37 protein-coding genes are annotated in these 50,602 nt (G+C 69.7%); 19 read left to right on the forward strand and 18 right to left on the reverse strand.

Features of this window, described 5'->3' with window-relative positions; translation table 11 throughout:
• Nucleotides 1–503: 503 nt before the first annotated feature.
• Complete coding sequence (locus ACGFSB_RS37105; RefSeq protein WP_393408912.1) at nt 504–932, reverse strand: ATP-binding protein; 429 nt, start codon at nt 930–932, stop codon at nt 504–506.
• A gap of 157 nt (nt 933–1,089) precedes the next feature.
• On the opposite strand from ACGFSB_RS37105, the gene ACGFSB_RS37110 reads away from it, so the two are divergent.
• Together ACGFSB_RS37110 and ACGFSB_RS37115 are read left to right on the forward strand one after the other, a co-directional pair.
• Nucleotides 1,090–1,953 (forward strand): helix-turn-helix transcriptional regulator, encoded by an 864-nt coding sequence (locus ACGFSB_RS37110; RefSeq protein WP_393408914.1) that lies wholly within the window; start codon nt 1,090–1,092, stop codon nt 1,951–1,953.
• Nucleotides 1,950–2,222: a DUF397 domain-containing protein gene (locus ACGFSB_RS37115; protein WP_393408916.1), complete on the forward strand. Its 273-nt coding sequence runs from the start codon at nt 1,950–1,952 to the stop codon at nt 2,220–2,222. The genes ACGFSB_RS37110 and ACGFSB_RS37115 overlap by 4 nt, the downstream gene beginning before the upstream one ends.
• A gap of 8 nt (nt 2,223–2,230) precedes the next feature.
• Here ACGFSB_RS37115 and ACGFSB_RS37120 read toward each other — a convergent pair whose 3' ends face one another.
• Nucleotides 2,231–4,339: a CDP-glycerol glycerophosphotransferase family protein gene (locus ACGFSB_RS37120; RefSeq protein ID WP_393408919.1), complete on the reverse strand. Its 2,109-nt coding sequence runs from the start codon at nt 4,337–4,339 to the stop codon at nt 2,231–2,233.
• A gap of 173 nt (nt 4,340–4,512) precedes the next feature.
• On the opposite strand from ACGFSB_RS37120, the gene ACGFSB_RS37125 reads away from it, so the two are divergent.
• The 4 genes from ACGFSB_RS37125 (at nt 4,513) to galE (ending at nt 12,377) form a co-directional block, all read left to right on the forward strand.
• Complete coding sequence (locus ACGFSB_RS37125; protein WP_393408923.1) at nt 4,513–7,992, forward strand: CDP-glycerol glycerophosphotransferase family protein; 3,480 nt, start codon at nt 4,513–4,515, stop codon at nt 7,990–7,992.
• Complete coding sequence (locus tag ACGFSB_RS37130; protein WP_393408925.1) at nt 7,989–9,554, forward strand: hypothetical protein; 1,566 nt, start codon at nt 7,989–7,991, stop codon at nt 9,552–9,554. The genes ACGFSB_RS37125 and ACGFSB_RS37130 overlap by 4 nt, the downstream gene beginning before the upstream one ends.
• Nucleotides 9,555–9,630: 76 nt before the next feature.
• The gene (locus ACGFSB_RS37135; protein ID WP_393408927.1) at nt 9,631–11,295 is read left to right on the forward strand and encodes a glycosyltransferase family 2 protein; all 1,665 of its coding nucleotides are present in this window, start codon (nt 9,631–9,633) and stop codon (nt 11,293–11,295) included.
• 98 nt (nt 11,296–11,393) lie between these two features.
• The gene (gene galE / locus ACGFSB_RS37140) at nt 11,394–12,377 is read left to right on the forward strand and encodes a UDP-glucose 4-epimerase GalE (RefSeq protein ID WP_393408929.1); all 984 of its coding nucleotides are present in this window, start codon (nt 11,394–11,396) and stop codon (nt 12,375–12,377) included.
• A gap of 36 nt (nt 12,378–12,413) precedes the next feature.
• Here galE and ACGFSB_RS37145 read toward each other — a convergent pair whose 3' ends face one another.
• Nucleotides 12,414–13,148, reverse strand: coding sequence for a TetR/AcrR family transcriptional regulator (locus ACGFSB_RS37145; protein ID WP_393408931.1), 735 nt, complete (start codon nt 13,146–13,148; stop codon nt 12,414–12,416).
• 108 nt (nt 13,149–13,256) lie between these two features.
• Here ACGFSB_RS37145 and ACGFSB_RS37150 point away from each other — a divergent pair, with 108 nt between their 5' ends.
• The gene (locus ACGFSB_RS37150; RefSeq protein WP_393408933.1) at nt 13,257–13,964 is read left to right on the forward strand and encodes an NAD(P)-dependent oxidoreductase; all 708 of its coding nucleotides are present in this window, start codon (nt 13,257–13,259) and stop codon (nt 13,962–13,964) included.
• Nucleotides 13,965–14,168: 204 nt separating this feature from the next.
• Nucleotides 14,169–14,345, forward strand: a complete 177-nt coding sequence (locus ACGFSB_RS37155; RefSeq protein WP_393408935.1) for a hypothetical protein — start codon at nt 14,169–14,171, stop codon at nt 14,343–14,345.
• Nucleotides 14,346–14,353: 8 nt separating this feature from the next.
• On the opposite strand, the gene ACGFSB_RS37160 is transcribed toward ACGFSB_RS37155, so the two are convergent.
• Complete coding sequence (locus tag ACGFSB_RS37160; protein WP_393408938.1) at nt 14,354–14,905, reverse strand: LuxR C-terminal-related transcriptional regulator; 552 nt, start codon at nt 14,903–14,905, stop codon at nt 14,354–14,356.
• Nucleotides 14,906–14,926: 21 nt separating this feature from the next.
• Nucleotides 14,927–15,565: a TetR/AcrR family transcriptional regulator gene (locus ACGFSB_RS37165; RefSeq protein WP_393408941.1), complete on the reverse strand. Its 639-nt coding sequence runs from the start codon at nt 15,563–15,565 to the stop codon at nt 14,927–14,929.
• Nucleotides 15,566–15,721: 156 nt separating this feature from the next.
• Here ACGFSB_RS37165 and ACGFSB_RS37170 point away from each other — a divergent pair, with 156 nt between their 5' ends.
• Nucleotides 15,722–16,648, forward strand: a complete 927-nt coding sequence (locus ACGFSB_RS37170; RefSeq protein ID WP_393408944.1) for an ABC transporter permease — start codon at nt 15,722–15,724, stop codon at nt 16,646–16,648.
• Entirely contained in the window at nt 16,641–17,495 is an 855-nt protein-coding gene (locus ACGFSB_RS37175; RefSeq protein ID WP_393408946.1) for an ABC transporter ATP-binding protein, read from the forward strand. The genes ACGFSB_RS37170 and ACGFSB_RS37175 overlap by 8 nt, the downstream gene beginning before the upstream one ends.
• A gap of 40 nt (nt 17,496–17,535) precedes the next feature.
• On the opposite strand, the gene ACGFSB_RS37180 is transcribed toward ACGFSB_RS37175, so the two are convergent.
• The 3 genes from ACGFSB_RS37180 to ACGFSB_RS37190 form a co-directional block, all read right to left on the reverse strand.
• Nucleotides 17,536–18,705 carry a glycosyltransferase gene (locus ACGFSB_RS37180; RefSeq protein WP_393408948.1) on the reverse strand — a complete coding sequence of 390 codons (1,170 nt, stop codon included), beginning with the start codon at nt 18,703–18,705 and terminating at the stop codon, nt 17,536–17,538.
• Nucleotides 18,702–21,587: a CDP-glycerol glycerophosphotransferase family protein gene (locus ACGFSB_RS37185; RefSeq protein WP_393408951.1), complete on the reverse strand. Its 2,886-nt coding sequence runs from the start codon at nt 21,585–21,587 to the stop codon at nt 18,702–18,704. The genes ACGFSB_RS37180 and ACGFSB_RS37185 overlap by 4 nt, the downstream gene beginning before the upstream one ends.
• A 217-nt stretch (nt 21,588–21,804) precedes the next feature.
• Nucleotides 21,805–26,748 (reverse strand): NAD-glutamate dehydrogenase, encoded by a 4,944-nt coding sequence (locus tag ACGFSB_RS37190; RefSeq protein WP_393408953.1) that lies wholly within the window; start codon nt 26,746–26,748, stop codon nt 21,805–21,807.
• A 469-nt stretch (nt 26,749–27,217) separates the two neighbouring features.
• Here ACGFSB_RS37190 and ACGFSB_RS37195 point away from each other — a divergent pair, with 469 nt between their 5' ends.
• Nucleotides 27,218–27,784: a DJ-1/PfpI family protein gene (locus ACGFSB_RS37195; RefSeq protein ID WP_393408955.1), complete on the forward strand. Its 567-nt coding sequence runs from the start codon at nt 27,218–27,220 to the stop codon at nt 27,782–27,784.
• A 228-nt stretch (nt 27,785–28,012) separates the two neighbouring features.
• Here ACGFSB_RS37195 and ACGFSB_RS37200 read toward each other — a convergent pair whose 3' ends face one another.
• Both ACGFSB_RS37200 and ACGFSB_RS37205 read right to left on the reverse strand, forming a co-directional pair.
• Nucleotides 28,013–28,678: an HAD family hydrolase gene (locus ACGFSB_RS37200; protein ID WP_393408957.1), complete on the reverse strand. Its 666-nt coding sequence runs from the start codon at nt 28,676–28,678 to the stop codon at nt 28,013–28,015.
• Between the two features lie 535 nt (nt 28,679–29,213).
• Nucleotides 29,214–29,711 (reverse strand): DUF6912 family protein, encoded by a 498-nt coding sequence (locus tag ACGFSB_RS37205; RefSeq protein WP_393408960.1) that lies wholly within the window; start codon nt 29,709–29,711, stop codon nt 29,214–29,216.
• 352 nt (nt 29,712–30,063) lie between these two features.
• Between ACGFSB_RS37205 and ACGFSB_RS37210 the strand changes: the two genes are divergently transcribed.
• Entirely contained in the window at nt 30,064–30,606 is a 543-nt protein-coding gene (locus ACGFSB_RS37210; protein WP_393408962.1) for an Rv3235 family protein, read from the forward strand.
• Nucleotides 30,607–30,673: 67 nt separating this feature from the next.
• Here the strand turns inward: ACGFSB_RS37210 and secA are convergent, their stop codons facing one another.
• Nucleotides 30,674–33,529, reverse strand: coding sequence for a preprotein translocase subunit SecA (secA, locus tag ACGFSB_RS37215; protein WP_393408964.1), 2,856 nt, complete (start codon nt 33,527–33,529; stop codon nt 30,674–30,676).
• Between the two features lie 339 nt (nt 33,530–33,868).
• Here secA and ACGFSB_RS37220 point away from each other — a divergent pair, with 339 nt between their 5' ends.
• Both ACGFSB_RS37220 and ACGFSB_RS37225 read left to right on the forward strand, forming a co-directional pair.
• Nucleotides 33,869–34,441, forward strand: coding sequence for a GNAT family N-acetyltransferase (locus ACGFSB_RS37220; protein WP_393408967.1), 573 nt, complete (start codon nt 33,869–33,871; stop codon nt 34,439–34,441).
• Between the two features lie 72 nt (nt 34,442–34,513).
• The gene (locus tag ACGFSB_RS37225; RefSeq protein ID WP_393408969.1) at nt 34,514–35,704 is read left to right on the forward strand and encodes a winged helix-turn-helix domain-containing protein; all 1,191 of its coding nucleotides are present in this window, start codon (nt 34,514–34,516) and stop codon (nt 35,702–35,704) included.
• A 16-nt stretch (nt 35,705–35,720) separates the two neighbouring features.
• Here ACGFSB_RS37225 and ACGFSB_RS37230 read toward each other — a convergent pair whose 3' ends face one another.
• The 7 genes from ACGFSB_RS37230 to mtnA form a co-directional block, all read right to left on the reverse strand.
• Nucleotides 35,721–36,464: a response regulator gene (locus ACGFSB_RS37230; protein WP_393408971.1), complete on the reverse strand. Its 744-nt coding sequence runs from the start codon at nt 36,462–36,464 to the stop codon at nt 35,721–35,723.
• Between the two features lie 200 nt (nt 36,465–36,664).
• Nucleotides 36,665–37,357 (reverse strand): ribosome hibernation-promoting factor, HPF/YfiA family, encoded by a 693-nt coding sequence (hpf, locus tag ACGFSB_RS37235; protein WP_393408974.1) that lies wholly within the window; start codon nt 37,355–37,357, stop codon nt 36,665–36,667.
• A 315-nt stretch (nt 37,358–37,672) separates the two neighbouring features.
• A complete protein-coding gene (locus ACGFSB_RS37240; RefSeq protein WP_393408976.1) occupies nt 37,673–38,473 on the reverse strand; it encodes a ComF family protein in 801 nt (266 codons plus the stop codon).
• A 172-nt stretch (nt 38,474–38,645) separates the two neighbouring features.
• Nucleotides 38,646–40,532 carry an LpqB family beta-propeller domain-containing protein gene (locus ACGFSB_RS37245; protein WP_393408978.1) on the reverse strand — a complete coding sequence of 629 codons (1,887 nt, stop codon included), beginning with the start codon at nt 40,530–40,532 and terminating at the stop codon, nt 38,646–38,648.
• Entirely contained in the window at nt 40,522–42,642 is a 2,121-nt protein-coding gene (mtrB, locus tag ACGFSB_RS37250; RefSeq protein ID WP_393408981.1) for an MtrAB system histidine kinase MtrB, read from the reverse strand. The genes ACGFSB_RS37245 and mtrB overlap by 11 nt, the downstream gene beginning before the upstream one ends.
• Before the next feature lies 1 nt (nt 42,643).
• On the reverse strand, nt 42,644–43,333 hold the full coding sequence (gene mtrA, locus ACGFSB_RS37255) for a two-component system response regulator MtrA (protein ID WP_393408983.1): 690 nt from the start codon (nt 43,331–43,333) through the stop codon (nt 42,644–42,646).
• Between the two features lie 4 nt (nt 43,334–43,337).
• Nucleotides 43,338–44,525: an S-methyl-5-thioribose-1-phosphate isomerase gene (gene mtnA, locus ACGFSB_RS37260; protein WP_393408985.1), complete on the reverse strand. Its 1,188-nt coding sequence runs from the start codon at nt 44,523–44,525 to the stop codon at nt 43,338–43,340.
• A 140-nt stretch (nt 44,526–44,665) separates the two neighbouring features.
• On the opposite strand from mtnA, the gene ACGFSB_RS37265 reads away from it, so the two are divergent.
• From ACGFSB_RS37265 to ACGFSB_RS37285, 5 genes are all read left to right on the forward strand, one after another.
• Nucleotides 44,666–45,964, forward strand: a complete 1,299-nt coding sequence (locus tag ACGFSB_RS37265; protein ID WP_393408987.1) for a glycerophosphoryl diester phosphodiesterase membrane domain-containing protein — start codon at nt 44,666–44,668, stop codon at nt 45,962–45,964.
• 7 nt (nt 45,965–45,971) lie between these two features.
• Nucleotides 45,972–46,673 carry a DUF4129 domain-containing protein gene (locus ACGFSB_RS37270; RefSeq protein WP_393408989.1) on the forward strand — a complete coding sequence of 234 codons (702 nt, stop codon included), beginning with the start codon at nt 45,972–45,974 and terminating at the stop codon, nt 46,671–46,673.
• An 80-nt stretch (nt 46,674–46,753) separates the two neighbouring features.
• Nucleotides 46,754–48,166 (forward strand): DUF4350 domain-containing protein, encoded by a 1,413-nt coding sequence (locus ACGFSB_RS37275; protein WP_393408992.1) that lies wholly within the window; start codon nt 46,754–46,756, stop codon nt 48,164–48,166.
• Nucleotides 48,166–49,155 carry an AAA family ATPase gene (locus tag ACGFSB_RS37280; protein WP_393408994.1) on the forward strand — a complete coding sequence of 330 codons (990 nt, stop codon included), beginning with the start codon at nt 48,166–48,168 and terminating at the stop codon, nt 49,153–49,155. The genes ACGFSB_RS37275 and ACGFSB_RS37280 overlap by 1 nt, the downstream gene beginning before the upstream one ends.
• A complete protein-coding gene (locus tag ACGFSB_RS37285; RefSeq protein WP_393408997.1) occupies nt 49,155–50,465 on the forward strand; it encodes a DUF58 domain-containing protein in 1,311 nt (436 codons plus the stop codon). Before ACGFSB_RS37280 ends, ACGFSB_RS37285 begins: the two co-directional genes overlap by 1 nt.
• The last annotated feature ends 137 nt before the right edge of the window (nt 50,466–50,602 follow it).

Below are 50,602 nucleotides of genomic sequence, written 5' to 3' on the forward strand. Positions count from 1 at the left end.
GCGCAGCGCAATCGGCGCAGCCGACGCGTAGCGCAGCGGAGCGCCCTTTACTGGGCCGCCGGAACCGCCACACTCCCGAGCGCCGGGCGGCCCCGGCCACCACCCCACGCCACCGGCCCCGCGAAGCCCCCGCCCCCTACCCAGCCGCACCCCGTAACCGAGCCCCGGAAGAACTGGTCCGCACCCGGCCGGAGACCCGTCACCGCCACCGGGGCGTCCCCGTCTGTCAGGCGGCACCCCCTCACCGCGTGACGCTCGCACCAGAAGAACTGGTCCGCAGATGGCAGGAGACCGACGAGCCCATCCACCGTCCCCATACGCCCCCCTCCTGGCCGCCCGGCCAACAAAAGCTCCTGCGGTGGAGGCGGGGCAGTCAAGGGTGGAGCGCAGCGCAATCGGCGCAGCCGACGCGACCGAAGGGAGCGCCCTTTACTGGGCCGCCGGAACCGCCACACTCCCGAGCGCCGGGCGGCCCCGGCCACCACCCCACGCCACCGCGTTCTCTAACACCGGTCGAGTTCCGCCCAGACCGTCTTGTGGGGGGATGGACCCAGCTCCGTTCCCCAGCGGGCCGACAGGGCCTCCACCAGGAGCAGTCCTCGGCCCGACTCGGCTTCTGGCGATGGGAATTGGGCCACCGGTGGCATGGCCGCCGCCCCTCGCGTGTCCGTCACCTCGATCCGCAGCGTACCCACGTCCGTCAGCGTCAGCTCCAGACGGAAACTCCTGCCGGGTACGCGGCCATGCGTCGCCGCGTTGTTCGCCAGCTCGGCGATGACGTGTTCCGCTGCGGGGAGCTGCGTGCGCCACCCCCAGTCCGTCAGTTGCTGCACGGCCAGTCTTCGGCCGAGCCGCGCGCCCCTCGGCGTGGCCGACAGCAGGATCGTGAAGTGCCCTACCGGGAGCGGGGTTTGAGTGATTTCTGGGTTCACGTCACTCAGCGTGGCCGGGCCTGCCTACTCTGAACAGCGATGACTCCCGTGCGTACGGTGACTGTCCACTCTCTGTCCCGGCCTGTCCCGGCTGTCCGGAGTGACGGCCGGGTACGCCTGCCCGTTGAGCAATCACGGTACGTCGGAGGTGGCACGCATGAGCGTGGATGGTGACGGTACGGAACGTACGGACGAGCCCGGCTGGGACGTCGAACCCGAAGACGAGATCGCCTCCGTCGTGGAGGCGCTCGGGCATCAGCAGAAACGGTGGCGGGAGGCTGCGGGGCTCCGTGTCGCGGAGTTCGCCGAGGCGATCGGCTACGGCGAGGATCTGGTTCGGAAGGTTGAGCGGGGGGCTCGAATTCCTCGTCCTGAGTACCTGGACAAGGCGGATCAGGTACTGGGGGCGAAGGGGTTCATCTCCGCGATGAAGGAGGAGATGACGAAGGCTCGGTATCCAAAGCGCGTAAGGGAGTTGGCAAAGCTGGAGGAGAGGGCCGTTGAGCTTTCGCTGTACAGCAACCACAACATCCACGGGCTGTTGCAGACCGAGGACTTCGCACGAGCACTGCTCAAGACTTGGCGTCCCACGCTGTCGCAGGACGAATTGGAGCGGGCGGTCAGTGCGCGCGTGGGCAGGCAGTCCATCTTCGACCGATCGCCTGCGCCAGAGCTCAGCTTTGTCCAGGAAGAGGTGACACTTCGCCGCCCAATTGGCAGCAAGATGGTGCTACGTCGACAACTGGAACGCCTGTTGGAGGTAGGCCAGTTGCAGAGCATCGAGCTGCAGGTGATGCCGACCTCATGTGGGAACCACCCGGGAACAGCAGGCCTGATCGAGGTGCTGAAGTTCGGGGACGGTACTGGCGTAGGGCGCTCCGAGGGAGCGTTCGCCAGCCGTCCAGTTTCCGACCCGAGGCAACTCAGGATCCTTGAACTGCGGTATGGCATCATCCGGGCTCAGGCTCTCTCACCAGGGGAGTCGCTGGCCTTCATCGAGCAAGTGCTGGGAGAGACATGATCCGCAAGGGCTCCGCCGAGGACACGTCCGAGCTGGAGTGGTTCAAGAGCAGCTACAGCAGCAGCAACGACGGCGAAGACTGCGTCGAGATCGCGCTGGAATGGCACAAGAGCAGTTACAGCAGTAGCAGCGACCCCAACGACTGCGTCGAAGTAGCCACCACCCCCACCACCATCCACATCCGCGACTCAAAGAACACCCTGGGCCCCCAACTCGCCTTCCCCCCAACCGCCTGGGCCGACTTCGTCACGTACGCCTCCGAACGCTGAAGTCCCGCCTACGACGCCAAAAACACCCGCCGCACCACCCGCTCAGCAGCCCCCCCATCGTCGTACGGACAGAACCGCGCCCGGAAGGCGGCCCGCAACGCCCCCGCCTCCTCCGAGTTCCACCCCCCGTCCCGGAACACCTCCACCAGCTCCCCCTCATCCCTCGCCACCGCCCCCGGCGTCTCCCCCGCCCGCCCGGACAGCAGGTCGAAGTAAGTCCCCCGGGCCAGCCGATACGCCTGCCAGTCCGGGGCATACGTCACGATCGGGCGGTCCAGGCACGCGTAGTCGAACATCAGCGACGAGTAGTCCGTGACGAGGGCGTCGGCGGCCAGGCAGAGGTCCTCCACGCGCGCGTGCCCGGTGACGTCGATGAGCTGGGGGTGGGCGCGCAGGCCCGCGTCGGCGCCGTAGAAGTAGTGGGCGCGTACCAGCACCACATACTCCTCGCCAAGCGCCCGCACGAAGCGCTCCAGGTCGAGCCGGGGCAGGAAGCCCTTCTGGTAGTCGCGGTGCGTGGGCGCGTACAACAGCACCGTCCGGCCGTCCGCGACCCCCAACTCCTCGCGGATACCGGTGATCTCGTCCTTCCCCGCCGTGAAGTAGACATCGTTGCGGGGGTAGCCCGCCTCCAGGGACTGGTACGACGTCGAGGGGTAGACCCGCTCCCAGATCTCCGTGGAGTGCGGGTTGGCGGAAAGGCTGAGGTCCCACTGGTCGGTGTGGTCGAGGACCTTCTGGAAGCTGATGCCGTGCGTGCCCGCCGGGTAGCGGCGCTGGTCGAGGCCCATCTTCTTGAGCGGGGTTCCGTGGTGGGTCTGGAGGTAGACCTGGCCGGGGCGTTTCGTGAACCCGCCGGGGAAGCTTGAGTTGTTGATCAGGTACGTCGCTCTCGCCATCGTCCGCCAGTAGCGCCGCGAGCCCTCAACGACGTACTCGACCCCGTCGGGCACCCGGTGTTTGTTGCGGCTGGAGACCACCCACACGCCCCTGATGTGCGGGGCGAGTTCGCGGGCCTTTGCGTGGATGGCGGCGGGGTTGCAGGAGATCCCGCGGTTCCAGTACGCGCCGTACACCGCGAGCCGGGGGTCCAGGGGGCGGCGCAGGTCGGTGCGGTAGGAGAGACGCATGGCGCGGGCGCGGAGCTTCTTCTTCTGCCGGGCGAGGCGACGGGTGATGCCCTCGCGGCGGGACGCCCGCTTGCGTTGGGCTTCGTACGCCGCGAACGACGATGCCGCGAGGGCCTTCTCGCCCGCGCCCACAGGGGTCCCGGTCGCGTACGTCCGGTACACCCGCGCCGCCCCGCGGAAGAAGTCCCGCCGGTCGCGCGGCGCGATGCGCCCCGGGTCGTCGAGCACGGCGAGCAGATGCGCGGCGGCGTGCGGGACAAGGCGTGCCCGGTCCGCCGGGTCCGCGGCGGCGAGCAGCTCCTCGTACCGCCCGATGACCGCGAAGTGCTCCCGGCCCGGCGACTTGGCGAAGCTGCCGCCGCGCCGCTCCCGCCAGCGGACGCAGGCCTTGTCGAGGACGGCGGTGCGCGCGCCGGGCGTCAGGGTCGCGCGCCGCACCGGCACCACGTCCTCGTACGCCCCGTCGCTGAACGCGAGGCGCCGCTCCTGCCAGTAGCCGAGCCGGAAGACGCGGTTCCAGGCGGCGACGGTGACGGCGAGCGGGTCCCCTGTCAGGTCGTCGCCGCCCGGACGCACGTTCTCCCACCAGTCGAAGCGGTCGTGCCCGAAGAGGAGTACGTCCGGGTCGTCCGCCGCGTCGAGGGCTTCGGCGATCGTCTCCAGGGCGCCCGGCAGGAGCAGGTCGTCGCCGTCGAGGAAGAGTACGTAAGTGCCGGTGGCGCGGTCGGCGCCGATGTTGCGGGCCGGTCCTGGGCCCGACCGCGCGGGGAGGCGGACGAGTTGCACGCGCGGGTCGCGCTCCGCACACTCCACGGCGATCGCGGCGGACGCGTCGGGGGACGCGTCGTCCACGACGATCAGCTCCAGATCACCGAAGCCCTGGTCGAGCACGGAGTCCAGGCACTCCCGCAGGTAGCCCTGGACGCGGTGGGCGGGGACGACAACCGAGAAGCGCGGCGTGGACAGCGTGGGCACCTTGGACACCATGGGCACCGACCGTAGTCAGCAGGACACGGCCTGTCGAAGACCCCGCATCACTCATTGGGGTGAAGGAAGGCAAAGAAATTGACCAGAGGGGGCAAAGGGGATGAATACGCCCGCACTCCCATGATTGCTCCTCTGTACTCCCATGCCTGGGAGCGTACGAAAGGCCGGTCTTCGTGCAGCCCCGTCTCAGCGTCGTCGTGCCCATCTACAACGTCGAAGAGTTCCTGGAGGAGTGCCTGGAGTCGATCGCCGGGCAGACCATGGCCGACCTGGAGGCCGTACTCGTCGACGACGGCTCGACGGACGGCAGCCCGCGGATCGCACGTGAGTTCGCCGCGAAGGATCCACGCTTCGTCTATGTGCGCCAGCCGAACGCGGGGCTCAGCGCCGCCCGCAACACCGGCGTCCGGCACGCGACCCCCACCGCCGAATACCTGGCCTTCGTCGACAGCGACGATGTCGTGCCGCACGACGCGTACGAGCGGATGACCGCGAGCCTGGACTCCACGGGGTCCGACTTCGCGAGCGGCAACGTCTGGCGCCTGAACGAGCGCGGACGCCAGCAGGCCTGGCAGTACAAATGGCTCACCGAACCGCGCTCGCGCACCCACATCAGCCGTGACCTGGAGCTGCTCGCCGACCGCGTCGCCTGGAACAAGGTCTTCCGCCGCGCCTTCTGGGACCGGCACGGCTTCACCTTCCCCGAGGGGAAGTTGTACGAGGACACGCCTGTCATGATCCCCGCGCACTTCCTCGCGGGCTCCGTGGACGTGCTCAGCGACCACGTCTACTACTGGCGGGTGCGCGAGGGTTCGATCACCCGGCGGCGTACGGACGTCAAGGGCGTGCGCGACCGGATCGCGGCGTGCGCGCACGTCAGCGGGTTCCTGGCCAAGCACGATCCCGAGATGCGCAAGACGTACGACATCTCCTGCCTCCGCGACGACTTCGTGTACTTCCTGCAAGGCCTCCCGATGGGCGGGCCCGAGTACCGGGCCGCGTTCATGAAGGGCGCGTCGGCGTTCCTGCGCCGCGCGGATCCGGGGGTGATCGCGGGGCTCCCCGTGTCGTTGCGCGTGAAGTGGCATCTCGTACGCGAAGGACGCACCGCCGATCTGATCGACCTCCTCACCTTCGAGCAGCGCAACGGCAGCGCGTTCCAGATCCGGGGGGTGGTGCGGCGCAGTGCCGCGTATCCGCGCAGCTCGGGCGGCCACATCCGGGTGCCGCAGGAGCTCGCGCGGCTCGGGCGCGGCGAACTTCCGGTCATCTCCCGCGTCCAAGAGGCGAGTTGGGGCACCGACGGGCTGCTGCGGATCAGCGGATACGCGTACGTGCGCAATCTGGAGGCGACCCGCCCCGGCCACTCCGTCAAGGCGGCGATCCTCAAGTCGACCAAGAGCAAGGCCCAGTTGAGGAGAATCCCCACCCGAACCCTCGCCGAACCGCAGGCCACCGAGAACTCCCAGCAGCAGCTGCACTGCTACGACCTCTCCGGGTTCGAGATGACCGTCGACCCCGAGCGCCTGAAGACGGGCGGCCGGTGGCGGCCGGGGAACTGGCTGCTCGGCGTGGTCGTCGCGGGCCACGGTTCGGTGCGGCGGGCCGCGGTCCGCCCCCTGGACGGGTCGGCCGCGCAGTCCGTCGTACGCGAACTCGGCGACGGGCTCCGCCTGGTACTCGGCTTCAGCAAGAACCGTCTGATCCTCCGGATCCAGGAGTACGTGGCACGGGTCGACGCCCATCACCAGGACGGCGACGACATGGTCCTGAGCGGCCACCTGCCGAGCCGACTGCGCCCGAAGGCTTTGCGCCTGACGCACAAGCACTCGTCCGCGGAGCTCGACTACCCGGTGACGCTCTCGGGCGACGACCGCTTCGACGTCCGCGTGCGCCTCGCGGACCTGGAGGACATCGCGCCGACCCCGCACCTGGCCCCCAAGGAGGTCGAGCCCCCGCACGGCGACCGCTGGCAGGCCAACCTGGTCCTGCCGGACGGCAAGCTGAAGTCCCTGGCGGCGGTCCTCGGGCTGCCCCCGGGGCGGTACGCGTCGCGCGCGGGCAGCCGCGAGCTGTGCGCCTCCGCGAACGACCAGGGCCAACTGGTCATCGAGCTGACCCGGCAGCCGATCGCCGACCGGGTCGTCTGGTCCCCCGACGGCACCCTGACGGTCGAGGGCACGGTCGCCGACGCGAGCTGGGGCGAGGCGGAACTCGTGCTCCGGCACAGCGGCAGGGACGAGGAACTGACGATCCCGGCAGAACGGACCGCCGGGCGCTTCCGGGCGATGGTGGCGCCGGGGGGCGGGGTGCTGCGGGAGGGGCGGTGGTATGCGTTTCTGCGGGAGTCGGGGGGTGCGGCGGCCCCGCACGGCGCTCCCCAGGACGGTATGCCCGTGCGGCTGCTCGCCTCCGTCTCCGCCGCCTTCCCCCTCCACCAGGCCGTCGAGGGACGGGAGTTCACCGTCGACCGGCGGTTCGGCGACCGGCTGCTGATCGAAGCCGGGTCCGTGCTCGCGCGGGGCGAGCGGGGGTCCTACCGCCGGCACCGGCTGCGTACCGCGCACTATCCGCGGCAGCGCACGCAGCCCCTGCGGGACGCGGTGCTCTACTTCGACGGGGACTCCCCGCGCGCGGTCCACGAGGAACTGGTGCGGCGCGGCGCGGGCGTCGAGCACCTGTGGGTGACGCGGGACCAGCAGACGCGGGTGCCCGCCGGGGCGAAGGGCGTGGAGGAGCACAGTGCCGCCTGGTACGAGGCGCTGGCCCGCTGCCGGCGCATCGTCACCGCCGAGCATCTGCCCGGCTTCTTCGAGCGACGGGACGGGCAGACCGTCGTACAGACCTGGAACGGAGCGCCCCTCAAGCGCATCGGCACCGACCTCACCGACACCCTCTACGCCGACCACGGCCACCTCGACGACCTGCCGAAGCTCTCCCGCCAGTGGGACGTCCTGGTCTCCCCGAACCGCTTCTCCACTCCCCACCTGGGCCGCGCCCTCGCCTACGACGGCGAGGTTCTGGAGGCAGGTTCCCCCCGCAACGACATCCTCTTCTCCGAGGACCGCGGCAAGGTCGCCGAACACGTCCGCCGCGATCTCGGCATCGACCCCGCCAAGAAGATCGTCCTGTACGCGCCGACGTACCGCGACCACCTGGCCTACTCCCCGGGCCGCTTCCGCTACGAACCCGCGCTCGACTTCGCCGCGGCCGAGAGCTTGCTCGGCGACGACACCGTCCTCCTCGTACGCAAGCACCCCCTGACGGCGGGCCGCCTGACCGGAGCCCGCGCACCCTTCGTACGCGATGTGTCGTCCCACCCCCGCACGACCGAACTCCTCCTGATCTCCGACGTGTTGGTGACGGACTACTCCTCCCTGATGTTCGACTTCGCGCACACCGGGCGCCCGATGCTCTTCCACGCCTACGACCTGGAGCACTACCGCGACACCGTCCGCGGCTTCTACCTCGACTTCGAGACCAGCGCCCCAGGTCCGCTGCTCGCCTCCACCGGCGAGGTGGTCGATGCCCTGCGCGATCTGGACGCCATCACGTCCCGGCACGCTGAGGCGTACGCGGCGTTCCGCGAGGCCTATTGCGATCTGGACGACGGGCGGGCCGCCGCCCGTGTCGCGGAGAGGCTCATGCGATGACCATGGCCACGCGGGGCGTCGCCCTCCTCACGCGCCGCCAGGTCCACGGCTCGACGGCCCTGCACGGGCGCAAGCGGTGGCGCCCGAGCCCGTACGTCGTGTTCGGCGGGCTCTTCTGGATCGTCATGTCCCTCGCCTTCTGGCGGGTGCCGATGTGCTGCGACTTCGGGCAGCACGCGGCGGTCGTCGAGCGGCTCAAGGACAACCTGCTGCACCCGCGCCACCCGATGGCGGACCTGCCGGGCGCGGGCAGCCCGTACTACTCGCCGTACGCGGTGGCGCAGGGCGCTTTCGCGCGTGTGACAGGCCTTGCGGGCTGGGAGGTCGTGAAGCTGGCGGGACCGCTGAACCTCCTTGTGCTCCTCACGGGCCTCGGCCGGTTCGTCAAAGTCCTGACCCCGCGTCAATGGGCTCCGGTACTTGCACTGTTCGCGATGGTGGTGCTCTGGGGCACACGGATGGCGTGGTGGAGCGGCTACCTCGGCCTGATGTCCATGACGGGGAACCTCGCGTACCCGTCGACGTTCGCGATCGGCCTGGCGTTCTGGGCGTGGGGGTGGGCGGGGTCGCTGGCCCGCACGGCCACCCCGCGCCCTTGGTCGTACGTGGGGCTCGGCGCCCTCTGCGGGGTCATCCTGCTCGTCCACCCCATCTCGTCCGTGGCGGCCGTGATCGGGGTGGTGGCGTTCGCGGCCTCGGCACGGCACCCGTTCCGGCCGCTGTGGATGTGGGCGGCGACCGCCGTCATGGCGGCGGTGACCGCGGCGAGCTGGCCGTACTACTCCGTCTTCTCCCTCGTAGGGGACGAGAGCGTCGATTGGATCCACCGCCAGCTGTACACGGAGATGCCGCAGCGCTTCTGGCTCGCGCTGCTCGGCCTGCCCGCACTCGCCCTGCGCTTCCGCGGGAACCGCCGCGACCCCCTGGTCCTGATGTTCGTCCTGGACTGCGCGGTCGTCGCGTACGGCTGGCTGAGCGGCCACTACACCTACGGCCGCATCCTGGGCCTGACCCTCGTCCCGCTCCAGTTCGCCCTCGCCGTCGAGCTGGCCGCGCCCCGCCCCTGGCGCCTCTGGCGCACCGCCCTCGCGGGCGTCACGGCCACCGGAGCGGCCATCGGCTTCTTCACCCTCCAGGCGGGCGCGGTCGTGCCGCGCGCCCTGGACCCGGTGGGCTTCGACCAGCCGCCGCGCTGGCCCGGCTACGGCTGGGCGACGAGCCATCTGCGCGCGGGCGACATCGTCCTCACCAACGGCTACTACCCCACCCGCTCCCTACCCGCGTACGACGCCAACCTCGTCGCCCCCGCCTGGCCGGACGCCTCGCTGGACGAGGACACCCGCAACCACCGCCTCCAGGAGGTGCGCGACTACCTCTCCCCCGAGTCGACCCGCGCCGAACGCAAGGCGATCGTCCGCCGCTATCACGTGCGCTGGCTGCTGCTCTCGCCCGACCAGAAGGTGCCGGAGGAGGCCGTGGTGGTGGCGTGGGGGCCACGGACGGGGGAGGTCCTGGCGCGCGTGGGCACGGGCGCGAGAACGAACATGAATGAACATGAATGAACACGAACACAGGCCACGCAACCCCGCAAAAGACGTCCTAATCGGATAATTACCGGCAACCAGTAAAATTCCCCCCGTGGACCTCTCTCTGCCTCTGGCGCCCCCGCCGGCCCTCTCGCCGCAGGTCTGCGTCGTCGTGATCGGCTACAACGACGCGGCGCACCTCGCGGACGCGGTGCGCTCGGCGCTCGCCCAGGGCCCAGCGGTCCGCGAGGTGATCGCTGTCGACGACTGCTCGACGGACGGCAGCGGCGAGCTGCTCGCGGCGCTCGCGCGGGACGACACCCGCGTCAAGCCCATCCGCCGCGCCGCCAACAGCGGCGGCTGCGGCACTCCCCGAAACGACGGGATCGAGGCCACGACCTCCGCGTACGTGATGTTCCTGGACAGCGACGACGAACTGCCGCCGGGCGCGGTGGACGCCCTCCTCGAGGCCGCCGTCCAGCACGACGCCGAGGTCGCCACGGGCCTCTGCATACGCCGCGAGCTGCCCTCCGGACGCGAGAGCCCCTGGCAGCCCATGCTCTACAAGAAGGCCCGCTTCATCGCCCGCCCCGAGCTGCGCACCCGCCTGGTCCACGACACCCTCTGCGTCAACAAGCTCTACCGCACCGACTTCCTGCGCCGCCACGCGATCCGCTTCCCCGAGGGCCGCTTCACGTACGAGGACTTCGTCTTCACGGCCCGCGTCCTCGCCGCGGCCCCGCGGATCGCGCTGATCACGGACCCCGTGTACATCTGGAACGTGCGCCGCACCGCGGCCAAACTTTCGATCTCCCTGAACCGCGCGGGCATCGCCAACTGGCAGGCCCGCATGGAGGCGCACCGCCAGTCGGTCGAGATCCTCCGGGAGGCACAGAGCGTCACCGGCACGGCGGGCAAACGACTCGCCCAAGCCTCCCGCGCGAAATTCATCGACCACAGCCTGCGGATGTACGCGCGGGAGCTGACCGCGCGGAGCCCGGAGTACCGCCGGGAGTGGTGGACGGCCACGCGCGCGTACCTCGCGACGTTCGACACGGCCGACCTGGACGCGGCGCCCGCCCCCGGCAGGGTCATCGCCCGCGTGATCCTGGCGTCCCCCGAGCCACGAGACCTGCCCCGCCTCCAGGAGGTGGCGGCCCGCCCGGCACGCCTCCCACCTCCCTACCCACTCTCCCCCGACGGCACCACCCCCACCTGGTCCGCGGACCTCCCGCAGGTGACCCTGGAACACCTCCTCGTACGCCCCGTCCGCCTGCTCCCCCTGGCAGTGGACGCCGAACTGCGCCCCCGCGCGGGGAGCAGCCGCCTGACGCTGCGGCTGCACGAGCTGTACGGGCGGGTGGCGGACGCGGGCCCGACGACGGTCGACGTGGAGCTGGCACCGCGGGGCGGCGACGGCCCGGTACTGCGCCGCACGGCGGCGTTCAACCGCTCCCGCCGCTCCCACCCCTCCCCCGACGGTGCCACCTGGCTGACCGACGTCGTCCTGGACCTGGGCTCGCTCGGCGGCGGCGTATGGGACGTGCGGCTGCGTCTGCACTTCGGCGACGGCACGACACGGGACACGACCGCGCGGGCGGTGGCGGGCCCTGGCCTGCTGCGGCGCACGGTGCTGCCGTCGCGCCGCCGGGGCCTCCTCCTGGCCCAGCCGTACGCCACGCAGGCGGGAAACCTGGCGGTGCGGCTCGCGCCGGGGATGCGGGGCGTGGCGGGGGTGACGCGGAGGCGCCTCGCGAGATGGGTGGCGGGCAGCTGACGCCGCGCGTACGCGGTTCTCTGCCAAACTGCATGACCGATTGCCCGATTGCTACTGCGTGACCGATTGCCCGATTGCTTAGGGAAGGCTGCCTGACGATGACCTGGCTGATCACCGGCGGTGCCGGCTACATCGGGGCGCACGTGGTCCGCGCCATGACGGAGGCGGGCGAGCGGGCCGTGGTCTACGACGACCTGTCCACGGGCATCGCCGAGCGCGTCCCGGAGGGCGTACCGCTGGTGACCGGCTCGACGCTGGACGCGGACCTGGTCTCCCGCACGCTGACGGAGCACGCCATCACCGGTGTCGTACACCTGGCGGCGAAGAAGCAGGTGGGCGAATCGGTCGACCAGCCCCTGCGCTACTACCACGAGAACGTGGAGGGCTTGCGGATCCTGCTGTCGGCGGTGACAGAAGCGGGGGTGGCTTCCTTCGTCCTCTCCTCCTCAGCCGCGGTGTACGGAATGCCGGACGTGGACCTGGTGACGGAGGAGACGCGTTGCCTGCCGATGAGTCCGTACGGCGAGACGAAGCTGGCGGGTGAGTGGCTGGTCCGCGCGACGGGCCGGGCGCACGGCCTGTCGACGGCGTCCCTTCGCTACTTCAACGTGGCGGGCGCGGCGAGCCCCGAGCTCGCCGACACGGGCGTCTACAACCTGGTCCCGATGGTCTTCGAGAAGCTCACGGCCGGCGAGGCCCCGCGCGTCTTCGGCGCGGACTACGCCACGCCGGACGGCACCTGCGTACGCGACTACATCCACGTGGTGGACCTCGCGGAGGCCCACGTCGCCACGGCCCGCAAGCTGGCCGCAGCGCCGCGCGGCACCGACCTGACGCTCAACATCGGCCGGGGCGAGGGCGTCTCGGTCCAGGAGATGGCCACGCTGATCAACGAGGTCACGGGCTACGACCGCCCGCCCACGGTGACAGCCCGCCGCCCCGGCGACCCGGCGCGAGTGGTGGCATCGGCGGACCGCGCCGCCACAGAACTCGGCTGGTCGGCGAAGCGGGACGTGCGCGAGATGGTGACGTCGGCGTGGGCGGGGTGGGTGCGGCTGCACCCGGAGGCGACGCGAAACTAGTCAACTCGCCAATTCGCCAACTGGCCAACTAGCCAGCTAACTAGCTGAGTTGATGAGCCCTAGAGACCGGATCAGCTGCGCGATCTCCTCGCGGTAGAGCTTGTCCGGGTTGACCGTCTGGCTGAGCAGATGGCCATAGATCTCCAGTGAGACCAGGCCGTGCAGCCGCCCCCAGATGCGCAGCGCGACGGCCACGGCGTCGGGCGGGAGCCCGGGGAACTCCTCGCGCACCTCGCCCGCCAGCTTCGGATCGAAGTCGGACCACTGGAAGTCGCCGCCCGTGTGCAGCGGTTCGGCCTGCGGCCAGGCGTCGGCGGCGAGGCGGGTGAGTCCGGCGCAGATCCGGTGCTCGGCGTCGGGCGCCGCACCCTCGGGGGGCGGGCGGTAGCCGGACACCGGCGCCCCGTAGATGAGCCTGAAACCACCGGGGGTGGCGAGCGCCCAGTCCCGGAAGGCGCAGGCCCAGGCGAGGATGCGGCCTGCCGGGTCCTCGCCGGGGACGGCGTCCCGCGCGGAGTCCACCGCGTCGGCGAGCGAGGCGTACACATCGCCGATGAGCGCGGTGACGAGGTCGTCGCGGGTGGCGAAGTAGCCGTAGATGGCGTTGGCGGTCATGCCCATTTCGCGGGCGATGGCACGCAGGGCGATGGCGTCGGGCCCGCCGGACTCCATGAGCCCTAGGGCGACTTCTTTGATCTCGGCGGTGGTCTCGGCCCGAAGCCGTGCGCGCCGCCCACCCGTACTGGTCCCCACTGCCTCGCCTGCTGTCACGCGGCAACTCTACCGCGTCACTTAACTTCTTGCCGTATCAAAACTGCACGCCGTATAGTCAACCAGAATTCAGAATCCATTGCAGCCAGCCCAGCCAAGGGGAGAGCCATGCACATCGGGGTAATAGGAGCGACCGGAAATATCGGCAGCCGGGTGGTCGCCGAGGCACTGGCGCGCGACCACAAGGTCACGGCGTTCACTCGCAACACACCCCTCACCAGCGAAAAAGGGGAAGGAGCCACCTGGCAGACGCTCGACGCACTGAACGCCGAAAGCGTCACGAAGGCAGTGACGACCCCCGGCCTCGACGTCATCATCAGCGCATTCCAGCCCGGAAACGCGGCCAAGGACTTCGCGGACACGGTGCGCCGCTCGATCGCCGATCCGACGCTCTACGCCACCGTGGCGAGGGCCCTCCTCAAGGCACTGGAGAGCCGACCGCGGGTCCGGCTCATCGTGGTCGGCGGCGCGGGGAGCCTGGAGACCGAGCCGGGGCACGTCCTGGCCGACGCGGACGAGGACCTCCACAAGACCCTCGAAGGAATCGGCCTCCCGAAGGAGTACGCGGCGGCGGTACGCGGCCACCGCGACGCGCTCAACGCCCTGCGCACGTCCAACCGCCTGTGGACCTACTTCAGCCCCGCCGAGGACATCGCCCCCGGCGAACGCACGGGCCGCTTCCGCCTGGGCGGCGACCAGCCGGTCCTTGATGCGGACGGCAGAAGCCGCATCTCGATGGAGGACGCGGCGGTGGCACTGCTCGACGAGGCAGAACTCCCACAGTTCGTACAGCGACGCTTCACTGCGGGGTACTGAGGGACGCCGAGTCGGGCCGGGGCCTCACCCGCCCCCGACACCCCCGCCCCGACCGAGCTCGAACCAGACACTCTTCCGACTTCTGGAACATCTCGCTGACACCGGCACCGGCAGCGAGCGAATGAGCCGGGGCCAGGGTCGGTCGCCGCTGCCTCCAGCACCCCCGGCACAACCCCGCCACCCACCACCCGCACACTTGACCCCATGAAGATCCTTCTCTGGCTCGTGCTCGCCATCGCTCTCGTCGTCAACGTCTCGTCCAGCTTCGTCATCGACGACAACACCCGGCAGGCACTCGTCAGCGTGGTCACGGGCGTGCTCGCCCTCGCCTGCGGCGTGACGCTGTTCGTCAAGCGGGAGAAGCGAGCCCAGCGCCCCTAGCCGCACCGCTACCCCCTGTTCACATACGCCAACACCGCCAGCACCCGCCGATGCCCGCTGTCACTCGGCGGCAGCCCCAGCTTCACGAACACATTCCCGATGTGTTTGCTCACCGCCCGGTCGGACACCACCAGCTGCGACGCGATCGTCCCGTCGTCCCGCCCCTCCGCCATCAGCTGGAGCACCTCCCGCTCCCGAGGCGTCAGCGAGTCGAGCGGATCGTCACGCCGTCTGGCCAGCAGCTCCGTCACCACCTCCGGGTCCAGCGCCGTGCCGCCCTCCGCCACCCGCTCCAGCGCGTCCAGGAACTCGTCGACGCGCCCCACCCGGTCCTTGAGCAGATAGCCGACGCCACCGGCACTCCCGCCCAACAGCTCAGCGGCGTACGTCTCCTCCACGTACTGGGAGAGGACGAGCACCGGAAGCCCGGGGATCTCCTGCCGGGCCGCCAGGGCCGCCCGCAGCCCCTCGTCCCGGAACCCCGGTGGCATCCGCACATCGAGCACGGCGACATCCGGGCGGTGCTCCAGGAGCGCAGGGAGAACCTCAGGACCGCTCACGCACTGAGCCCCCCCCGGAGCTCACAACGCCCGAAGCCCCGCCGCCGTAGCCGTGACGAGGCTGCCCAGATACCCCTTGGGCAGCTCGGCCCGCACCACCACGGACCGCCAGTAGAGCGGCCCCGACACCAGATCGAGCGCGAGGTCCTCGTCGACCCCGTCCCGCACCTCGCCCCGCGCCACCGCGGCCCCCACGATGCCGCTCGCCACCCCGTGCTGCCCCTCCCGCAGCGCCTTCTGCAAGGCCTCCGCGATCTCCGGGTTGCGTGCCGCCTCCGCCTGCAGATCAGGGATCACCTGCGAGGCCACGGGATGCCGCAGCGCACGGGACGTCACCTCGTACAGCAGCCGCAGATCGCCCTCGAGCGACCCGGTGTCCGGCGCCGGAAGCCCCTGCACCGCTATCGCCGACACCAGGTCGAGCACGAGATGCAGCTTGGAGCGCCAGCGCCGGTAGACGGCGGTCTTGCCGACGCCCGCCCGGCGCGCGATGCCCTCGATGGACATGCGTGCGTACCCGACCGCCGCCAGCTCCTCGAAGACGGCCGCCCTGATGGCCTCGGTCACATCCTCACGGAGCACCGCCGCCCCCGCGGGCGCCCTGCGGCGCGGCTGTTCACGCGGACGCGGCTGTTCATCTCCTGGCCTGCTCGTCGTCATGCGGACAGCATAGAACGTGACGACGATACGGTTGCGTTCCGACGTCGCATCCCTCTACTCTCGACGTGACGACGATACGGGTCCGTCCCGACGTAATAGACGCTCCGGATGTTCCCGCCGGACGCACCCCATGACTCCCGAGTGAAAGCAGCGGATGTGAGTCAGGCCCTCGACGCACCGCCCCGCACCGCGGTCGGCACCCCCGGCACCCCCGGCCCCGACCCCGCCGAGCTCGCCGCTCAGTACGGCCTGACCGTCAGCGGCGCCCGCCCCACACTCCCCGCCTACGTACGGCAGCTGTGGCAGCGCCGCCACTTCATCACCGCCTTCGCGACCGCCAAGCTGACGGCCCAGTACAGCCAGGCGAAGCTCGGCCAGGTCTGGCAGGTGATGACCCCGCTCCTGAACGCGGCGGTCTACTACTTCATCTTCGGCGTCCTGATGAACACCAAGCGCGCCGTCCCGGACTACGTCCCGTTCCTGGTCACCGGCGTCTTCATCTTCACGTTCACGCAGAGCTCGGTGATGGCGGGCACCCGCGCCATCGCGGGCAGCCTCGGCCTGGTGCGTGCCCTGCACTTTCCACGGGCCGCGCTGCCGATCTCGTACTGCCTGCAACAGCTCCAGCAGCTCCTCTTCTCCATGTGCGCGCTCGTCGTGATCCTGCTCTGCTTCGGCGTGCCCCCGGCCATGTCCTGGCTCCTGGTCATCCCGGTCCTGACACTGCAGTTCACGTTCAATACGGGCCTCGCCCTCGTGATGGCCCGCCTCGGCAGCAGCACGCCGGACATCGCGCAGCTGATGCCGTTCGTGCTGCGCACGTGGATGTACGCGTCCGGGGTGATGTGGAGCCTCGACGCGATCCTGAAGGACAAGCACCTGCCGCACGCGCTCCAGGTTCTCCTGGAGTGCAATCCCGCCGCGGTCTACATCGACCTGATGCGCTTCGCACTGATCGACAGTTTCCACGCGAGCCAGCTCCCGCACCACGTGTGGGCCTGGGCCATCGGCTGGGCGGTGCTGGCCGGAGTCGGCGGGTTCATCTACTTCTGGAAGGCAGAGGAGACGTACGGCCGTGGCTGACACCAGGAACGACAGGAACCACAGGAACCACAGGAACGACAAGAACTACAACGCCCCCACCGTCATCGTCGACCACGTCGACATCGTCTACCGGGTCCACGGCGCGGGCTCCCCCGCGGGCCGCGGCAGCGCGACCGCCGCGCTCGGCCGCATCCTCAAGCGCGGCAAGGGAAGCGAGGGGAGCGAGGGGAGCGACGAGGTATCCGGCGTACGCAAAGTGCACGCCGTCAAGAAGGTCTCCTTCACCGCCCACAAGGGCGAAGCCATCGGCCTGATCGGCACGAACGGCTCGGGCAAGTCCACCCTCCTGAAGGCCGTCGCGGGACTCCTGCCCGTCGAGAACGGCCGCATCTTCACCGACGGCCAGCCCTCGCTCCTCGGCGTGAACGCGGCCCTGATGAACGACCTCACCGGCGAGCGCAACGTCCGCCTCGGCGGCCTCGCGATGGGCATGTCCCGCGAGCAGGTCCAGGAGCGCTACCAGGACATCGTCGACTTCTCCGGCATCAACGAGAAGGGCGACTTCATCACGCTCCCCATGCGTACGTACTCCTCCGGCATGGCGGCACGCCTCCGCTTCTCGATCGGCTCCGCCAAGGACCACGACGTACTCCTCATCGACGAGGCCCTGGCGACCGGTGACCGCTCGTTCCAGAAGCGCTCGGAGGCCCGCATCCGCGAGCTGCGCAAGCGCGCGGGCACGGTCTTCCTGGTCAGCCACAACAACAAGTCGATCCGCGACACCTGCGAGCGCGTGCTCTGGCTGGAGCACGGCGAGCTGCGCATGGACGGCCCGACGGAGGACGTACTCAAGGAGTACGAGCAGTTCACGGGCGGCAAGAAGTAACCAAGCCGCCGCGCCCTACCTACCGCTCCAGGAACGCGCCCTACCGCTCCAGGAAGAGGAAAAGATCCTCCCAGCGCCGCACGACCTCACCCGTCGTATAGCGCTGGATGTTCACCCTGGCCAGCTCCCCCATCCGGTCCCGCAGCTCCTTGTCGGACATCAACGTGTCCAGCCTGCGCGCCAGTTCACCCGTGTTCCCGAGCCGCGCGAGCAGCCCGTCCACCCCGTCCTGGACGATCTCGTGCACGCCCGGCGCGCAGTCGAAGGCAGCGCACGGCACCGCCGTGGCCATGGCCTCCATCAGCGCGAGCGGGAAGCCCTCGCCCCGCGACGACTGCACGAACACCGAGCCGCCCCGCAGCGCCCCCGGCACATCGCTCGTCCGCCCCATCCACTCCACGGAGTCGTCGAGGCCGAGCGAGGTGCACTGCTTCTTGAGGATCTCCTCGTCCTCGCCGGAGCCGTAGATCCGCAGCGTCCAGTCCGGGTGCAGCGGCGCGACCTCCGCCCAGGTGTCGAGGAGCATGTCGATGCCCTTCTGGTCGTGCAGGCGGCCGATGCTGGTGACGACCTTCTCGGTGCGTCGCGAGGGCACTTCGGGCATGAAGGGCAGCGGGTTCGGCATGAAGGACGCGTTGTTCAGGCCCTGCCTGATCCACAGGTCGGCGTCCTCGCGGGTCAGGGCGAGCATCCGGTCGGCGCCCTCGTAGTGCTTGCGCACACGGCCACCGCGTGAGGAAGCCCGCGAGTAGGCGAACGACTCATGGCTCATGCCGATCACCAACAGGCCGTCCGTGTCGGCGAGTTCGACCCACTCCATCGCCCACACCTGCGTCACGATGACCACGGCTCCGGGCCCGGCCTTCGCGAAGAGCGCGGTCAGCTCGGCCGCCCGCTCGCGCATACCCTCCGCGCGCCGCGCGCGCTGCCGGTGCTCGGCCACGTTGAGCCGGCCCTTGATGCCGCGCACGGGGCCGACGCGCGGCGGGTGTTCGGCATAGAGCGTCGTGGTGGGGTACGGCAGGCCTGTGCCGATGTCGCCGATGTCCTGCGGGACGCCCGGCTCGGTGATGCCGATGACGTGCACCCGGTGGCCGCGCTCGACGAAGAGGCGAGCCATCTGGTGGGACCAACTGGTGACCCCGCCCAGCTCGTTGACGCTGTTGGAGACGAAGAAGATGTCCCGCGTCCGCTCCGCTGCCTGACTCACTTGCCGCTCCAGTGCGAGAAGAACTGCTCGACGACACTCCTGGCCGCATCCCCCCGGTCGTACTCACCGAACTCGGCGACGAACCGCCCCCGCGCCGCCCCGTACCCGAGAGCCTGCTCGTCCAGCGCCTTCACCGCCCCGAACAGCTCCTCCTCGGTGTCGACCACCGGGCCGGGAGCCCGCTCCCGCAGGTCGAAGTACGTCCCGCGCCCCTCATGGACGTACTCCTCATAGTCGTACGTGAAGAACAGCATCGGCCGGTCCAGGAGCGCGTAGTCGAACATCACGGACGAGTAGTCGGTGATCATCGCGTCGGCGAGCTGATAGAGCGGGGTGACGTCGTGGTGCGCGGAGACGTCGATGACGCGGCCCCGCACCGACGGCGGGAGCACCACATGATTCAGATAGTGCGAGCGCACGAGCAGCACATACTTGTCGCCGAACTCCTCCGCGAAACGCTCCACGTCGAAGGGCAGTTCAAAGCGCCCGTACCGCCCGCCGTGCCGCCGGAAGGTCGGCGCGTACAGCAGCACCCGCTTGCCGTCCGGGATGCCCAACTCGCCTGCCAGTGCCCCGCGTTCCCGCACACCGCTCGCGTCCTCGGCCCGCTTGGCCCGCACCAGGGCGTCGTTGCGCGGATAGCCGACCCGGAGCAGCACCTTCTCCTTGAGGCGCAGGGCTTTCGCCAACGTCCGCACATCGTGCTCGGAGCGGATCAGGAAGCGGTCGAAGCGGTCGAGTACCCGCTGCTGCTCCTCCTGCTGCGGCTTGCTCCGCAGCTTCCAGGCCGGCTCGTCGAAGCCCATGCGCTTGAGGGCGGAGCCGTGCCAGGTCTGGATGTACGTCGTCTGGGGACGCTTGGTGAGCTTGAGCGGGTAGCTCTGGTTGTCGACCCAGAACTCGGCCTGCGCGAGGGCCCGGAGATAGGGCAGCGACCAGCGCCGCACCAGCGTCGCGTCCTCGGGGAAGCCCTCCGGACTCCCCGCGTAGGACCACACGGCGTCGAAGTCGAGACCCTGGCGGCGCATCTCCTCGTAGATGGCACGGGGGCTGTCGCTGTACTGCTTGCCGAGGTGGCTCTCGAAGACGACCGTGCCCTTCTTGACCGGCAGGCGGCTGAACACCTCGTCGTACACGCGCAGTCTGCTCGGCCCGGATGTGACGTCCTTGCGCAGCTTCTTCGCCCTGCGGAAGCCGGACTTGGCGAGCCGCCCCGGCATTCCGTGCGTGCCGCGCGCCACCAGACCCTGGATCCGGTCCTGCACCCGGCCGCTCGTCGCGTCAAGGGTGACGAGCCGGAACGCGAGGTGCCCGCGCCGCGAGACCTCGGGCTCCAGGTGATCGGCGACAAGACGGGTCAGCCGGGGCCGCACCGGAAGCAGCCCCTCGGCGAGCCCCGGAGTGCACGCGGTGAGCCGCGTCTTCGTCCGCACACCGTCGGCGGTGAGATGTAGGCGTACGTCCCACACCTCGTCGACGATCCCGAGCGGACGCAGCCGCCGCGCGAGGTCGACGGAGGCCTCCCAGGCGATGGTCTCTCCCTCGTACCGCACCTCGGACACGGGAAAACGGAAGGACTGGAGGCTGCGCCGCCGCGCGCTGAACTCCAGCTCGGCGGTGAGCACGGCGTCCGGGCGCACGATGCCCAGCGGGTTGGTGACGCGGCCCGCCATGCGCACCGTCCCCGCCGACTCCTCGTACCCGGTCAGTACATTGCGCAGGAACATCTGGTCGAGGCGCTTGCTGTGATAGCCGAGCGCGGTCACGTCGAGGGCCTGCCGACCGACCGGGTCGTCGAGGTGCTCGGCGCACCAGTACACGCGCCCGTCCCGCTCGGCCAGCGGCGACGAGATCTTGTCGCGGTTGGTGAGGGTGTCGACGGCGGGCAGCAGGTTGTCCCAGTCGCCCTGCTCCAGGAGGTAGGCGCAGATCGCCTGGATGGGCTGCACCTCGTCGTACGCGGCGTGGTCGAGCCCAGCGAGATAGTCGCGGGCGAGTCCCGCGAACTCCTGCCGGTAGGAGGCGTCACGGAACGGCAGGTCTCGCAGGTGGAGCACCAGGTCGTGCTTGAGGAACTTGATGTCCTTGGCGAGTCGCAGCTCGTCGAGTCCGCGTGCGGCGAGCAGGGCGTCGATCCGGCGGTGGATCTCCATGCGGTGCTGGAAGTTGACCATCTCGTGACGGCGGTTGCTCACCGACTTCACGGCGCCGCGTTCGTAGACGTGCCAGAAGTAGACCTGGTTCGGGATGAGCGTGATGCGCCCGGCCGCGAGGTAGGCCTCGGCGATGAACATCAGGTCCTCGTAGAACATCCCCTTGAGGAAGCGGAGGCCGTTCTCGACGAGGAAGTCGCGCCGGTAGAGCTTGTTCGTGGAGAGCGTGTCCCAGACGAACAGGTCGGTCAGTTCGGTCAGGTCGGTCAGCTCGTCGACGGACTCCAGGGTGCGGGTCCGCTCGTAGAGCCAGGGGTACCACTGGTCGCGCTTCTTGTTGCGCGTATCCATGTGCACCCGTACGCAGAGCCCGGCGACGATGTCGGAGCCGTCGCGCTCGGCGGCTTCGAGGAGGTTCCGGCAGGCATTGCGCTCCAGGACGTCGTCGCTGTCGAGGAACATCACATGGCTGCCGACGGTGTGACCGATGCCCACATTGCGGGGCTCACCGCACCCCCCGCTGTTCTCCGGCAGCTGGTAGACCCGCACCCGCTCGGGGTCCTCGGCGGCGAACCGCTGGGCCGTCTCGTACGAGCTGTCCGTGCTGCAGTCGTCGACGATGACGACCTCGACGCCGTGCAGCGTCTGGTCGAGCACCGACCGGACGGCGGCGGGCAGCCGCTCGGCGTCGTTGTAGACGATCACTACTACGGAGACCAGCGCTCCCATGTGTCCGTCCCCTCCAGTCGAATACCGTCCAGCCGAATACCGGCCCATCCTACTAATTATCGCTAATGCCCGATTGGCGCGCTTCAGGGGGGTGTGATCGGCCTAGTCCGGATACGCGAATGGGGGCGCCCCGAGCCAACCGGCTCGGGGCGCCCCCATCGACGTACGACCAGACGTACTACGAGTGCGTACTACGAGTGCGTACTACGAGTGCGTACTACGAGTGCGTACGCAACAGCGTCCTCATCGTCCGCATCGCGACCGACAGGTTCGCCAGGTCGAACGCGTCCGAGCTCTGGATCTCGTCAAGGGTCGTCCGCGACCGGCTCAGGATCGCCGCGTTCTTCTCCTCCCAGGCCTTGAAGCGCTGCTCGGGAGTGTCCTCACCGTTCCCGGCGGCCAGCACGTCGGCCGTCAGGGCGGCATGGGCCGCGTACAGGTCCTCGCGGATCGACGCGCGCGCCATCGACTGCCAGCGGTCGGCCCGCGGCAGCTCGATGATGCGGTCCATGAGCTGGGTGATCCGCAGCCGGTCGGCGAGGTCGTAGTAGACCTCGGCGACGGCCATCGGCTCCTTGTCCATCCGGTCGGCGATCGCCACGATGTCGAGCGACGGGAAGGCGGAGGAGAACCCGGCGACGCGCTGGGCGAGTTCGTCGGGGACGCCCGCGCCCGCGAGCTCGTCACGGATGTTCTGGTACCACTCCTGGTCGGAGCCGCGAAGCAGCTTCGGCAGCTCGGTCCAGACCGCGGCGACACCCTCGCTGAAGAAGTCGATCGTCTCGGCGAGCTGGAGCGGCTGCGGCCGGTTGTTGAGCAGCCAGCGCGTCCCGCGCTCGACGAGACGGCGCGAGTGCAGCCGTACGCGGGTCTGCACATCGGCCGCCACCACGTTGTCGAGCGCCTCGACCGCGTCCCAGACCTTGCCGAGCCCGAAGATCTCGCGGGCCGCGAGCTGCGCCCGCACGATCTCCTCGAGCGAGGCGCCCGTCTCCTCACGGAGGCGGTGCAGGAAGGTCGAACCGCCCGTGTTCACCGTGTCGTTGACCAGGACCGTGGTGATGATCTCGCGCCGCAGCGCGTGCCCGTCGACCTGCTCGGGGAACTTCTCGCGCAGCGCCTCGGGGAAGTACGCGTGCAGCAGACGACGGAGGTAGTCGTCGTCCGGGAGCGTCGTCTGGATCAGCTCGTCGGCGGCCGTGATCTTCGTGTACGCCATGAGGACGGCGAGCTCGGGCTGGCTGAGCCCGCGCCCGGAGTTGAGCAGCTCACGGATCTGCCGGTCGGTGGGCAGGAACTCCAGACCCCGGTCCAGATGCCCCTGCTTGCCGAGCCTGCGCATGAAGCGCTGGTGGGCGTGGAGGAGGGACGGGGACTGGATGACCGCGTTCGACAGGGCGGTGTTCTGCGCGTAGTTGTTGCGCAGGACCAGGGTCCCGACCTCGTCCGTCATCGCGGCGAGGAACTTGTTGCGCTGCTTGACGGTCATGTCGCCGTTCGCGACGACCGCGTTGAGCAGGATCTTGATGTTCACCTCGTGGTCGGAGGTGTCCACGCCCGCGCTGTTGTCGATGGCGTCGGTGTTGATGTGCCCACCGGCCCGCGCGAATTCGATGCGCCCCAACTGGGTCAGCCCGAGGTTTCCGCCCTCCCCCACGACCTTGACGCGCAGATCGGCGCCATTGACGCGGATCGAGTCGTTCGCCTTGTCGCCGACGTCGCTGTTCGACTCGGCGGACGACTTCACGTACGTACCGATGCCGCCGTTCCACAGCAGGTCGACCGGCGCCTGGAGGATCGCCTTCATGAGGTCGGCCGGGGTCATCTTGGCAACGCCCGTCTCGATGCCGAGCGCCTCGCGGATGTGGGCGTTCAGCTGGATCGCCTTGGCGCTGCGCGGGAAGATCCCGCCGCCCGCGGAGAGCAGCTCCTTGTTGTAGTCCGCCCAGGAGCTGCGCGGCAGCTCGAAGAGGCGGCGGCGCTCGGCGTACGACGTCTCGGCGTCCGGCCTGGGGTCGATGACGATGTGCCGGTGGTCGAACGCGGCGACGAGCCGGATGTGCTCACTGAGCAGCATTCCGTTGCCGAACACGTCACCACTCATGTCCCCCACACCCACGACCGTGAAGTCCTCGGTCTGGGTGTCGGTGCCGAGCTCCCGGAAGTGCCGCTTGACGGACTCCCAGGCGCCGCGGGCGGTGATGCCCATGCCCTTGTGGTCGTAGCCCGCGGAGCCGCCGGAGGCGAAGGCGTCACCGAGCCAGAAGTTGTAGGACTGGGCGACCTCGTTCGCGATGTCCGAGAAGGTCGCCGTGCCCTTGTCGGCAGCGACCACGAGGTATGTGTCGTCCTCGTCGTGGCGCACGACGTCGGCGGGCGGCACGACCTCACCGGCGACGAGGTTGTCGGTGATGTCGAGCAGCGCCGAGATGAACGTCTTGTAGCAGGCCACGCCCTCGGCCAGCCACGCGTCGCGGTCCACGGACGGGTCGGGCAGCTGCTTGGCGACGAAGCCGCCCTTGGCGCCGACGGGCACGATGACGGTGTTCTTCACCATCTGCGCCTTGACCAGGCCGAGGATCTCCGTACGGAAGTCCTCACGCCGGTCGGACCAGCGCAGCCCGCCTCGCGCGACCTTGCCGAAGCGCAGGTGCACGCCTTCGACACGCGGCGAGTACACCCAGATCTCGTACGCCGGACGCGGCGCGGGAAGGTCGGGGATGGCCTGCGGGTCGAACTTCATGGAGACGTAGCTGTGCGGCTTGCCGCCTTCCGCCTCCTGGAAGAAGTTCGTACGCAGCGTCGCCTTGATGACAGTGAGGAAGGACCGCAGGATCCGGTCCTCGTCCAGCGACGCGACCTGGTCGAGCGCGCCGTCCAGCTCCTCGAGGAGGCCGTCGGTCAGCTCGGTCCCGGCGCGCTGGCGGTCCGGGGACATCCGCGCCTCGAAGAGCGAGATGAGCAGCCGGGTGGTGTGGACGTTGTTGCGGAGGGTGTCCTCCATGTAGTCCTGGCTGAAGGTGGAGCCCGCCTGGCGCAGGTACTTCGCGTAGGCGCGGAGCACCATCGCCTGGCGCCAGTTGAGTCCGGCCCGCAGGACGAGCGAGTTGAAGCCGTCGACCTCGGCCTCGCCCGTCCAGCCGGCGGCGAAGGCCTCCTGGAAGCGCTCGCGGCCGTCGTCGCCGAGATAGTCGCCGTTGCCGTTCTCGGACTTGGGCAGCCGAAGGCCGAAGTCGTAGATCCAGGCGTTCGTACGGTCCGTGCAGCGCAGCTCGTAAGGACGCTCGTCGGTGACCTCGACGCCGAGGCGCTGGAGGACCGGCAGGACCGCGGAGAGGGAGACCTGGGCGCCGGTGCGGTAGATCTTGAAGCGGCGCTCGCCGGGAGCGGCGCCCACCGGCTCGTACAGGCTGAGCGCGAAGTCCTCGCGGCCGTGCTTCAGCTGCTCCAGGTGCACCAGGTCGGCGACGGCCGCGCGCGGCGTGTGGTCGGCCTTGTAGCCCTCGGGGAAGGAGCCCGCGTAGCGGCGGAGCAGCTCGGCGGCGCGCTCCTCGCCGCACTCGGCGGTCAGCGCCTCGGCGAAGCCGTCGGCCCAGGAGCGGGCGGCCTCCACGAGGCGCGCCTCGATGCGGTCGGTGTCGGCGTCGGTGAGCTGCGGAAGCCCGCCGCCCGGCGCGACGCGGACCACGAAGTGCAGCCGGGAGAGGATCGACTCGGTGTTCCAGGCGGTGAAGTCGACGCTGGTGCCGCCGAGCTCCTCCTTGAGGATGTCGATGATCCGCAGGCGGACGCCGGTGGTGTAGCGGTCGCGGGGCAGGTAGACGAGGGCGGAGTAGTAGCGGCCGTACTCGTCCTTGCGCAGGTAGAGCCGCAGCCTGCGGCGCTCCTGGAGGTAGAGGACGCTCGTCACGATCGAACGCAGCTCGTCGGCGGGCGTCTGGAAGAGCTCGTCGCGCGGGTACGTCTCGAGGATCTGGAGCAGGTCGCGGCCGTCGTGGCTGTTGGGCGAGAAGCCCGCGCCCTTCAGGACCTCGGCGACCTTGCGGCGGATGACCGGCACGCGGCGCACGGACTCGGTGTAGGCGGCGGACGAGAAGAGCCCGAGGAAGCGGCGCTCACCGATGACGTTGCCGTCGGCGTCGAACTTCTTCACGCCGACGTAGTCGAGGTAGCTGGGCCGGTGCACGGTGGCACGGCTGTTGGCCTTGGTCAGAACGAGCAACTTGTGCTCACGTGCCTTGGCGCGCGCGTCCGCGGGCAGCCGGCTGAAGGAGGGGCTGACCGGATGGTCCTCCTCCCCGTCGTGCTGCGGGTCGGCGCGCAGGATACCGAGGCCGGTGCCGGGCACCGCGGCGAGCGAGTCGTCGTCCGTCAGCGTGTACTCACGGAAGCCGAGGAACGTGAAGTGGTTTTCGGCGAGCCAGCGAAGCAGCTCGCGGGCCTCCTCGACCTCCTGGTCGCGCAGGTCGTCCGCGGTCGGCTCGGTGGGCAGCTCATCGGCGATGCGCAGCGCGGCATCGCGCATCTTCTCCCAGTCCTCGACCGTCTCGCGTACGTCGGAGAGGATCCGGAGCAGATCGACGCTGATCTGCTTCAGGTCCGCACGGTCGGTCTCGCGGTCCATCTCGACGTGGATCCAGGACTCGGTCACAGCATCGTGCGGACGCTCCGTACCCGGGTCGTCGGTGAGGACCTCGAGCAGCTTGCCGGTCAGATCCCGTCGTACGACGACCTGGGGGTGGATGACGACATGGATGCCGCGCCCCTGCCGCGAGAGCTCATTGGTGACCGAGTCGACAAGGAAAGGCATGTCGTCCGTGACCACCTCGACGACGGAGTGGCTGCATGTCCAGCCGTTCTCCTCGACGGTCGGGGTGTGCACACGGACGTTGGCCGTGCCCTGCGGGCGATTCTCGGCCAACCGGTAGTGGGAGAAAGCTGCTCCGAAGACGTCGACCGGGTCGCGGTCGGCGAGGTCCTCCGGGGCGGTGTGCAGGTAGTAGCGCTGGAGAAAGGCGAGGGCCGTGTCCTGGTCGGCCTTCTCACCCTTCGACCCGGTCGGTGCCCCATTCGGTAGGCGGCCACCGACCGGGCTGTTCTCAGCTACGCGGGCGGCCCGTGTGAGCAGCTCGGCTTTGGCTTCGTCCAGCTTGGTCTGCATTGTCCTCTGACTCCTGTCGCGCGCCGTTGCGTGACGTAGAAGGAAGTGATCCGACGTAACGCCACGACGCGGGGTCTCCGGTCGAAGTCGACGTTATGCCGCGGTGAGAGATGAGCGGGCGGTTACCCGCCATTTTCAGCGGTTTCGCTGACCGATGGCTGGGAAGAGTTGGCTGGCCGCACCGCGAAGAAGCGTCAGCGACGCTCCGGGCACGGATGTCCTCCGTGTTCCCCGGGCGCAGGGCGGGGGCGTACACGCCCCCGCGGGCTATCGCGCTGATCACGGGTCAAGGCTATCGCCCTCCACCCGGGAGTCGTCATGAGCCGTATGTGTACAAAAGCAGGGGTGGAACTTTGACACTCTGCACAGAGACTTTCGCGCCACCTGTCGGCGATGGGCCCCCTTGGCAAACCGGACGTGCGGATGCACGTTGAGCGGAACGGACAGCGCCCACGATTGGGGAGCACCGATGGCAGCCAAGATCCTGATAGTGACCGGTGACGCTGCGGAGTCACTCGAAGTCCTCTACCCGTTCCAGCGGCTGCGCGAGGAGGGCTACGACGTCCACATCGCGGCCCCCGCCCGCAAGAAGCTGCGGTTCGTGGTGCACGACTTCGAGCCGGGTTTCGACACGTACACGGAGAAGCCGGGCTACACCTGGCCCGCGGACCTGGCCTTCTCCGAAGTGGATCCCGGCCAGTACGCCGCTCTGGTGATCCCGGGCGGCCGGGCCCCGGAGTACCTGCGCAACGACCCCGAGCTCCGCAAGATCCTCAAGGCCTTCTTCGACTCGGACAAGCCGGTGGCCCAGATCTGCCACGGCCCGCTCCTGACGGCGGCGATCGGCGGCCTGAGCGGCCGCAGGGTCACGGCGTACCCGGCCCTGGAACTGGACATGCAGACGGCGGGCGCGACGTTCCAGGACGCGGAGGTGGTGGTCGACGGCACACTGGTCTCGGCCCGCGCCTGGCCGGACCACTCGGGCTGGATGCGGGAGTTCCTGACGGTGCTGCGAGCGAAGGCACCAGCGACATAGGCCGTACGTATACCGACCGGCGCCCACCCCCAGAATTACGTATACGGCCCCGGCCCCATACCGATGCCGTACCGCACAAGAACCGCCAGGCTGTTCCCCGTGCGCCTCCCGGCCGAGCCGGGCGGTGGGCGCCGGACGGTATGTGGTCAGCTCCCCCCGCACCTGCCATGGGCCCGCCGAAAAGCGGCACACGCGGTGCCTGCCCTCGTCGGCGAGGGCAGGCATCACCTAAGCGGCCAGCCGCTCCGCCGTCGCCACGGCCTCCGCGAGACTGTCGACGACGGGAACACCGGCTTCCTCCAGGCTGCCCCTGCTGTGCGACCCCCCGGTATAGAGCACGGCCCGCGCCCCCACATGCGCGGCGGCCACAGCATCATCAAGAGCGTCACCGATGACGACGGCACGCTCAGCGGCAACCCCGTCCAGAGCGGCGAGATGCAACACCATCCGCTCGGCCTTGCCCGCGTGCGACGTATCCATACGCCCGTCGATCCGCACGAAGTGCTCTTCTATCCCGTGCCGCCGCACGATCGGCAGCAGATGCTCATGCGGCGCGAGCGAGAGCAACGACTGCGTACGCCCCTTGGCCCGCCGCTCCGCGAGCAACTCAGCGGCACCATCAGCAAGCACACAAGCCTCGGCCCGTGCCCAGTAGTGCTTATGGAACACGGCGTCCATGACCCGCCACTCCTCATCCGTGGGCAGCCGCCCCATCAGCCGCTCGTAGAACAGCGGAATGGGCACGCAATACAGATCGCGATACCGCTCAAGAGTGATCGGCTCGAGCCCGATCTCCGCGAACGAGGCGTTCGTCGACTCGATCACGGCATGAATGTCATGCAGGAGCGTCCCGTTCCAGTCCCACACGATGTGCGCCCCGCGCTGCGTCTCCATACCAAAACGGTACCCGCGCCCCCCACCCGGCTACGCCCACCCGAACAACTCTCCACGCACAATGCCGCCCCGCACTCCGCCTGCCCGGAGGCACGGCCCCAGTGGGGGCTCGGCCCGTGACGCACCCGCTGTCGGCAACGGACGCGCGGGGACGCGCCGGTATTTCCACCCGGAACACGGTTCCCAGTGGGACTCGGCCCGTGACGCACCCGCTGTCGGCAACGTACGCGCGGGGACGTGCCGGTATTTCCACCCGGAGCACGGTTCCCAGTGGGGCTCGGCCCGTGACGCACCCGCTGTCGGCAACGTACGCGCGGGGACGTGCCGGTATTTCCGCCCGGAGCACGGTTCCCAGAACTCCAGAACCGAAGAAGCCCGACGCTCAGACCGTGATGGCGAGGACGGACATACCGGCGCGGCCCCGCTGCCCAATCAAACCGAAGCCGCTACACAAGCCCCCACCCAACCGGGACAGGCGCCGCAGGCATCCCCACCCACAGACGGCCAGGGAACTTCAGCCGATCGACCAGCAACTTCAGCCGATCAACCCAGCAATCTCCTGAGTCGCGAACCACAACAACTCACGATCCTCAACCCCACCACCAGCGAACCACGCATCATCGTCCCCCTGATCCGCAGCCCCCAGAACACCCACCGCGGCAGCGACATCCCCCACAGCGTCCTCCGCATCCACATGCACAGCCGCGACCTTCTTCAGCCCCAGCACCCTCGCGACCCGCACCTCCCCGAGCTCCGACGCCGACGCCGACCCCGACCCCGGCTCCACCCCCTCGTCCGGCACATCCGCAGCCAGCACAACCCGCCGCCGAGCCACCCCCGGATCCCCGGCAACAAGCCGCAGCGAAGCAAACGCGGCCCGGTTCAGCGCGGCGTACTCCAGCTCCTCGATGTCATCCGAGGCGTACCACTCACGCAACGCGGGCGTCACGGCATAGGCGGCCCCCGGCCCCAGCTCGCCCGCCTTGTACGCCTCAGCGAGGCCGCTCAGGGTCAGGGGAACGTAGACGCGCATGACGGCCCGCTTTCACATTCGGAAGCACAGAAAACCCGCAGGGCAAGAAGCCCCCAGAATACGCGCGGGAGTCCCCCTTCGAGCTGCGCCCCACACCCACCACCCCCGTCACCGCCGCACTACCCCTTCACCCGGTACACCCCAGCAACGACAAGCCACCCCACCCGACCAGTCACCCGGATAGGTGACTCTCCCAACCCCCACCCCCAAGGCCGCCAGGCCCTTGCACCCCCAGCCCCCACCACCGTAAAAGATCTCCGACGGAAGTTACTCCCCGGTACCGGTACCACCGAGAACCAGGGACACCCCGAACCGGGACACCCCGAACCGGGACACCAACGCCGGAGGCGACATGCACAAGGTGATGACCAGGCCCCGCACACGCCCAACGACCACGACCACGTACACGTCCACGACCACGTCCAGGCCCACGTCCACGTCCACAACCACGCCCACAGCCACCACCACCCGCCCACCGAACCGCAGGGACCCCCGCCGCCCCACAGCCGCCACACGCCCCCTCAGGACCCCGCCCCAGCCCCCACCACACCCCACAGAGCTCTTCACGGAACGTCTGCTCCTGGTCCTCAGCGGCCAGAAGCCGGTCCACTGGGCAGCCCCTCACATCACCCACACGGCCTTCGACGACCTGGCCCGCCTGGCCGAGCGCACGCCCCTGACCGTGAACGGCCGCCGCCCCACGGTCCACCGGATCGGCCACTACGAGCCACGCCCCGGCGTCTACGAGGTGTTCGCGAGGATCGGCACCGGCCCCACGCTCCGGGCCCTGGCATTCCGCATGGCCCTGGGCGCGGACGAGAGGTGGCGCTGCACGGCGGTAGAGGTAGGAACCGCACCTGACAACGCGGCAGCGAGGGCGAGCACCACCGCATGACAACGCAAAGGGGCCGAGCACCCCACGGCGCCCGGCCCCCAGCACTACTGCTTACAGCGTCAAGCCGCTACTTCTTACGGCGACGCCCACCCTTCTGAGCCTTCCGCCGCTCCGCCCGAGTCATCCCGTCCGACTCGGACCGAACCCCCGCGTCCTCGGTCTCGAAGTCACCCTCGTCGACCCCGCCCTCGGCATTCGGCGCCTGGAAGTGCAGCCGGTCCGGCCGCTGCGGAGCATCAAGCCCCTTGGCCCGGATCTCCGGACGACCGCCCCCGGCAGGAACAGCATCCTTCTTGTCCAGCGAAGCCCCGGCGCCGGCCCCCGCTTCCACAGCATCCGACACAGGAACTTCCTCGACCTGCTGCTCGACCTGGACCTCCAGGTTGAACAGGTAGCCGACGGACTCTTCCTTGATGCCGTCCATCATGGCGTTGAACATGTCGAAGCCCTCACGCTGGTACTCGACCAGCGGGTCCTTCTGCGCCATGGCACGGAGGCCGATGCCCTCCTGGAGGTAGTCCATCTCGTAAAGGTGCTCGCGCCACTTACGGTCGAGCACCGAAAGAACAACCCGCCGCTCGAGCTCCCGCATGATCTCGGAGCCGAGCGACTCCTCACGCGCCTCGTACTGCTCGTGGATGTCGTCCTTGATGGAGTCGGAGATGAACTCGGCGGTCAGACCCGCGCGGTCACCCGCGTCCTCCTCCAGCTCCTCGATGGTGACCTTCACCGGGTAGAGCTGCTTGAAGGCGCCCCACAGCCGGTCGACGTCCCACTCCTCGGCGAAGCCCTCCGCGGTCTCGGCCGCGATGTACGCGTCGATCGTGTCGTCCATGAAGTGCGTGACCTGGTCCTGAAGGTTCTCGCCCTCCAGGACGCGGCGGCGCTCTCCGTAGATGACCTCGCGCTGGCGGTTGAGGACCTCGTCGTACTTCAGGACGTTCTTACGGGTCTCGAAGTTCTGCTGCTCGACCTGCGACTGGGCGGACGCGATCGCGCGCGTCACCATCTTGTTCTCGATCGGCACATCATCGGGAACATTCGCCATGGCCATCACGCGCTCGACCATCTGCGCCTTGAAGAGCCGCATCAAGTCATCCCCCAGCGAAAGGTAGAACCGGGACTCGCCCGGGTCACCCTGACGGCCGGAACGACCGCGCAGCTGGTTGTCGATACGCCGCGACTCGTGCCGCTCCGTACCGAGGACGTAGAGCCCGCCGAGGTCCACGACCTCCTCGAACTCCGCCTTGACGGCCCGCTCGGCCTTCTCCATGGCGGCGGGCAGCGCGGCGGCCCACTCCTCGACGTGCTCGACCGGGTCGAGGCCGCGCTGGCGCAGCTCCGCCTCGGCGAGGTCGTCGGGGTTGCCGCCGAGCTTGATGTCGGTGCCTCGTCCGGCCATGTTCGTGGCGACGGTGACGGCGCCCTTGCGACCGGCCTGGGCGATGATCGGCGCCTCACGGTCGTGCTGCTTCGCGTTGAGCACTTCGTGCTGGACGCCGCGCTTGGAGAGCTGCTGGGAGAGGTACTCCGACTTCTCCACGGAGGTCGTGCCGACCAGGATCGGCTGGCCCTGCTCGTGCTTCTCGGCGATGTCGTCGACGACGGCGGCGAACTTCGCGACCTCGGTGCGGTAGATCAGGTCCGACTGGTCGGCGCGGACCATGGGCCGGTTCGTCGGGATCGGCACGACGCCCAGCTTGTAGATCTGGTGGAACTCGGCGGCCTCGGTCATGGCCGTACCGGTCATGCCGCAGAGGCCGGAGACTTCCTTGCCCTCGTGGTCATGGCGCTTGTAGAGGCGGAAGAAGTTCTGAAGGGTGATGGTCGCCAGGGTCTGGTTCTCGTCCTTGATGTCCACCCCTTCCTTCGCCTCGATCGCCTGGTGCATGCCTTCGTTGTAGCGGCGGCCGGCGAGGATACGGCCGGTGTGCTCGTCGACGATCATGACTTCGCCGTCGATGACGACGTAGTCCTTGTCGTTCTTGAAGAGTTCCTTGGCCTTGATGGCGTTGTTCAGGTAACCCACGAGCGGCGTGTTCACCGACTCGTACAGGTTGTCGATGCCCAGCCAGTCCTCGACCTTGGAGACACCGGACTCGTGGATGGCGACGGTGCGCTTCTTCTCGTCGACCTCGTAGTCCCCGGTCTCCTCGATGCCCTTGAGGGGGTTGCCGGGCTCACCCTTGGTGAGGCGGGTGACCAACTTGGCGAAGTCGCCGTACCACTTGGTGGCCTGGTCGGCGGGGCCGGAGATGATCAGCGGCGTACGCGCCTCGTCCACCAGGATCGAGTCGACCTCGTCGACGATCGCGAAGTTGTGGCCGCGCTGCACCAGTTCGTCCTTCGCCCACGCCATGTTGTCGCGCAGGTAGTCGAATCCGAACTCGTTGTTCGTGCCGTACGTGATGTCGCTCGCGTACTGCTCTCGGCGCTGTGCCGGGGTCATGTTGGCGATGATGCAGCCGACGGACAGACCGAGGAACTTGTGGACGCGGCCCATCATCTCGGAGTCGCGTTCGGCCAGATAGTCATTGACCGTGATCAGGTGCACGCCCTTGCCCGAAAGGGCGTTGAGGTACGCGGGAAGGGTGCCGACGAGCGTCTTGCCCTCACCGGTCTTCATCTCGGCCACATAACCGAGGTGCAGCGCGGCGCCGCCCATCATCTGGACGTCGTAATGCCGCTGGCCGAGGACGCGCTTGGCGGCCTCACGCACCGTGGCGAATGCTTCGGGGAGGAGGTCGTCAAGGGTCTCGCCGTCGGCGTAACGCTCCTTGTACTCCTCGGTCAGCGCGCGCAGCTCGGCGTCGGAGAGGCTGACGAAGTCCTCTTCGATGGAGTTGACCTGGTCCGCGATGCGGTGCAGCTTGCGCAGGATCTTGCCTTCGCCTGCACGCATGATCTTCGAGAGGACGGACACGAGGGTTGGTCTCCTTGCCGGTCGGGCCTGGCATGGTCGGTTTACTCATAGGGCAACGGCCATCGTAAGCGAGGAGCGGGCCGCGCCGGGAGGTCTGCCGATACGTCAACGGACGGAGGGCCTGGAAGGTGCCGGGTTGTGCCGATCAGCGCTCGGCGAATTGTGCCGATCCGCGGCCCGACCCGCGGCCGACCCGCGGCCGATCCGCGCCCGACCCGCGGCCGAAAACCGTGCCGATCAACACTCGACCACCGTGCCACTCAGCGCTCGGCGAAATAGCGACCGAAAGGTCGGCGAAAAGCACTGGCCCCCGCTCCCCCGCCCCCGGAGAATCACCGGATGGAGCCCGTCACCGTCACCACCGAACGCCTGAGCCTGCGCACCTTCACGCCCGCCGACACCGACGAGACGTACGAAGCCTGCCAGGACGCCGAAATCCAGCGCTGGACCACGATCCCCTCGCCCTACGCGCGCACGGACGCCGAGGGCTTCATCGCGCGCATGGTGCCGGACGGCTGGCGCTACGACACGGAGTACACCTTCGCTGTACGTCCCCGGGGCGGTGGCCCGCTGATCGCCGCCGCCAGCCTGCACCACCCGCGCTCGGGCGCCTGGGAGGTCGGCTTCTGGACGGCGAAGGAGCACCGCGGCAGCGGCTATATGACGGAGATCGTCCTCGCCCTGGCCAGGTGGGCCTTCACCGACCTGGGCTGCACCCGCCTCGAATGGCGCGCCGAGGTCGGCAACACGGGCTCACGCGCGGTGGTGGAAAGGGCGGGCTTCACCGTCGAGGGCACACTCCGGGGCGCCCTCCTGAACAAGGCCACGCTCCGCGACTGCTGGGTGGGCGCCCTGCTCCCCGGCGACATCGGCCTGCCGTCGAACCAGCCGTACCTCCCCGCCAGGAACTGACACCGCCACGGCCGCAGCCCGGTTCCCGCAGGCCACAGGGCATTGTCAGTGCCGCCCCCTATCGTTTTCGCCATGACGAGCCTGCCGCGCCCCGCCACCGCCCTCTCCGCCGACGAGGCCCGCCGTATCGCGCTCCGCGCCCAGGGGTTCCTCGGCACCCCTGACCGCAGGTCCGGTGTGCGGGGCGTGCTGCGCCACCTCGGCGCGGTGCAGCTGGACACGATCTCGGTCCTCGCCCGCTCCCACGAGCTCATTCCGTACGCCCGTCTCGGCGCCGTCGGCCGCGACAGGATCGAGGCGGCGTACTGGGACGGAGCGTCGCCGGGCGCGGGCCCCGCCCGGCCGCACGCCTTCGAGTACTGGTCACATGCCGCGTGCATCCTGCCCATCGAGGAGTGGCCGCACTTCGCCTTCCGCCGCCGCGCCTATCGGACCCGCCCGCACTGGCACCACGACCTGCCGGACGGGGCGTACGACACCGTCATCAAGCAGCTCACCGCCGAAGGCCCCCTCACGGCGACGGAACTGGGCGGCGCGAAGAACAAGGGCGAGTGGTGGGACTGGTCGGACGCGAAGGTCGCCGTCGAGCGCGCGCTGATGTACGGCGAAGTGGTCTGCACCGAGCGCCGCAGCTGGAAGCGGGTGTACGACCTCGCGGAGCGCGCCATCCCGGACACGCTGCTCCATGACGACCTGGACGACGCGGAGTGCCTGCGCCGACTGGTCCGCCTTGCCGCCCAGTCGCTCGGCGTCGGCACGCGCGCGGACATCGCGGACTACCACCGCCTCAAGGGCGAGCAGTTCGACGCCGTGGTCGAGGACTCGGGCCTTGTCCCGGTGACGGTGGAGGGCTGGGACAAGCCCGCCTGGGCCGACCCGGCCGCCCTGGAGACGACCCCGCGCGGCCGCCACCGCACGACGCTCCTGTCCCCCTTCGACTCGCTGATCTGGGAGCGGGCCAGGACGGAGCGGATCTTCGGCTTCACTCACCGCCTCGAGGCGTACGTCCCCAAGCCGAAGCGGATCCACGGCTATTTCGCGATGCCGGTCCTGGCCGGAGGCCACCTCGTCGGCCGCGTCGACCCGGCGCGCGAGGGCAGCACGCTGGTCGCCAAGCAGGTGTCGCTCGACAGCCCCAAGGCCGTGCCCGCGGTGGCCCAGGCGCTCCGCGAGGCGGCATCCTGGGTGAACTGCGATTCCGTACGGGTGGAGCGGGTGAACCGCCCCGAGCTGACCGCCGAGCTGGTCCGCGCCCTGGGCTGAGCCCGAGCCGCAGGCCTCACCTGATCTCGAGAATCTTCTCCCGCATCGCGTACACCACCGCCTCCATCCTGGAGTGCAGCTGCAGCTTCTCCAGGATGTTGCGGACGTGGTTCTTCACGGTGTTCTCGGAGATGAACAGCTGCTTCGCGATATCGCGGTTGTTCATCCCCGTGGCCACCAGCTTCAGCACTTCCAGTTCGCGGTCCGTCAGCCGCGGCGCGGGCACCAGCCTGCGCTCGTCGGTGCGCTGGATCATCGATTTGAACTCGGTGAGCAGTTTCGACGCCATCGACGGGCTGATCTGCGACTGCCCGTCGGCCACCGCGCGAATCGCCGTGGCCACCTCGTCCGTGGAAATCTCCTTGAGGAGATAGCCCGTGGCGCCCGCCTTGATCGCGTCGTAGAGGTCGGCCTCCTCATCGCTGATCGTCAACATGATGATCTTCGCGCTGGGAGCCACCTCCTTGATGGAGGTACAGGCCTCGATGCCGCCTCGCTTGGGCATCCGTACGTCCATGAGGATGATGTCCGGCAGCAGATCCGCGGCCTTGTCCACCGCCTCCGCGCCGTCGCCCGCCTCACCGACGACCTGGATGTCCTCCTCGGCGGCGAGGACGATCTCCAGGCCCCGGCGGAAGAGCGCGTGATCGTCCACCACAAGCACCCTGATGGGTTCCTTGCGCGGAGCGCCCGCGTCCGTGCCGATGCCGATGCCCTGGTCGGCATCCTGGTCCCGCATCGGTCCGAAGCTGTCCGCCATCGTTCCTCCCCCTGAAGGCCATGGCCTGTTGTGCGTTGGCTGCCGCCCCAACCCGAGGCAGCGGCACATCCGTTGGCCGGCTCCGCACATGATTTCATGCCCGGACGTCCGCGCGTTGCGCGCAGGGGTCGCACGATGGTGCCCCTGGGGGCGCACACACGCTCCAGGGGCACCGGGTTCAGCCCTTCAGCCGACCGAGGTCAGCCGCCGAGCGCACCGCCACCGCCGCCCAGTTCGGGCTGCGCGACCATCGGGTCCGTGTTCAGGCGGATGACGCCGTAGTCGTAGGCGTGCCGCCGGTAGACGACACTCGGTTCCTTCGTCTCCGAGTCCACGAACAGGTAGAAGTCATGTCCGACCAGCTCCATCTCGTAGAGCGCCTGGTCGAGCGACATGGGGGCCGCCACGTGGGTCTTCTCGCGGACCACGAGAGGGCCTTCGCCCTGGACCTCCAGAGAGCCGATCCTCCTGACGGGCACGCCGTCCGGCTCTTCGTCACGCGCGATGCTGCCGTCTCCGTTGAGGTACGCCGCGTCCGGCACCCGCTCGGCCACTTCGGCGGCGGAGAGCCTGCCGGTGCCGCGCCGGTTGTGGCGCTTCTCGTGCTGCTTGCGCAGCCGGGCGTCGAGCTTGGCCGTGGCCAGGTCGAGCGCGCCGTACGGATCGGTCGCCGAGGCTTCCGCGCGGATCACGGGTCCGCGCCCGCGGAGTGTGATCTCCACGCGGTCGGAACGGTCGGCCTGACGCGGGTTGGTTTCCTTGGACACCTCGACGTCGAGGCTGATCACCTTGCCGTCGAGCTTCTGGATCTTCTCCAGGTTCAGCTTCTCGGCCACGTGCTTGCGGAACCGCTCGGGTACCTCGGTCTTGCGGCCCTTGACGACGATGTCCACGCAGAACTCCGTTCCCGGATCGCTCCGCTTCAGTGGCGGAGCATCTCCCTTTTGCACCAGGCCCCGGTGACTCCCGGAGCCTCGGACTCGGTGACTTCCACCTCCTCCTCCCCCGCGAACAAGATCTCCACCCCAACCGGCCCGGGTGATTGCAGAAAACCCAGCGACCGGCATTCCGATATGCGAGGGACGGCGTCTGCCATTCCTCACAACTGAAGATATCTCGCCCGGACGGATGTCGTCACCCTCTACCGCCGCATACCTCCATTCAGGTGCATTGGCACTCTCACTACCTGCAACGATGCAAGTTCCCAGTCAGTTCCGGTTTATTCCGAAGGATTCCGGTGAGGAGGCGACAACAGCCGCACTGATCGTGTTCCCCCGTGCTATTTCACAGGCTGTTACCGCCACGGCCCGCCCTATCCCTTCCGTGTGCACATCACGTATTGCGCGAGCGGCCTCCGCCAAGGACGCACCGGTGGTCATCAGGTCGTCCACGATCACGATGCGGCCGCCGTCAGCACCCGCCCCCGCATCGGCCAGGAGCCGCCCGCCACCCGCGGTCACCTCCAGCGCACCTTGCAGATTGGCCTGCCGCTGCCGGGAGTTGAGCCCAGCCTGGTCAGCCACCGCACGCCGCTGACGCAGCACGCAGAGCACCCGGGCCCGCGTCCCGCCCCGGCGCAGCTCACCCGCGGCGGCCAGCGCGATCCTGCGCACCGGATCATGCCCACGCGCCCGCACGGCCCCGCGAGCCGACGGCACAGGCACGAGCAGTACCGCAGCGTCACCACCCGGCGGCCAAGCACCCTCCATCCCGGCACGCACCACCCCAGCACGCACAGCCCCCGCGAGCCCCTCACCCAGCGGCCCCGCGAGCCCCAGAGCACCCCGCTCCTTGTGCGCGAGCAGCACAGCACGCACCGCGTCCTCGTACGGAGCCGCCGCGTGCACCACCGGCAGCCCCGGCGGCCGAGGATCCGGCCGCACCCGGCCCGGCGCCGCTCCGCACAGGGCCTCGCGGCACTGCGCGCAGAGCACCGCACGAGGCCTCCCACAGCCCCCGCACTCGGCCGGCAGCACCAGATCGGTGAGGTCCCGCCACCACCCCCGCATGTCCACCACTGTGCCAAGGCGAAAGCAGCACTGCCACCCCTGTGGACAACCGCCTGTGGATAACTCCGCGCGGACAACTACACGGCACGGAACAAGCGTTACCGGGGCTGGCATCACCCCAGCCCCAGCCCCGGCCCCAGACCCGGCCCCAGCCCCGGCACGGGCACGGGCATCACCCCGGATAGACCGGCGCCGACCCCTCCTTTTCCACCGTCTGCCACTGCGCCCCCGTCGGCAGCCGTACGATCCCGTCGTCCGAGTGCGCCACCAGCGGCTGCCGCTCGTCCTCGGACGCCGCGATCTCCTTCACGCCGGTGAGTCCGGGCAGCGTCGCACCCGCGAGGGCCGAGCCGTCGCACTGGACGTACCGCATCTGCTGCACACCGCCGGACTCGCGCCCGACCACCACGAGGCGGCTGCCACCCGCCCACGACATGGCGGTGACCTCCTCCATCTGCGGCGCCGCCTCACGCAGTTCGACGACCGAGATCTCGGCGGGCTGCTCACCCTTGGCGCCCGTCCGCTCCACACGGCCGATCTGCAGGGACGTCTTGCCGTCCTTCTTCACAAGAAGCGCGATCCGCACGCCGTCGGCTGCCACCCGCACCGCTTCGATCCGCCCGTCGAGCCGCGAGATCTTGACCGGCAACGGCTCCCCCGCGCCCTGCTCGAGCCAGAGCAGCCGCGGCTTCTTCGGGTCGCGGTCGGCCACCCAGAGGTCGCCCCTGCCGTCCCAGCTCGGCGTGGAGAGGCCGTCGTCCTCGGACTTGGCCTTGCTGCGCACTTCCGGCTTGCCGAGCGCACTGGTGGAGACCAGCGACCCCATGTACAGCGAGCGCCCGTCGAGCGACACCCCGGCCGCCCGCTCCTCGTCACGCGAGACCGCGGCGGAACGCAGCGGCTGCTCGCCACTGCCCAACCGCCCCTGCACCGGCTGCGGATCGGCCTTGTTCCCCGCACCCGCCGGCATCCGCACCAGGCGCCGCTTGTCGTCGATGAGGTACTGGAAGTCGGGGTGGTCCGCGGCGCGGCCCGGCGCGATGGACTCAGCCCGGTCCTCGCTCAGGACGCACAGCTGCGAGCCGTTGCGGCGCTGCAACTCCACCTCCTTGACGCCCGACGACGTCAAGTCCTGGAGCGTGAAGAGCAGTTGCGCGGCCATCTCCGTGCACCCCTCCTGGCCTACGGGGTCGGCCTTCTCGTTCAGCGGCACCGTCAGCTTGCCCTGATCGTCGGGCGCCAGCGTCTTCGTGCCCGCCTTGAGTCGTATGCCCGTCAGGAATCGCGTGTCGACGACCGGATCGAGCCAGTTGGTCGGCCCGTCGAGCAGCGCCTTGACCGTCTCCGTCACGGGGTCTATTCGCTGACGTATGTAGACGGGGTCGGCGACGAGCCCTTCCTGTCCTGCACCGCCCGAGCCCTCGCCCGCGGTCTCGCCCCGTCCCGCACCGGCAGAACGCGTCGCGAAGTAGTACTTGTTGACGGACCAGTAGATCCGCTGGAAGTCGGACTGCCCGAGCACGACCCCCTGCGGCACGCGGTCGATCCGCCACTCCTTGCCGTTGGGCCCGTTCTGCTGGGTGAGATGGACCGACGCGCTGTACGGGGCGTCCCTGAGCTGATAGGCGTGCTGCTTGTCCACTATGGCGACCTTGCGCCCGGTCAGCGGGAACGTCCGGCCGTCCTGGCCGCGGTCGCCGACGCTGCCCGAGCCCGCGTTCGGCCCGTCCGCGAGGACCGTGGTCCTCGAATTCGGCTGCCAGCGCCTGGACTCGTCCTTCGTCAGATACTTGCGCGCCATCGCAAACTGCGGATCGTCGCTGGTCAGCGCCTCGAGGAAGCCCTGGACGATGTCCACGGGGCCCGCGTCCTCACCCGGCGGCATCGCATAGACCCTGACCTGCGACTGCGAGTCGGGCCGCTGGGACGCGTCGACCGCCTTCAGGTTCCCGCTGTCGGGCATCGAGGCACAGCCCGCGAGCAGCGCCCCACAGGAGCCGAACAACAGACCGGCCCGCAGTGGACGCCGGTGACCGCGACGATGGTGGTCAGCGCCCACGAGAGGCCTCCCCTTCCCTGGCTGAATCCGCTTCCTTCGCCGGTTCACCGACGCTCTCCGCCACATCGGAGGCGGCATCGACGGGCTCCTCGCCCTGCGGTGAGACCAGCTCCTCGCCCCGCGGCAGCTCGTCGTCGGCCGGCCGCCGCGGCACGACCCGCGATCCGTTGCCCGGCAGCGCCGTCGGATCCGCCGTGGTGGCCGTCTGTGCGAGCCGCGGTGCCATCGGCGCCCTCGGCGGGACGGGCGGCGGCACACGCTCCGCCGCCGACGGCTGTACGGGCACCGTGGCGAGCTTGCTCAAGCCGCCGAGGGGCAGCCCCGCGTCGTTCAGACCGCGATGGCGGCGTGAATCATCGGGCTCCAGCGGTATCGGCGATCCCCGTAGTGGCTCGTCCGCCGTGCGCGGCAGCGTGAGGCGGAACTGCGAACCACCGCCCGGCTCGCCCCACGCCTGCAACCAGCCACCGTGCAGCCGGGCGTCTTCCAGCGCGATGGAGAGCCCGAGTCCGTTACCACCGGTGGTACGCGCGCGTGCCGGGTCGGCCCGCCAGAAGCGGCTGAACACCCGGGTCGCCTCACCGGGCTTGAGGCCCACTCCGTAGTCGCGCACCGCGATCGCGACCGCGCCGCCCGCCACCGCGAGCCGCACCACGACGTCCTTGCCCTCACCGTGCTCCACGGCGTTGACGACCAGATTCCGCATCACCCGCTCCACCCGGCGGGCATCGGCCTCGGCGACCACGGGCTGCTGGTCCCCGACGATCCTGACGTGCGTCCCCTTGCGCTCCGCAAGCGGCTCCGCGCCGCCCACGACCCGTCGTACGACCTCACGCAGGTCTATCGGCTCCGCCTCCAGGGCCGCCGCACCCGCGTCGAACCGGCTGATCTCAAGGAGGTCAGCGAGCAGCGTCTCGAACCGGTCAAGCTGATCGGCGAGCAGCTCCGCCGACCGCGACGTCACCGGATCGAAGTCCACGCGCGCGTCGTGGATGACATCGGCGGCCATCCGTACAGTCGTCAGCGGCGTCCGCAGCTCGTGCGAGACGTCGGAGACGAACCGCCGCTGCATCCGCGAGAGCTCCTCCAGCTGCTGGATCTTCAGCTGGAGGTTCTGCGCCATCTTGTTGAAGGCCTCACCGAGCCGTGCGATGTCGTCCTCTCCGGTGACCTTCATACGTTCCTGAAGGCGTCCGGCGGACAGCCGCTCCGCGATGCCGGCGGCCATCCGTACGGGCGTGACGACCTGGCGCACCACCAGCCAGGCGATGGCGCCGAGGAGCACCACTACGAAGAGACCCGCGGTGGCAAGGGTCGTCCGGACTACGCCCAGCGACTCCTCCTCCTGCGTCAGCGGGAAGAGGTAGTACAGCTGGTAAGGCTCACCGTTGAGATCATTGAGACGCTTGCCGATCACCAGACCGGGCTGCGCGTCACGGCCGTCGTTGAAGACGATCCGCGTATTGCTCTGATAGGCCCTTGTGCCCTTGTCGAGGCTGCTGCGCAGGCTCTCGGGCACGCTCTGGATCGGATCGACGCCTCCGGAGGCACGCGGTCCGCGCACGCTGGCGCCGTCGGCCGTGGACGTCGGGCTCAGCGTGACCACGTTGAACGCGCTCTGGCCGCCGCTGGAGAGCTGCTCGACCAGGTCGGACATCCACACGGCGGCGGGCGGCGTGGACCGGCCGTCGGACGTGCCGCTGTCCTGTCCGGAGCGCGGCCGCGCGGAACTGGCCTCGTCCTGGGCGGCCCTGAAACCGCCGTCGGCCTGGCTCTGCGATGCCTTCACCTTGGCCTTGAGCAGGCCGTTGTTCACGGAACTCAGCACGGCGAAACCGAGCATGAGCACCACACCCAGCGACATCAGCAGGGTCGTGACGACGACCTTCAGCTGGATGTTGCGCCGCCACAGCCGCAGAGCGGGCAGCAGCGGACGCCGCACCCAGCGCACGAAGAGCCTCAGGACGGGGCTGCCCTGCACCCCGTCCTGCAACAGCAGACCGCCGTCGAGGAGCCGCCCGAACGTCGAACCGCGCCGCCGGGCCCCTCCAGTCCGCCCCGAGCGGCCGCCCGGTGCCCCGGGCGGTGCGGGGGAACTGTCCCGGCTCACGTCAGCTCGGTCCTGCCTTGTAACCGACACCACGGACGGTCACCACGATCTCCGGCCGCTCAGGGTCCCTCTCGACCTTCGAGCGCAGCCGCTGGACGTGCACGTTCACCAGACGGGTGTCGGCCGCGTGACGGTAGCCCCAGACCTGCTCGAGCAGCACCTCACGCGTGAACACCTGCCACGGCTTACGAGCGAGCGCGACCAGAAGATCGAACTCCAGCGGGGTCAGCGCGATCGAAAGACCGTCCCGCTTCACGGAGTGCCCCGCCACGTCGATGACCAGGTCACCGATGGTCAGCTGCTCCGGCGCGGGCTCCTCGGACCTCCGAAGGCGTGCCCTGATCCGGGCGACGAGCTCCTTCGGCTTGAACGGCTTCACGATGTAGTCATCGGCGCCGGACTCGAGCCCGACCACCACATCCACGGTGTCGCTCTTGGCCGTGAGCATGACGATCGGCACCCCGGACTCCGCCCTGATCAGGCGGCACACCTCGATGCCATCACGGCCGGGCAACATCAAATCCAGCAGTACAAGATCCGGCTTTGCCTCCCTGAAAGCGGCCAGCGCCTTGTCGCCATCAGCTACGAACGACGGCTCAAAACCTTCTCCACGCAGCACAATCCCGAGCATCTCGGCCAGTGCGGTGTCGTCGTCGACGACAAGGACTCGTCCCTTCATGCCTGACATCATCCCATTAGCTCATCGTTACCTGGCGTGACCTGGCACACAGCTCGACCAGGCCCCCTGTTGTCACGGGCGACACGACGCCTTCCTCGGTGACGATCGCCGTCACCAATTCCGGTGGTGTCACATCGAACGCGGGGTTGTACGCCTGGGTCCCCAGAGGTGCCACCGCGATCCTGCCTCCCGCTTCAAAACCGGCCATCGGCACATACGGTGCCGTGACCTCCGTCACTTCATGACTCGCCCGCTGCTCCACCTCGATGGACGCTCCGTCCGGGGTGCCCGGGTCCACGGTCGTGACCGGAGCCACCACGATGAAAGGAACGTGGTGGTAGCGGGCAAGCACCGCGAGCGGATAGCTCCCCACCTTGTTGGCCACCGAACCGTCGGCCGCGATGCGGTCGGCGCCGATCAGTACGGCATCCACCTCACCCGCCGCGAACAGCGACCCCGCCGCGTTGTCCGTAAGCAAGGTGTACGCCATTCCGGCCCGCGCCGCCTCATACGCGGTCAGCCTCGAACCCTGCAGCAACGGCCGCGTCTCGTCCACCCACAGCCTGCGAAGACGCCCTTCGCGGTGCGCGGCAAGGGCCACCGCGAACGCCGTGCCCTCGCCGCCGGAGACCAGCGCGCCCGTATTGCAGTGCGTGAGGATCCGGTGACCGCCACCGGGCAGCAGCTCGTCGAGCAGCGCCAGACCGTGCACCGCCATGCCGGCACTGGCCTCGGCGTCCTCCCGATGCAACGCCCGTGCGGCCACGAGCGCCGCGGCGCCGGCCCGCTCCTGACCGTCCCCGCCCGCGACAGCCGAGCGGTACGCGGCCAGCGCCCTGCGTACGCCGTACTCGAGGTTCACCGCGGTGGGCCTCGCCCCCGCGATCGCGTCGGCCGCCTCGTCCACGTCGAAGCCGCGTACGGCCGCGAGCGCGACCCCGTACGCACCGGCGATCCCCAGCAGCGGCGCCCCGCGCACGGCCAGCGTGCGGATCGCCTGCACCAGAGCGGGCGCGTCCGTGCACACCAGCTCTGTCTCCTCGCCCGGCAGCCTGGTCTGGTCGAGGAGGACGATCACGGGGCCCTCGGGCGGCTCTGCCCAGCGGATCGCGGGAATCGCGGGAATCGCGGGAATCGCGGGGGCGCTCATAGCGGTCTCGGTCGGCCGTGCGTCCTCGCCGGAATGCGCGTACTGATCAGCCATCCGCCCAGTCTGCCCCGTACCCGACGGACAATTGAAGGTGTGCAGCCCATACGGCGCCCGGTCACCGCAAGGGTGTGCCGTGGCACGATGGCTGCCAACCTGCCGCAGCGACCGCGGTCGGGCACCGTGAAGGAGCGACGATGAACGACACTCCGGGCTGGGCCTCGCCCGGATCTGCCCCCTCCGACGGACCGGACTCCGGCAATCCCGACCCCGCCGAGCCCGCCGAGCCCACGGACCGGCCGACCGGTCCGGCCTCGAAGTGGTCCAAGGAGCAGCCGCCGCCCGCCCAGTGGTCCGCCCCAAGCCCGCCTTCACCCGGCCAGACCCCGCCTCCGCCGCCACCGCCGCCCGGCGGTGGCTGGGGCGGACGCCCCGGCGGCCCCGGCCCTGGCGGTCCCGGCCCCGGCGGCTACCCCGGCTGGGGCAGGTGGCAAGGTCCGCCGCCCGCCGCCAAGCCCGGCGTCATCCCGCTGCGGCCGCTCGGCGTCGGCGAGATCCTGGACGGCGCGGTCTCCACGATGCGTACGTACTGGCGCACGGTCCTCGGCATCTCCCTCGCCGTGGCCGTGTTCACGGAGATCATCGTCATCCTGCTCCAGGGCCTCGTCCTCGACGACAGCGCGAGCACGGACGTCCTCGACGACCCGAGCGCGACTGTCAGCGAACTGACCCGTGCCCTGGGCGACACCCTGCTGAGCTCCGGCGTGATCCTCCTGGTCACCCTGCTCGGCACGATCGTCGCCACCGCCCTGCTCACCATGGTCACCAGCCGCGCGGTGCTCGGTAAGTCGGTCACCACGGCAGAGGCCTGGCAGGACGCCAAGCCACAGCTGCCGAGGCTGATCGGCCTGACGCTGCTGCTCCCGCTGATCGGCGTGGCCATCGTCGCCGTCGGCACCCTGCCCGGCGTACTCATCGCGGTCGCGGGGGCGTCCGACGCGGGCGCCAGTCTCGCCATCCTCGGCGGACTCGCCGCCACGGTCGTCGCCATCTGGCTCATGGTCCGCTTCTCGCTCGCCTCACCCGCCCTGATGCTCGAGAAGCAGGGCGTGAAGAAGTCGATCACCCGCTCCGTGAAGCTGGTCCGCGGCTCCTGGTGGCGGGTCTTCGGCATCCAGCTCCTCGCCGCGATCATCGCCAACGTAGTGGCATCGATCATCGTCATCCCCTTCACCCTCATCGCGGGCGCGGTGAGCGGCGACGGCGTCACCGGCTTCCTCGACACCAGCACCGGCGACCTCGGCTGGACCTTCCTGATCGTCAGCGGCGTCGGCTCGGTCATCGGCTCGATGCTCACCTTCCCGATCACCGCGGGCGTCACCGTCCTCCTCTACATCGACCAGCGGATCCGCCGCGAGGCCCTCGACCTCGAACTCGCCCGCGCCGCAGGCCTCCAGGGCAACGGAACCACCGCCCCCGGCACCCCAGGGAGCTGATGCGGCGGTGACGGGGGCAGTTCTGCGCGGACTCAAGGCAGCGGCACCGCTCCTGCCACGCACCGGCGAGGACGACCCACCGGTGACGATCCCGCGCGCCCCCGCCAGGGAGGCTGCCGAACGCGAACTGTCCAAGCCGACGTACCACGAGAACGACCCCGGCCTCCTGCAACGGGCCCTGAACCGCTTCTGGGACTGGATCGACGGCCTGTTCACCGCCGCCTCGGGCGCGACCCCGGGCGGCGGCCTGGGCCTCCTGGTCATCGTCCTGGCCGTGGTGGCCCTCATCGCAGCGCTCTGGTGGCGCCTGGGCACCCCGCACCGCGCCCCCACCTCATCCCCCGCCCTGTTCGACGACCGCCCCCGCACAGCCACGGAACACCGCGCCGCCGCCGAGGCGCAGGCCGCCCAGGGCCACTGGAACCAAGCCGTCCAGGAACGTATGCGCGCCATCGTCCGCTCCCTGGAGGAACGCGCCCTCCTGGACCCCCGCCCCGGCCGCACAGCGGACGAAGCGGCAGCGGAGGCCTCCCACCCCCTCCCCACCCACGCCACGGAACTCCGCACAGCCGCCCAGTCGTTCGACGCCATCACCTACGGCGGCCGCACAGCCACGGACCAGACGTACGCCCAACTGACCACCCTGGACAAGGCCCTGACCCAGACAAGGCCAACCCTCAGCAACACCCCTCTGGGAGCCCCCCATTGACCGGCTCCGAGAACCCCGAGAACCCCGACAACCCCCCAAAGCCCGCTCCTCCCTGGCCGCCTCAGCCTTCGGCCGGCGAGATGGCAACCAGCGAAGGGACCGAGCCCGGCGTCGGAACCGAGACCGAGGGCACGTCCGGGACCGGAGCCAGGTCCACCGCTGAGACCGGGACCCACATCGCAGCCGAGGCCGCACCCGCCATCACCACCGGCCCCGCGACAACCACGCCCGGCGCAACCGCTACCGCTACCGCTACCGCGAAAGCGCCCGCACCCGCGCCCGCGTCCGCCCCCACGTCCACAACTGAACCCGCCCCCACCTCCTCCACCTCCTCCACCCCCACCCCCCGCCAACTCTGGACCCGAACCCGCGGCCTCCTCCTCGCCTTGGTCGTCCTCCTGGCAGCCGCCATCGCCATCGCAGCCGTCCGCTCCGGCGGCCAGCACGGCCGCCTCGACCCGCGCTCCGCCGACCCCTACGGCAGCCGCGCCGTCGCCGAACTCCTAGCCGACCGCGGTGTATCCACCCGCGTCGTCACCACCTCCGAAGAGGCCAGTTCCGCGGCAGGCCCCGACACCACGCTCCTGGTGGCCGCCCCCGACCTGCTCACCGAGCGCCAGCAGTCCCGCCTCCGCACGGCCACCAAGGACGCCCGAGGCCGCACCGTCCTCCTCGCCCCCGGCGCCCCGTCGGTCAGCACTCTCGCACCCGGGGTCACCGCGGACGCCACCCCCAGCCTCGACTCGACGCTCTCCCCCCGCTGCTCCCTGCCCGCCGCCGAGCGCGCAGGCTCCGCCGACGTCGGTGGCCGCCGCTACGACACCCTCACGCCGGACGCCGAAGCCTGCTACCTCAGTGACGGCCTGCCCGGCCTGCTGCAGCTCCCGGCGGCCCACGGCCCCGGCGACACCGTCGTACTCGGCGCCCCCGACATCCTCTTCAACGACCGCCTTGACGCACACGGCAACGCCTCACTGGCCCTGCAACTCCTCGGCTCCCGCCCCCACTTGGTCTGGTACCTCCCCTCCCTCTCCGACGACGCGGCAACCGACTCCGCCGACCGCGACTTCTTCGACCTGATCCCCGACGGCTGGCTCTGGGGCACCCTGCAACTCACCATCGCCGCCGCACTCGCCGCCCTCTGGCGCGCCCGCCGCCTCGGCCCTCTCGTCCCCGAACGCCTCCCCGTCGCCATCCGCGCCTCCGAAACCGTCGAAGGCCGAGCCCGCCTCTACCGCAAGGCGAACGCCCGCGACCGCGCTGCCGCCGCCCTCCGCTCGACCACCCGCACCCGCATCGCCCCCCTCATCGGCGTATCCCCCGGCCAGGCACACGCCCCCGAAACCCTGCTCCCCGCCCTGACCGCCAGGCTCCGCGCCCCAGGCCAGGACCTGCACCCCCTCCTCTTCGGCCCACCCCCGGCCAACGACGCAGCACTCATCACCCTCGCCGACCAACTCGACGCCCTCGTAAGAGAGGTACGTACTTCATGATGGACCCGACCACTGACAACGCCGGGAGCTCCGGCGACTCCGGCAGCGCCCGCTCCTCCCTGGAGTCCCTGCGCACCGAGATCTCCAAGGCCGTGGTCGGCCAGGACCCCGCGGTGACAGGCCTAGTCGTGGCCCTCCTCTGCCGCGGCCACGTCCTCCTCGAAGGCGTACCGGGAGTGGCGAAGACCCTGCTCGTGCGCGCCCTCGCCGCCTCCCTCGAACTCGACACCAAGCGCGTCCAGTTCACCCCGGACCTGATGCCGAGCGACGTCACCGGCTCCCTCATCTACGACGCCCGCACCACGGAGTTCTCGTTCCAGCAGGGCCCGGTCTTCACCAACCTCCTCCTCGCCGACGAGATCAACCGCACCCCACCCAAGACCCAGTCCTCCCTCCTCGAAGCGATGGAGGAACGCCAGGTCACGGTCGACGGCACCCCCCGCCCGCTCCCCGAGCCCTTCCTCGTCGCAGCCACCCAGAACCCCGTCGAGTACGAAGGCACATACCCCCTCCCCGAAGCCCAACTGGACCGCTTCCTCCTCAAATTGACGGTCCCGCTCCCCTCCCGCCAGGACGAGATCAACGTCCTCACCCGCCACGCGGAAGGCTTCAACCCCCGCGACCTCCACGCCGCGGGCATCCGCCCCGTAGCAGGCCCCGCCGACCTGGACGCAGCCCGCGCAGCGGTCGCCAAGACATCCATCTCCCCCGAGATCACCGCGTACGTGGTGGACATCTGCCGCGCCACACGCGAGTCCCCCTCCCTCACCCTCGGCGTCTCCCCCCGAGGCGCCACAGCGCTCCTCTCGACGGCCCGCGCCTGGGCCTGGCTGACGGGCCGCGACTACGTCATCCCCGACGACGTGAAAGCCCTCGCCCTCCCCACACTCCGCCACCGCATCCAACTCCGCCCGGAGGCCGAGATGGAGGGCGTGACAGCGGACTCCGTCATCAACGCGATCCTCGCCCACGTCCCGGTCCCCCGCTGATGGCCCTCACCGGCCGCACGGCACTCCTGGCGGCCATCGGCAGCCTCCCCGTGGGCATCTGGGGACCCAGCTGGACAGGCATCCTCGCCGTCAACGCCCCACTGGCTCTGGCCTGCGCCTGCGATTTCGCACTCGCCGCCCCCGTACGCCGCCTCGGCCTGACCCGCTCAGGCGACACATCCGTACGCCTCGGAGAATCGGCCGACGTCGAACTGACCGTCACCAACCCCTCCGGCCGCCCCCTGCGCGCCCAGCTCCGCGACGCCTGGCCCCCCAGCAGCTGGCAGCCCGGCACCGAAGTCGACGCATCCCGCCACCAGTTGACGATCCCTCCGGGCGAGCGCCGCCGCGTCACCACGCGCCTGCGCCCCACCCGCCGCGGCGACCACCAGGCGGACCGCGTCACCATCCGCTCGTACGGCCCCCTCGGCCTCCTCACCCGCCAGGGCAGCCACAAGGTCCCCTGGGTTCTCCGCGTCCTGCCCCCCTTCACCAGCCGGAAGCACCTCCCGTCCAAGTTGGCCCGGCTCCGCGAACTCGACGGCCGCACCAGCGTGCTGACCCGCGGTCAGGGCACCGAATTCGACAGCCTCCGCGACTACGTCCCCGGTGACGACACCCGCTCCATCGACTGGCGCGCCACCGCCCGCCGCTCCACGGTCGCCATCCGCACCTGGCGCCCGGAACGCGACCGCCACATCCTGCTTGTCCTCGACACCGGCCGCACCTCCGCCGGCCGAGTCGGCGACGCCCCGCGCCTCGACGCCTCGATGGACGCGGCCCTGCTCCTGGCGGCCCTGGCCTCCAGAGCGGGCGACCGAGTCGACCTCCTCGCCTACGACCGCCGCGTACGCGCCCTCGTCCAGGGCAAGGCAGCAGGCGAAGTCCTCCCTTCGGTCGTCAACGCCCTTGCCACACTCGAACCGGAACTCGTCGAAACGGATGCCAGGGGCCTGACCTCAACAGCCCTCCGCACAGCCACCCGCAGTTCTCTGATCGTGCTGCTGACCAGCCTCGACGCAGCCCCCATCGAAGAGGGCCTGCTCCCCGTGCTCTCCCGTCTCACTCAGCGCCACACAGTCCTTCTGACATCGGTTGCCGACCCCCACATCCAGAAAATGGCCGCAGCCCGCGGAACAACAGAAGCGGTGTACGACGCAGCAGCCGCGGCCCAGGCCCACACGGAACGCCACCGCACGGCGGAAAAGCTCATCCGGCACGGCGTCACAGTCGTCGACGCGACGCCAACCGAACTGGCCCCGGCGCTGGCAGACGCTTACTTGTCCCTAAAGGCGGCCGGCCGCCTCTGACCAAAAGCGAGCGAACGCAGAAAAGGCCCCTAAGGGGGCCGGTGAACGCAGAAAACCCCCGCACCCAGAGGGTGCGGGGGTTTCCCGTTAATAATAGTTCGGCGGCGTCCTACTCTCCCACAGGGTCCCCCCTGCAG

Source organism: Streptomyces sp. NPDC048441, from assembly GCF_043200235.1.
In the GTDB taxonomy this organism is placed as follows: Bacteria; Actinomycetota; Actinomycetes; order Streptomycetales; family Streptomycetaceae; genus Streptomyces.

What these genes read in the sequence shown, in the direction of transcription:
- ACGFSB_RS37115 (WP_393408916.1), top strand. Translation starts at nt 1,950, where the DNA reads ATGATCCGCAAGGGCTCCGCCGAGGACACGTCCGAGCTGGAGTGGTTC.
- ACGFSB_RS37225 (WP_393408969.1), top strand. Translation starts at nt 34,514, where the DNA reads ATGACGAGCCTGCCGCGCCCCGCCACCGCCCTCTCCGCCGACGAGGCC.
- ACGFSB_RS37210 (WP_393408962.1), top strand. Translation starts at nt 30,064, where the DNA reads ATGCACAAGGTGATGACCAGGCCCCGCACACGCCCAACGACCACGACC.
- mtrA (WP_393408983.1), bottom strand. Translation starts at nt 43,333, where the DNA reads ATGATGTCAGGCATGAAGGGACGAGTCCTTGTCGTCGACGACGACACC.
- ACGFSB_RS37165 (WP_393408941.1), bottom strand. Translation starts at nt 15,565, where the DNA reads ATGACGACGAGCAGGCCAGGAGATGAACAGCCGCGTCCGCGTGAACAG.
- ACGFSB_RS37195 (WP_393408955.1), top strand. Translation starts at nt 27,218, where the DNA reads ATGGCAGCCAAGATCCTGATAGTGACCGGTGACGCTGCGGAGTCACTC.
- ACGFSB_RS37205 (WP_393408960.1), bottom strand. Translation starts at nt 29,711, where the DNA reads ATGCGCGTCTACGTTCCCCTGACCCTGAGCGGCCTCGCTGAGGCGTAC.
- ACGFSB_RS37240 (WP_393408976.1), bottom strand. Translation starts at nt 38,473, where the DNA reads ATGCGGGGGTGGTGGCGGGACCTCACCGATCTGGTGCTGCCGGCCGAG.
- ACGFSB_RS37130 (WP_393408925.1), top strand. Translation starts at nt 7,989, where the DNA reads ATGACCATGGCCACGCGGGGCGTCGCCCTCCTCACGCGCCGCCAGGTC.
- ACGFSB_RS37280 (WP_393408994.1), top strand. Translation starts at nt 48,166, where the DNA reads ATGGACCCGACCACTGACAACGCCGGGAGCTCCGGCGACTCCGGCAGC.
- galE (WP_393408929.1), top strand. Translation starts at nt 11,394, where the DNA reads ATGACCTGGCTGATCACCGGCGGTGCCGGCTACATCGGGGCGCACGTG.
- ACGFSB_RS37110 (WP_393408914.1), top strand. Translation starts at nt 1,090, where the DNA reads ATGAGCGTGGATGGTGACGGTACGGAACGTACGGACGAGCCCGGCTGG.
- ACGFSB_RS37275 (WP_393408992.1), top strand. Translation starts at nt 46,754, where the DNA reads ATGGCAACCAGCGAAGGGACCGAGCCCGGCGTCGGAACCGAGACCGAG.
- ACGFSB_RS37190 (WP_393408953.1), bottom strand. Translation starts at nt 26,748, where the DNA reads ATGCAGACCAAGCTGGACGAAGCCAAAGCCGAGCTGCTCACACGGGCC.
- ACGFSB_RS37230 (WP_393408971.1), bottom strand. Translation starts at nt 36,464, where the DNA reads ATGGCGGACAGCTTCGGACCGATGCGGGACCAGGATGCCGACCAGGGC.
- ACGFSB_RS37265 (WP_393408987.1), top strand. Translation starts at nt 44,666, where the DNA reads ATGAACGACACTCCGGGCTGGGCCTCGCCCGGATCTGCCCCCTCCGAC.
- ACGFSB_RS37285 (WP_393408997.1), top strand. Translation starts at nt 49,155, where the DNA reads ATGGCCCTCACCGGCCGCACGGCACTCCTGGCGGCCATCGGCAGCCTC.
- ACGFSB_RS37120 (WP_393408919.1), bottom strand. Translation starts at nt 4,339, where the DNA reads ATGGTGTCCAAGGTGCCCACGCTGTCCACGCCGCGCTTCTCGGTTGTC.
- ACGFSB_RS37185 (WP_393408951.1), bottom strand. Translation starts at nt 21,587, where the DNA reads ATGGGAGCGCTGGTCTCCGTAGTAGTGATCGTCTACAACGACGCCGAG.
- ACGFSB_RS37150 (WP_393408933.1), top strand. Translation starts at nt 13,257, where the DNA reads ATGCACATCGGGGTAATAGGAGCGACCGGAAATATCGGCAGCCGGGTG.
- ACGFSB_RS37155 (WP_393408935.1), top strand. Translation starts at nt 14,169, where the DNA reads ATGAAGATCCTTCTCTGGCTCGTGCTCGCCATCGCTCTCGTCGTCAAC.
- ACGFSB_RS37220 (WP_393408967.1), top strand. Translation starts at nt 33,869, where the DNA reads ATGGAGCCCGTCACCGTCACCACCGAACGCCTGAGCCTGCGCACCTTC.
- mtnA (WP_393408985.1), bottom strand. Translation starts at nt 44,525, where the DNA reads ATGGCTGATCAGTACGCGCATTCCGGCGAGGACGCACGGCCGACCGAG.
- ACGFSB_RS37200 (WP_393408957.1), bottom strand. Translation starts at nt 28,678, where the DNA reads ATGGAGACGCAGCGCGGGGCGCACATCGTGTGGGACTGGAACGGGACG.